Annotated in this window: 39 protein-coding genes; 32 read left to right on the top strand and 7 right to left on the bottom strand. The window is 33.7% G+C overall.

Annotated elements, in window-relative coordinates; genetic code table 11:
• Positions 1-59 precede the first annotated feature (59 nt).
• Both thrC and RYK07_RS04090 read right to left on the bottom strand, forming a co-directional pair.
• Positions 60-1,553, bottom strand: a complete 1,494-nt coding sequence (thrC, locus tag RYK07_RS04085) for a threonine synthase (protein WP_314852526.1) — start codon at positions 1,551-1,553, stop codon at positions 60-62.
• A 136-nt stretch (positions 1,554-1,689) separates the two neighbouring features.
• Positions 1,690-2,226, bottom strand: coding sequence for a biotin transporter BioY (locus tag RYK07_RS04090; RefSeq protein WP_314852527.1), 537 nt, complete (start codon positions 2,224-2,226; stop codon positions 1,690-1,692).
• Positions 2,227-2,389: 163 nt separating this feature from the next.
• On the opposite strand from RYK07_RS04090, the gene RYK07_RS04095 reads away from it, so the two are divergent.
• Together RYK07_RS04095 and RYK07_RS04100 are read left to right on the top strand one after the other, a co-directional pair.
• Entirely contained in the window at positions 2,390-4,129 is a 1,740-nt protein-coding gene (locus RYK07_RS04095; RefSeq protein ID WP_314852528.1) for an ABC transporter ATP-binding protein, read from the top strand.
• Entirely contained in the window at positions 4,119-5,927 is a 1,809-nt protein-coding gene (locus RYK07_RS04100; RefSeq protein ID WP_314852529.1) for an ABC transporter ATP-binding protein, read from the top strand. The genes RYK07_RS04095 and RYK07_RS04100 overlap by 11 nt, the downstream gene beginning before the upstream one ends.
• Positions 5,928-6,619: 692 nt before the next feature.
• Here the strand turns inward: RYK07_RS04100 and RYK07_RS04105 are convergent.
• Positions 6,620-7,579, bottom strand: a complete 960-nt coding sequence (locus RYK07_RS04105; RefSeq protein WP_314852530.1) for an Rpn family recombination-promoting nuclease/putative transposase — start codon at positions 7,577-7,579, stop codon at positions 6,620-6,622.
• Positions 7,580-7,764: 185 nt separating this feature from the next.
• Here RYK07_RS04105 and RYK07_RS04110 point away from each other — a divergent pair, with 185 nt between their 5' ends.
• From RYK07_RS04110 to holA, 11 genes are all read left to right on the top strand, one after another.
• Positions 7,765-9,960: a Tex family protein gene (locus tag RYK07_RS04110; RefSeq protein ID WP_314852531.1), complete on the top strand. Its 2,196-nt coding sequence runs from the start codon at positions 7,765-7,767 to the stop codon at positions 9,958-9,960.
• A gap of 150 nt (positions 9,961-10,110) precedes the next feature.
• Positions 10,111-10,392, top strand: coding sequence for a DUF1507 family protein (locus RYK07_RS04115; RefSeq protein ID WP_006703508.1), 282 nt, complete (start codon positions 10,111-10,113; stop codon positions 10,390-10,392).
• Positions 10,393-10,415: 23 nt separating this feature from the next.
• Positions 10,416-11,702 (top strand): FtsW/RodA/SpoVE family cell cycle protein, encoded by a 1,287-nt coding sequence (locus RYK07_RS04120; RefSeq protein ID WP_314852532.1) that lies wholly within the window; start codon positions 10,416-10,418, stop codon positions 11,700-11,702.
• Positions 11,680-15,108, top strand: coding sequence for a pyruvate carboxylase (locus RYK07_RS04125; RefSeq protein WP_314852533.1), 3,429 nt, complete (start codon positions 11,680-11,682; stop codon positions 15,106-15,108). Before RYK07_RS04120 ends, RYK07_RS04125 begins: the two co-directional genes overlap by 23 nt.
• 17 nt (positions 15,109-15,125) lie before the next feature.
• Positions 15,126-15,419, top strand: a complete 294-nt coding sequence (locus tag RYK07_RS04130; protein WP_314852534.1) for a YlbG family protein — start codon at positions 15,126-15,128, stop codon at positions 15,417-15,419.
• A gap of 168 nt (positions 15,420-15,587) precedes the next feature.
• Positions 15,588-16,163 (top strand): 16S rRNA (guanine(966)-N(2))-methyltransferase RsmD, encoded by a 576-nt coding sequence (gene rsmD / locus RYK07_RS04135; protein ID WP_314852560.1) that lies wholly within the window; start codon positions 15,588-15,590, stop codon positions 16,161-16,163.
• Positions 16,164-16,172: 9 nt separating this feature from the next.
• Positions 16,173-16,694 (top strand): pantetheine-phosphate adenylyltransferase, encoded by a 522-nt coding sequence (coaD, locus tag RYK07_RS04140; protein ID WP_314852535.1) that lies wholly within the window; start codon positions 16,173-16,175, stop codon positions 16,692-16,694.
• Between the two features lie 2 nt (positions 16,695-16,696).
• Positions 16,697-17,731, top strand: a complete 1,035-nt coding sequence (locus tag RYK07_RS04145; protein ID WP_314852536.1) for a SepM family pheromone-processing serine protease — start codon at positions 16,697-16,699, stop codon at positions 17,729-17,731.
• A gap of 47 nt (positions 17,732-17,778) precedes the next feature.
• Positions 17,779-18,441, top strand: a complete 663-nt coding sequence (locus RYK07_RS04150) for a ComEA family DNA-binding protein (protein ID WP_314852537.1) — start codon at positions 17,779-17,781, stop codon at positions 18,439-18,441.
• Positions 18,438-20,684 carry a ComEC/Rec2 family competence protein gene (locus RYK07_RS04155; RefSeq protein WP_314852538.1) on the top strand — a complete coding sequence of 749 codons (2,247 nt, stop codon included), beginning with the start codon at positions 18,438-18,440 and terminating at the stop codon, positions 20,682-20,684. Before RYK07_RS04150 ends, RYK07_RS04155 begins: the two co-directional genes overlap by 4 nt.
• Before the next feature lie 59 nt (positions 20,685-20,743).
• Positions 20,744-21,772: a DNA polymerase III subunit delta gene (holA, locus tag RYK07_RS04160; protein ID WP_314852539.1), complete on the top strand. Its 1,029-nt coding sequence runs from the start codon at positions 20,744-20,746 to the stop codon at positions 21,770-21,772.
• Positions 21,773-21,834: 62 nt separating this feature from the next.
• Here holA and rpsT read toward each other — a convergent pair whose 3' ends face one another.
• Positions 21,835-22,089 carry a 30S ribosomal protein S20 gene (rpsT, locus tag RYK07_RS04165; protein WP_006703518.1) on the bottom strand — a complete coding sequence of 85 codons (255 nt, stop codon included), beginning with the start codon at positions 22,087-22,089 and terminating at the stop codon, positions 21,835-21,837.
• A gap of 236 nt (positions 22,090-22,325) precedes the next feature.
• Between rpsT and uvrB the strand changes: the two genes are divergently transcribed.
• The 5 genes from uvrB to RYK07_RS04190 all read left to right on the top strand — a co-directional run bounded on the left by uvrB (position 22,326) and on the right by RYK07_RS04190 (position 29,598).
• Positions 22,326-24,302, top strand: a complete 1,977-nt coding sequence (gene uvrB / locus RYK07_RS04170) for an excinuclease ABC subunit UvrB (RefSeq protein ID WP_314852540.1) — start codon at positions 22,326-22,328, stop codon at positions 24,300-24,302.
• Between the two features lie 16 nt (positions 24,303-24,318).
• Complete coding sequence (locus RYK07_RS04175) at positions 24,319-24,924, top strand: MmcQ/YjbR family DNA-binding protein (RefSeq protein ID WP_314852541.1); 606 nt, start codon at positions 24,319-24,321, stop codon at positions 24,922-24,924.
• Positions 24,925-25,003: 79 nt separating this feature from the next.
• On the top strand, positions 25,004-25,996 hold the full coding sequence (locus tag RYK07_RS04180) for an aspartate-semialdehyde dehydrogenase (RefSeq protein WP_314680374.1): 993 nt from the start codon (positions 25,004-25,006) through the stop codon (positions 25,994-25,996).
• Positions 25,997-26,117: 121 nt separating this feature from the next.
• Positions 26,118-27,851, top strand: a complete 1,734-nt coding sequence (locus RYK07_RS04185; protein WP_314852542.1) for an ABC transporter ATP-binding protein — start codon at positions 26,118-26,120, stop codon at positions 27,849-27,851.
• A gap of 1 nt (position 27,852) precedes the next feature.
• Positions 27,853-29,598, top strand: a complete 1,746-nt coding sequence (locus RYK07_RS04190) for an ABC transporter ATP-binding protein (RefSeq protein ID WP_314852543.1) — start codon at positions 27,853-27,855, stop codon at positions 29,596-29,598.
• 83 nt (positions 29,599-29,681) lie between these two features.
• Here RYK07_RS04190 and RYK07_RS04195 read toward each other — a convergent pair whose 3' ends face one another.
• Positions 29,682-31,625: an ABC-F family ATP-binding cassette domain-containing protein gene (locus tag RYK07_RS04195; protein WP_314852545.1), complete on the bottom strand. Its 1,944-nt coding sequence runs from the start codon at positions 31,623-31,625 to the stop codon at positions 29,682-29,684.
• Positions 31,626-31,881: 256 nt separating this feature from the next.
• Here RYK07_RS04195 and RYK07_RS04200 point away from each other — a divergent pair, with 256 nt between their 5' ends.
• The 11 genes from RYK07_RS04200 to RYK07_RS04250 all read left to right on the top strand — a co-directional run bounded on the left by RYK07_RS04200 (position 31,882) and on the right by RYK07_RS04250 (position 45,185).
• Complete coding sequence (locus tag RYK07_RS04200; protein WP_314680368.1) at positions 31,882-32,517, top strand: redox-sensing transcriptional repressor Rex; 636 nt, start codon at positions 31,882-31,884, stop codon at positions 32,515-32,517.
• Between the two features lie 697 nt (positions 32,518-33,214).
• Complete coding sequence (locus RYK07_RS04205; RefSeq protein WP_314852546.1) at positions 33,215-34,834, top strand: ABC transporter ATP-binding protein; 1,620 nt, start codon at positions 33,215-33,217, stop codon at positions 34,832-34,834.
• Between the two features lie 167 nt (positions 34,835-35,001).
• Positions 35,002-36,603 (top strand): ABC transporter ATP-binding protein, encoded by a 1,602-nt coding sequence (locus RYK07_RS04210; protein WP_314852547.1) that lies wholly within the window; start codon positions 35,002-35,004, stop codon positions 36,601-36,603.
• Positions 36,604-36,792: 189 nt separating this feature from the next.
• On the top strand, positions 36,793-37,737 hold the full coding sequence (locus tag RYK07_RS04215) for an ABC transporter permease (protein ID WP_314852548.1): 945 nt from the start codon (positions 36,793-36,795) through the stop codon (positions 37,735-37,737).
• Positions 37,737-38,717 carry an ABC transporter permease gene (locus RYK07_RS04220; RefSeq protein WP_314852549.1) on the top strand — a complete coding sequence of 327 codons (981 nt, stop codon included), beginning with the start codon at positions 37,737-37,739 and terminating at the stop codon, positions 38,715-38,717. Before RYK07_RS04215 ends, RYK07_RS04220 begins: the two co-directional genes overlap by 1 nt.
• Positions 38,718-38,726: 9 nt before the next feature.
• The gene (locus RYK07_RS04225; RefSeq protein ID WP_314852550.1) at positions 38,727-39,770 is read left to right on the top strand and encodes an ABC transporter ATP-binding protein; all 1,044 of its coding nucleotides are present in this window, start codon (positions 38,727-38,729) and stop codon (positions 39,768-39,770) included.
• Complete coding sequence (locus RYK07_RS04230) at positions 39,763-40,680, top strand: ATP-binding cassette domain-containing protein (RefSeq protein ID WP_314852551.1); 918 nt, start codon at positions 39,763-39,765, stop codon at positions 40,678-40,680. Before RYK07_RS04225 ends, RYK07_RS04230 begins: the two co-directional genes overlap by 8 nt.
• 120 nt (positions 40,681-40,800) lie before the next feature.
• Entirely contained in the window at positions 40,801-41,043 is a 243-nt protein-coding gene (gene acpP, locus RYK07_RS04235; protein ID WP_006703534.1) for an acyl carrier protein, read from the top strand.
• Positions 41,044-41,248: 205 nt separating this feature from the next.
• Positions 41,249-43,036 (top strand): oligopeptide ABC transporter substrate-binding protein, encoded by a 1,788-nt coding sequence (locus RYK07_RS04240; protein WP_314852552.1) that lies wholly within the window; start codon positions 41,249-41,251, stop codon positions 43,034-43,036.
• Positions 43,037-43,168: 132 nt separating this feature from the next.
• Positions 43,169-44,509 carry a helicase-related protein gene (locus RYK07_RS04245; protein ID WP_314852553.1) on the top strand — a complete coding sequence of 447 codons (1,341 nt, stop codon included), beginning with the start codon at positions 43,169-43,171 and terminating at the stop codon, positions 44,507-44,509.
• A gap of 118 nt (positions 44,510-44,627) precedes the next feature.
• Complete coding sequence (locus tag RYK07_RS04250; RefSeq protein WP_314852554.1) at positions 44,628-45,185, top strand: ComF family protein; 558 nt, start codon at positions 44,628-44,630, stop codon at positions 45,183-45,185.
• A 73-nt stretch (positions 45,186-45,258) separates the two neighbouring features.
• On the opposite strand, the gene RYK07_RS04255 is transcribed toward RYK07_RS04250, so the two are convergent.
• Positions 45,259-45,639: a hypothetical protein gene (locus RYK07_RS04255; RefSeq protein ID WP_314852555.1), complete on the bottom strand. Its 381-nt coding sequence runs from the start codon at positions 45,637-45,639 to the stop codon at positions 45,259-45,261.
• A 191-nt stretch (positions 45,640-45,830) separates the two neighbouring features.
• The gene (locus RYK07_RS04260) at positions 45,831-46,925 is read right to left on the bottom strand and encodes a glycerol dehydrogenase (RefSeq protein ID WP_314852556.1); all 1,095 of its coding nucleotides are present in this window, start codon (positions 46,923-46,925) and stop codon (positions 45,831-45,833) included.
• Positions 46,926-47,255: 330 nt separating this feature from the next.
• Between RYK07_RS04260 and hpf the strand changes: the two genes are divergently transcribed.
• The 3 genes from hpf (at position 47,256) to prfB (ending at position 51,579) form a co-directional block, all read left to right on the top strand.
• The gene (gene hpf / locus RYK07_RS04265) at positions 47,256-47,804 is read left to right on the top strand and encodes a ribosome hibernation-promoting factor, HPF/YfiA family (RefSeq protein ID WP_314852557.1); all 549 of its coding nucleotides are present in this window, start codon (positions 47,256-47,258) and stop codon (positions 47,802-47,804) included.
• 160 nt (positions 47,805-47,964) lie between these two features.
• Positions 47,965-50,406 carry a preprotein translocase subunit SecA gene (gene secA, locus RYK07_RS04270; RefSeq protein ID WP_314852558.1) on the top strand — a complete coding sequence of 814 codons (2,442 nt, stop codon included), beginning with the start codon at positions 47,965-47,967 and terminating at the stop codon, positions 50,404-50,406.
• Between the two features lie 59 nt (positions 50,407-50,465).
• Positions 50,466-51,579, top strand: a protein-coding gene (prfB, locus tag RYK07_RS04275; RefSeq protein WP_314852559.1) for a peptide chain release factor 2 whose coding sequence is annotated in 2 segments (ribosomal slippage) — positions 50,466-50,522 and positions 50,524-51,579 — 1,113 coding nt in all. Because the reading frame shifts where the segments join, the coding sequence is not laid out codon by codon here.
• The last annotated feature ends 429 nt before the right edge of the window (positions 51,580-52,008 follow it).

The raw sequence follows: 52,008 nt of genomic DNA on the forward strand, positions 1-52,008 counted from the left end.
AAAATCGGGACGTGCTTTCTTCTATTTTTGAGACTTACTGCCCAGCCTCTTTTTTGACTTTAAATATTTAAACTGTCATAAACAGATTGTTTCATTTCTGAAATTTCAAGTACTCTTGTGTGTCGGATTTCTGCTTCTAATACACTTGTAACGGCTAGAGGAATTTCTACTCCGCTTAATTGACGTACTTCATCAATTAATTGTTGATCACTTAAAGCAGTAACATCTGAGTCTTTTACAGCTGATACAACACTTTGTGGGAATTTGTATGGACTTGCTGTTGAGACAATGACTGTAGGAGTGTTGTCTTTTGTTTCTTGTTGATATTTATCATAAGCACATTGAGCTACAGCTGTATGTGGATCTAATAAATAGTTTTCTTTTGATAAAACAGATTCAATCGTTTGTGCTGTTTCTTCTTGACTAGCACGAGCAGCATAAAACTCTTCATATGAGTTTAATACGTCTTTTTCGATATGATACTGACCATTATTCGTTAATGAATCCATTAATGCTTTTGTTTCTTCAGCATTGCTTCCAGTCATTTCAAAAATTAATCGTTCTAAGTTACTAGATACTAAAATATCCATACTTGGTGAACTTGTTACTTCGAATTTTCTTTGACGATTGTATGTCCCTGTATGGAAGAAGTCTACTAATACATCATTTTCATTTGAAGCGCAGACTAATGTTTGAATTGGAACACCTAATTGTTTTGCATAATATGCTGCTAAAATATTTCCGAAGTTTCCTGTTGGAACGACAACATTCATAGCTTCACCAATTTTAAGTACGCCTTGTTTTACTAATTGTGCATACGCATAAACATAATACACCACTTGAGGGCATAAACGACCAATATTGATTGAGTTAGCGGAAGAAAGTTGGAATCCTTTTTCTGCTAATGTTTGGTTTAAGTCGGCATCATTAAATAGTTTTTTCACCATTGTTTGAGCATCATCAAAGTTTCCTTTTACACCATAAACAAATGTATTTTCTCCAGCTTGAGTGACCATTTGACGTTCTTGAATCGTACTTACGCCACCTTTTGGATAAAAGACAATAATTTTTGTATGCGGTACATCTGCAAATCCTGCTAAGGCAGCTTTTCCTGTGTCTCCAGAAGTAGCTGTTAAAATGACGATATCTTTGTCTTGTTGATTTTTCTTAGCTGCAGTTGTTAATAAATACGGCAAGATTGATAAAGCCATATCTTTAAAGGCAATTGTACGTCCATGGAATAATTCCATAATGTAGGCATTACCAACTTTTTTAACAGGAGCAATAGCTGGATCGTCAAAAGTTGTGTCATATGCAGAGTGAATACAATGTTGTAATTCTTCATCGGAAAAATCAGTTAAAAATGCTTTTAAAATAGGGAATGCAATTTCTTGATAAGATTGGTGTTGTAATGTTTCCCAGTTCAATGATAATTGTGGCATTGTCGTTGGAACGTATAACCCTCCATCTTCAGCAATTCCTTTTAAAATTGCTTGAGAAGCTGTTACACGATTGTTTTTATCTCGAGTACTAATATAGTGTAATTCTGTCACAAGTTATCCTCCTTTTTCTCTTCTAATGCTTTGTATTTTACCATAAGTTTTTCCATGTGCCTACTAAGTTGAATAAAAGAGAATCTATAAAAAAAGAGGTTAGAATTTTAGATTCTAACCTCATAAAAAATTATGCTTACTGTCTAAAATAAGGTTTGTTTTTTAGACTCTTTAATAATAATAGTCCGAAGATTGTTGTGAAACTGATTTTAATCAAATCTGGCAAAATAAATGGAAGTACTACGAGATTGATAGCTTTTGAAAAATCAGCATGTGTAATCAGAATAAATCCAATCAATCCACCAATAAATAGGGCAACTTCTCCTAAAAGATTCGCTACAAATAGACGAACTGCATTTTGTTTTCTTTGTGCAATAATTGAAGTGACGAATGCACGAACTGGGAAGAACACTAAAAAACCAGCAGTTGGTCCAAAGAAAGCTTGAAATCCACCTTTTCCACCTGCAAAAACAGGAAGTCCAATAGCGCCTAATAATAAATAAAGTAAAATGGCAAATGTGGCTTCTTTTGGACGATAGACGGTTGCAACTAATCCAATGGCTAATGTTTGTAAAGTAATGGGAATAGGCCCTAAAGGGATTTGAAAGGGTGACAATGCTGCCACTAGCGCTGCTCCCAATGCGATTAATGTTAAAGAATATGTTTTGTTCATAATTGTTAACCTCCTAAACTTGAACATGGTAACAATATAAAAGAGTTTTGATATATTGTCAATCTTTTTTTACAAAATGTTTGATAGAATTGTTTGAAAAACACTCTAAGCCTTGATAGAATAGATACAATACTTTTTATGAAATAAGAAGAGGAGTGAAGAGATGTTAAAGAAAATAGTTCCCTATTTTTCAAAATATAAATATTTCCCATTTTTAGCATTTTTATCCATTTTAGTGGAAGTTGTCTGCGAAGTTGGGCAACCAATTATTATGTTAAAAATTATTGACGAAGGAATTCCAAATCGAGATACTTCGATGATTTTATGGTATGGAATTTTAATGATTATCGTTGCGATGATTTCCCTTGGGGCAGGGGTGTTAGGTGCAAAATTTGCATCCATTGCTGGAACAGGAGTAGCAAGTGAATTAAGAAGTGCGCAAATGAAGAAGATTCAAGAATTTTCATTTAAGAATTTAGACTTCTTCTCTAATGCATCCTTAATTACACGTATGACGAGTGATGTGACAAATGTTCAAAATACAGCGATTATGACGATGCGTATTTTAGCACGTGCACCAATGATGTTTTTATTTGCATTCTTCTTTGCAGTGTCATTGAATGCACAATTGTCATTAGTCTTTGTTGTGGCCGTTCCATTTTTAGTAGTGAGCTTGGCGCTTATTATTTCAACAGCATTTCCTCGTTTTAGATTATTACAACAGGCAACGGATGGGATTAACCGAATTCTTCAAGAAAACTTTATTGGAATTCGAGTGGTAAAATCTTTTGTTCGTGAACCTTTCGAACGTGTGAAGTTTGGTGTTGAAAATACAAACTTTAAAACACGTGCTTTACATGCAATGTATGTCATCGTTTGGAATAACCCTATCATGCAATTAACGGTTTACGCTTGTACAATTGCAGTTATGTGGTTTGGTGGAAAATTTGTAATGCATGGTGAAATGACAACTGGAGAATTGATTAGTTTCATTTCTTATATTACACAAATCCTAATGTCCTTAATGATGATTTCCTTTGTCTTTGTTATGTTAACAATGACAAAAGCTTCAATGGATCGTATTTTTGAAGTGATTGAAACAGAAGTAGATATTGTGGAACCAGAAAATGTTATTCCAACTGAAATTACTCGTGGCGATGTAGAGTTTGATCATGTTCATTTCTCATACGGAAAAGATCAACAAGAAGAAGTGTTAAATGATATTCATTTTTCAGTGAAAAGTGGACAAGTTCTTGGAATTATTGGGCCAACCGGTTCAGGTAAAACATCTCTTGTTCAATTAATTCCTCGATTGTATGATGCAACGGCAGGAAGTGTTCGAGTTGCAGGTAAAGATGTTCGAGACTATGCCTTTTCTGATTTAAGAAGTCAAGTAGCGATGGTTCTTCAAAAGAACACACTGTTTTCTGGAACGATTCGAGAAAACTTATTATGGGGAAATCCTCATGCAACCGAAGAAGAAATGATTCAAGTAGCAAAATACGCTCAGGCTCACAATTTTATCATGGAAATGCCAGATGGCTATGATACAAAAGTAGAACAAGGAGGAAGAAATTTCTCTGGGGGTCAAAAACAACGTTTATGTATTGCAAGAGCGATGTTAAGAAAACCAGCTGTATTAATTTTAGATGATTCAACTTCTGCGGTGGATACATCAACAGATTCATTAATTCGTGAAGCGTTCTTTAATCATTTACCAGATACAACCGTTATTATTATTGCACAAAGAATTTCTTCTATCCAAGGTGCTGATAAGATTGTTGTGTTAGAAGATGGAAAAATGAATGGAATTGGAACACACGAAACATTAATGGAAAATAACGAACTGTATCGTGAAATTTATGAAACTCAAATGGAAGGAGCGAAAGTAGATGAGCGCTAAAAAAATAGGACCAAAACGTCCTGAAAATTTAAAGCAAACATTAGCCGACTTATGGAGCTATTTATGGAAAAGTAAGTGGAGTCTTTTCGCTGTTCTTTTATTAGTCGTTTTAGGAAGTGCTGCAGGAATTGTAGGGACTTACTTTATTCGCCCTTTAATTAATGATTTTATTGCGACAAAAGATGTAGCTGGTCTAGCAAAAATGCTAGGAGTTATTGGCTTAATTTATATTGTCGGAGCAATTGCGAATTATTTCTCTGGGAAAATTATGATTACGATTGGCCAACAAACGATTGAAACAATGAGAAAAGATTTATTTGACCATATTCAAACATTGCCAATTCGTTTCTTTGATACAAATAAACATGGGGATTTAATGTCTCGCTTTACAAATGATTTCGAAAATATTCAACAAGCGTTTAATAATAGTATGTTGATGATTGTTAGCTCTTTATTACAATTGGTATTGACATTTGTGATGATGATTATTTTATCTCCGATTTTAACAGTAATGTTAATCATTATGGTCTTCATTATGTTTGCGATTGTAAGAGTTGTAGCTGGTCGTTCTGGTAAATTCTTCGCGGAACAACAAAAAGTTTTAGGGCAAGTGAATGGATTTGTCGAAGAACATATTGAAGGACAAAAAGTTGTGAAAGTATTTAACCATGAAAACTTAGTCTTAAAAGAATTTGAAACTTTAAATGCTCAATTAAGAGAAGCAGCAAACCAAGCGCAATTTAACTCGAATATTATGTTCCCTATTTTAGGAAATATTAGTTATATCAATTATGCATTGACAGCTTCAGTTGGTGGATATTTAGTTGTATTCCAAGGAATGGACGTTGGGGCATTAGCTTCATTTTTACAGTACTCAAGAACATTTGCTCAACCATTAGCACAAATGTCGCAACAAACAAATGTCTTATTAGCTGCAATGGCTGGGGCAGAACGAATTTTTGCGATATTAAAAGAAGAGTCTGAAGTAGATGAAGGAACTGTGACATTAGATCAAACAGATCCAAAACAATGGTATTGGGTAAAAGGGGAAGAAAGAATCCCTGTTGTTGGAAATATTCAATTGAATGAAGTGGATTTCAGTTATGTTCCAGATGTGCCAATTTTGAAGAAAATCAATGTTTGGGCTGAGCCTGGATTGAAAGTAGCTTTTGTTGGTGCTACAGGTGCTGGGAAAACTACGATTACGAATTTGATTAATCGTTTTTATGAAATTAATAATGGAGAAATTACGTTTGATACGATTCCTGTTACGGATATTAAGAAAGACGATTTACGTAAAACAATTTCGATTGTATTACAAGATACACATTTGTTTACGGGTTCGATTGCGGATAATATTCGTTATGGGAATTTAGATGCGACGGATGATGAAGTGGTAAAAGCTGCAAAATTAGCGAATGCACATGGATTTATTAAACGTTTGCCACATGGGTATCAAACGGAGATTACAGGTGATGGGGAAGGTCTTTCTCAAGGGCAAAGACAGTTACTTGCGATTGCTAGGGCTGCTGTGGCAAATCCGAAGGTGTTAATTTTGGATGAAGCGACTAGTTCGATTGATAGTCATACGGAAGCGTTGATTAGTAAAGGGATGGACCAATTGATGGAAGGTAGAACTTCATTTGTAATTGCCCATCGTTTATCAACGATTCGGAATGCAGATGTGATTATGGTAATGGATCATGGTGAGATTATTGAGCGTGGGAACCATGAAAGTTTAATGGAAAAACAAGATGTGTACTATCAATTGTATACAGGACAGCTTGATTTAGACTGATTTAGAAGAAATATGACTTTTCTGTTGTAGTAAGGGACCGCCAGTAGACAGCTGTTGCTGTTTCTTGGCTAAACTTCGAGCCTTGGTCTCGAAGTTCCCTGAGTAATGGTAGCCAGTTCGGCTACCATTACTTTTACTACAGCGAAAAGTCAATTTCTTTGGACGGATATTTATGAGAGTGCGTAAATGAATTAGACTTTGCTATATCGTAGCTGGGGACAGCAGCAGGCCTACGGTCTCATTGCTAAACTTCGAGCCTTAGGTTTCGAAGTTTCCCGTGATATAATCAGCGTTCGCTGATTATATCGCTAGAGCTACTATGCAAAGTCTTTTCTATTTGGACGGGTATTTATGAGAGGACGTTTGGAAGATAGAGTTTGATTTTAGTAGCTAGGAACGGGAGCAAATACCTTCGGTATTTCATGCCTAAAAATTGAGCCTAGGTCTCAATTTTTCCCGTGATATAATCAGCAGTCGCTGATTATATCGCTAGAGCTACTATGCAAAGTCTTTTCTATTGGACGGATATTTATGAGAGGGCGTTTTGAGAGTTAGATTTTGTTTTATAGTAATAAACGACGGCAGCAGGCCTTCGGTCTCATGCCTAAACTTATATCTTAGGATTTTGAAGTTTCCTGAATATTTTGTAACAAAAAAGACGACCAAAGTCGTCTTAAAATATTGTTATTCTACTATTCGTCAGTAGACAAATAGTCATCTAATTCAAATACGGAAATGCTTAATCGTTTTGCACCTTCTTCTTTAGAGAGAAGACCATCTTTAATCAAACTGATAATCATCATTTTCTTTCCGTGCTCGATACCGTGTGCTTTTCCTTCCTCTAATCCTTTCGCTATTCCTTTTTCTAATCCTTCTGTCATAGCTTGATTGATTGCATCTTTCTTGTCTTTTTCTATAGTCGCTAAAAAACTTGAATAGGCTTGGAGATATCTTGTTCTTTCGTCATACATTTTTTGTTCCTCCTTTGTCCAGTCTATTCGGCTCACAATTCGATCCGCTTGTTCCAAAATTTTCTCCGGACTTTGTGTATAGGGTTGGTTCCCAAAAAACTCAATCCATCTAACTTTTTTGTATTCTTGTATCTTATCTTTATTATACTTCTCTAATTCTAAAAATGCCATTAAGGCTAAGTCTTGTTCTTCTTCAAAGCCTTTAAAATAAACTTTCAATTCATCGTTTGTATTTTTTTCTTTGAAGCAGAATACATGAATCATTTCCTCGTCCTTAAAATATCTTTTTTGTGTGATGGCAATGGTGTACACAGGTAATAATTCTTCTGCGAGTTTATGTGTTTCCACTCCATCTTTTTTATGTTCATCTGCATTTTTAGTCACTTGGTTACATAGATATAACCATAAACGCTTAATAAAGTCAAATTGATAGGCTACTTGGATTTCGATAATGACCTGTGTACCATCGTTTAATGCTGCTAATACATCGATACTGGTGACATAAGTCTTTATATCTTCGAATTGATGATTGTGTATTTGTGTTCCATCGAGTATTTTCACATGGTGCACAGGTAAGTCTAGGATATCTCGAATAAATTGTGCTGTTATTTCAGTATTACTGAACACTTTCTTTGCCATTAAATCCATCATGGGTCTTGCATCTTTTATCCGTTCTTTCATTGTTAACACTCCTTCATTTTATTTTGAAGTGGAATAGTGGTGAGCATTCTGTCTTTATCTTCTATATACGAAAAAATTCTCGGAAAATATTTTTTTATTAAGAGAAATCTACCTTTCCAGTGAAAATGTAACTTCTTTCAATCAAACTAAATTTATGTTAGGATAAAAAAGATTAGGAGGTTTTTATGACAGAGACAGAATTAACTATTGAACAACGTGCCTTGGATATTGTAAAGCAAGAACTAAATCAATATTCACCAAAGCAAATTGATACAGTATTAGCTTTGTTAGAAGATGGCAATACAGTTCCTTTTATTGCACGTTATCGTAAAGATCAAACAGGGAGTTTGGATGAAGTTCAAATTCGTGAAATTGAAGAAAGACATCGTTATTTAGTAAATTTTGAGAAAAGAAAAGACGAAGTCATTCGATTAATTGATGAACAAGAAAAATTAACAGATGAAATCTTAAATGATTTAATGAAAGCAAAAACTTTAACCGCTTTAGAAGATATTTATCGTCCATTTAAACAAAAGAAACGTACAAAAGCGACGATTGCCAAAGAAGCAGGATTAGAGCCGCTAGCTGAATTTTTATTAGCATGTACAGCAGATGATGTTGAAGCAAAAGCTGCAACATTCGTTAACGAAGAAAAAGAAATTCTGACAGTAGAAGATGCGTTAAATGGAGCGTTAGAAATTATTGCTGAAAAAGTCTCCGATAATGCTCATTACAGAAAATTATTACGTGAATACACAGTTCAAAAAGCAATGCTTGTGACAAGTTTAAAAGATGAAGAAAAAGATGAAAAACACGTATACGAAATGTATTATGATTATCAAGAATTGGTAAAAACAATTGTGCCACATCGTATTTTAGCAGTGAATCGTGCTGAAAAAGAAGGCGTGGTTAAAGTTAGCTTGGAAGTTGATACAACGATTCCATTAGAAAAAATTATGAAGAAAGAAATTTCAAATACAGCTTCTCCATCTGCGACTTATATAAAAGCCGCAATTGAGGATAGTGTTAAACGTTTCATTGCACCAGCTATTGAGCGTGAAATTCGTTCTGAATTAACAGAGAAGGCTCAAACTCAAGCAATTGAGATTTTTGGAGAAAATTTACAAAATCTGTTATTACAAGCACCGATGAAAGGACATGTGATCCTAGGATTAGACCCAGCGTATCGAACAGGGTGTAAGTTAGCCATTATAGATGAAACCGGGAAAGTATTGGATAAAGCAGTCATTTACCCTCACCAAGGAGCAAGTGACTTTAAGCGTGCTCAAGCAGGAACAACATTCAAGAAATTATTGGAAGATTATCAGGTCACTTTAGTCGCTATTGGAAATGGTACTGCAAGCCGAGAATCAGAAGCTTTCGTGAGTGAACAGATTAAAGGGATAAATCGTAAAATTTATTACACAATTGTTAGTGAAGCAGGAGCATCTGTTTATTCTGCTAGTGAGATTGCACGAAAAGAATTCCCGGATTATCAAGTAGAAGAACGTTCAGCGGTAAGTATTGCTCGTCGATTGCAAGATCCATTAGCAGAATTAGTGAAAATTGATCCAAAAGCAGTAGGAGTAGGACAATATCAACATGATGTGAGTCAAAAACAATTAGATGCCAAATTAGACATTGTGGTTGAAACTGCCGTGAATAAAGTTGGTGTCAATGTCAATACAGCAAGTGCTGCTCTATTAGAACATATTGCAGGACTAACTAAAACGACTGCTGCAAATGTGGTTGCTTACCGTGATGAAAATGGAAAATTCACCAATCGTTCACAATTGAAAAAAGTTCCTCGCTTAGGACCAAAAGCTTTTGAACAAGCAGTAGGATTTTTAAGAATTGTAGATGGTAAAAACCCACTGGATGGAACAGATATCCACCCAGAGTCTTATGAATTTGCAGAAAAGATTTTAGAAAAAATTCAAGCAACAAAAGTAGAGATTGGCACAGAAAAAGTAGAACAAGCACTGTCTGTTTTAGATAAAAAGGCATTATCTACTGAACTAGGAATTGGATTTGAAACGTTAGAATTAATTTTTGCCGGATTAACCAAACCGGGAAGAGATCCTCGTGAAGAAGTTGATCCTCCAATTTTAAGAAGTGATGTATTATCTATGGAAGATATTCAAGTCGGAATGGAATTACAAGGAACGATTCGTAATGTAGTCGATTTTGGAGCATTCGTGGATATCGGTGTGAAACAAGATGGCTTAGTTCATATCTCAAGAATGAAACAAGGATTCGTGAAGCATCCTAGTGATGTCGTTGCAGTGGGTGATATTGTAACAGTATGGGTTACTGAAATTGATATGAAAAAAGGCAGAGTAGGCTTATCTATGCTTCCGCCAAAAGAAAATAAAAAATAATTTTTAAACTCCATTTAAGGTTTGATGCCTCAGATGGAGTTTTTTGTGATTCTGTATTTAAATTTGAATTAATTTCTCATCATTCTTTAGAAAAATTGATGCTTTATGGTATAATTATTTTGAGTTATTTTATTCAAAAGGAGAAAGAAAATGTCAGAGATTAATCAAAATCATGCTCTTGAGCAATTAAAAGAAAATGCTAATAAAATTTACCAATTAATTAATCAACAAAAGAATCATTTATGTATTGCTAAATGCCCAGCTTTTGAAGAAGTAGTGGATACTCAATTGTTTGGATTATCAAAACAAGTAGAATTTGCTGTAGCGATTGGTGTTGTAGAAGCGAATGAAGGACATCAATTAATGGCTGATTTGGAATATGCATTAAATGAAGTATATAGCGATGTATATGAGAAAAACTGGCAATCTTAAGGAAAGTTAGAGGAATTATTGTTTTGAAAGTACAAGATAAAATAAAAAATCTCTTCCAAGTAGATAAAATCATTTTAGTTATTTTTATTTTATTATCTGCATTTGGTCTTGTAATGATTTATAGTGCAAGTAGTTATTTTTCATTAACATCTGTAGGTAATTCTGAATATTTTTTAATTCGCCAATTTGCTTTTGTTGTGGCAGGAATTGCTATAGCTATTGGAATTGCAAATAATGGAAAAAAATTCTTTTTTAATGAACGAATATTACAGATAGTATATGTAATATTAATTTTATTACTCTTATTCGTTTTCACTCAATCAGGAATTAAGGGTGCTAAAAGTTGGATTAATTTACGAATTTTTAATTTACAACCTTCTGAATTTGCTAAAGTTATTTTAATATGGGCAAGTGCTTTTTATTATCATAAATTTAAAGATAATCGTGATTGGAAACAATTATATATGTATCCAATGGGGATGTTGTTATTAGTAAGTATATTAGTTTTAATGCAACCAGATTTTGGAACAGTAATGATTACAGTCTTGATGATGTGGTTATTAGCATTAACAACAGGATATTCTAAAAAAGCGATTAAATATTCTGGAGTAGCTTTTGTCATTGGTTATTTGTTTACCTATTTACCGATTTCTATTATTCAGCACTTACCGTTTAAGGCTTATCAAGTTGGCCGATTTCTTTCATTCCATAACCCATGGGATGATACGAGCGGAGTAGGTTATCAATCGATTCAAGGATTCTTAGCTTTGGCTAGGGGTGGATTAACAGGTACTGGTTTATCTAGCTCTATCCAAAAAACAGGATTTTTACCAGAAGCTCATACAGACTTTATTTTAGCGATTGTTGGAGAAGAACTAGGATTCATTGTTGTGTGGCTTGTATTAGTCGTTCTATTCTTCTTAATTATATATATTTTTTGGAAGGCTCAATTTTGTCGATCATTATTTTCTCGATACTTATGTCTAGGCGTTGGAATATTTCTATTAGTACAAAGTGGAGTGAATATTGGAGCGTTACTTGGGTTAGCGCCAATTACTGGGGTTCCACTACCATTTTTAAGTTATGGTGGTTCAAGTTTTATTGTTTCGAGTATTGCGATAGGAATGGTACTTTTTGCATTAAAATATGACAAGGAATACCAAGAAGATATAATGAATAAAATCAGAATGAATGAATTTGAACTTGTGGAAGATGAAAATAATGAAGGTTCTCAAGAAGAAACATTTCAAGAAAATAAAGAATTGATTGATGAAAAGGAGGATGAGCATGAAGAAATTACTGGTGGCTAATCGTGGAGAAATTGCGATTCGTGTATTTCGTGCCGCTTCGGAATTAGGGATTGAAACGGTTGGTATTTTTGCCAAGGAAGATGATCATTCATTGCACCGTTTCAAAGCGGATGAAGCCTATTTAGTTGGAGAAGGTAAGAAGCCAACAGAAGCTTACTTAGATATGGATGATATTATTCGTATTGCGAAACAATCAGGGGCAGATGCTGTTCATCCTGGTTATGGTTTTTTATCTGAAAATATTGATTTCGCTAGAAAATGTCAAGAAGCAGGACTAACCTTTGTTGGGCCTCATTTAGAACATTTAGATATTTTAGGAGATAAATTAAAAGCAAAAACTGCTGCGCATAAAGCTGGTTTACAATCGATTCCTGGGACAGAAGGGACAGTGTCTTCTGTTCAAGAAATTTATGATTTTGGAGAACAATTTGGTTATCCGATTATGATTAAAGCTGCACTTGGTGGCGGCGGTCGTGGGATGCGTGTTGTTTATCGTAAGGAAGATGTTCAAGATAGTTATGACCGTGCCGTTGGAGAAGCGATTAAAGCTTTTGGTGCTGGAGAGTGTTATGTAGAAAAATATATTGAAAATCCACAACATATAGAAGTACAAATTCTAGGGGATGAGCATGGAAATGTTGTTCATTTATTTGAACGTGATTGCTCTGTTCAAAGACGTCATCAAAAAGTGATTGAAGTTGCGCCATGTATTTCACTTTCAGAAGAGATGCGCTCCAAAATTTGTAATGCTGCCGCTAGCTTTATGAAAGAAATTGGTTATGTCAATGCAGGGACAGTTGAGTTTTTATTAGATGGAAATCAATTTTACTTTATTGAAGTGAATCCAAGAATCCAAGTAGAGCATACCATTACAGAATTGATTACAGGAATTGATATTGTTCAAGCACAATTAAAAATTGCGCAAGGAATGGATTTGCATCAAGAAATTGGTATACCTACACAAGAAAACTTAACATTTAGTGGAGCTGCAATTCAATGTCGTATTACTACTGAAAATCCTGAAAATAACTTCTTGCCAGATACTGGTAAAATTAATACGTATCGTTCACCAGGTGGATTGGGTATTCGTTTAGATGCGGGAAATGCCTTCCAAGGAAATGTGGTTACGCCATATTTTGACTCGCTATTAGTAAAAGTTTGTACGTATGGGCGTGATTTTTCTCAAGCAGTTACAACAATGCAACGTGCGTTAAAAGAGTTTAGAATTCGTGGAGTGAAGACGAATATTCCATTTTTAAAAAATGTGATTCATCATGATGATTTCTTAACAGGGACAGCTAAAACAACGTTTATTGATACAACACCTGAATTATTTAAGTTTCCAAAGGAAAGTAATCGTGGAAATAAAATTTTAAAATATATTTCTGAAATTACGGTAAATGGGTATCCAGGAATCCCACAAGAAACAAAGGCATTTGAGAGACCAACTTATATCGAAACATTGAAGCCTGTTTCAAAACCAGAAATAACTGCTAAGCAGTTGCTAGATGAAAAAGGTGCGGATACAGTTTCTAAATGGGTATTAGAACAAGAAAAAGTTCTTTTAACGGATACAAGTTTTAGAGATGCGCATCAAAGTTTGATGGCTACAAGAATGCGTTCGATTGATTTAATTCAAGCAGCGCAACAATATGAAGCTGCAGTACCTCAGTTATTTTCAGCAGAGGTTTGGGGTGGGGCAACTTTTGATACAGCATATCGTTTCTTAACAGAAAATCCTTGGAATCGATTAGAAAAAATTCGTAAAGCAATGCCAAATACCCTATTACAAATGTTATTGCGTGGTTCTAACGCAGTAGGCTATTCGAATTATCCAGATGCGATTATTCGTACGTTTATTTTAGAAGCAGCTACAGCAGGTATTGATGTGTTCAGAATTTTTGATAGCTTAAACTGGTTACCTCAAATGGAAGTGAGTATTCAAGCCGTTCGTGAAGCAGGGAAAATTGCAGAAGCGACAATGTGTTATACAGGTGATGTATTAAATCCAATACAAACAAAATATACATTAGAATATTATAAACAGTTTGCAAAAGATTTAGAAAAAGCGGGTGCGCATATGATTGCCATTAAAGATATGGCAGGATTATTAAAACCTCAAGCAGCTAAACAATTGATTACAACTTTAAAAGAATCAGTGGATATTCCAATTCATTTACACACTCATGATACAAGTGGAAATGGTATTTTAACATTGGCAACAGCAATTGATGCTGGAGTGGATGTAGTCGATGTAGCCTTCAGTGCATTAGCAGGTGGAACTTCTAACCCAAGTATGGAAACTCTATATCACGGATTAGAGGGTACGACTCGTCAACCTGAATTAGAGATGGAAAATGTAACAACATTAAACCGTTATTGGGGAACAATCCGCAAATCTTATCATGCATTTGATCAAGTACAAGTTTCTCCAAGTCCTGAAGTTTACTATCATGAAATGCCAGGTGGACAATATACGAATTTATACCAACAAGCTAAATCAGTTGGTTTAGGAGAACGTTTTGAAGAAGTGAAAGATATGTATCACCGTGTGAACCAATTATTCGGAGATATTATTAAAGTAACTCCTTCTTCTAAAGTAGTTGGAGATATGGCGTTATTCTGTATTCAAAATGAACTCAATGAAGAAAATATTTATGAAAAAGGATTAACACTATCCTTCCCAGAGTCTGTGATTCAATTCTTTAGAGGTGATTTAGGGCAACCAGTTGGAGGCTTTAATGAAAAACTTCAAAAAGTTGTATTAAAAGAGATTGAGCCAATTACGGTTCGCCCAGGATTATTAGCTCCTGAAGTAGATTTTGAAGAAGTTCGTAAAGAATTAGAAGATTTACTAGGGCATAAACCAAAAGACCAACAAGTACTAAGTTATCTCATGTATCCAAAAGTGTATAAGGAATACCAAGAGAGAAAAGAATTATATGGGGACTTAAGTAAATTAGATACGCAGACATTCTTCTATGGAATGCGTATGGGTGAGACGATTCAAATGGAATATGCTCCAGGTAAAGTCTTCATGATTACATTAGTTCAAATTGGGGAACCAGACCAAGATGGAAATCGTATTATGTTCTATCGATTCAATGGACAAAGTCGAGAAATTGTTGTGCATGATGCAAGTGCGACAATGACCACTGTTAAACGTCAAAAAGCAGATGCGAATGACTTTGGACAAATTGGGGCAACAATGCCAGGTAGTGTCCTAAAAGTATTTGTTACAAAAGGTGAAGCTGTTCGTAAAGGACAAGTGCTACTTGTAACAGAAGCAATGAAGATGGAAACAACGATTCAAGCACCATTTGATGGCGTTGTTGAAACGATTGCTGTTAAAGAACAAGATATGATTGATGTTAGTGATTTACTATTAACAATCCGTAAAAAATAATAAAGAGAGGAGTAAACATGGAACAAGTAGAAAGAAGAGCGATTATTGTATGGCTCTATACATTAAAACCGATTAAACAATTAAAACGTTTCGGCAATATTCATTATATTTCTAAACGTTTAAAATATATTTACTTGTATGTTAATGAAGATGAAGTGGAAAGTGTGATGGATAAAGTTAGCAAATTTCACTTTGTTCGAAAAGTTGAAGTCTCTCCTCGCCATGAAGTTCGAATGGATTTTACACAAATCTTACCAGAATTGCGTGAGGAAATTGAAAAAGAAAAACAAGCATTAGCTACAGAAGCGTAATGTTTATGTGTAAAAAAGTCATGACTATCCGTTAGACAGATGGTCATGACTTTTTTTAGAAGATTAAACCTATCGAATTCGAGAGGTTTAAATGATTAATTGTGAGATTTCTTCTACTTCTTGTGAGTTGTTATTCTTTTTTTGAGCGTATATAATAAAGAGAATCATATTAAAGGAGGAACACAGATGAGAATTATTTCTGGCGAATTTGGTGGAAGACATCTTCGTGCTGTTCCAGGAAAGAACACAAGACCTACAACTGATAAAATTAAAGAATCCTTATTTAATATTTTAGGAGGATATTTTGATGGCGGTGTGATGTTGGATATGTATGCAGGCAGTGGAGGAGTAGCGATTGAAGCTGTTTCTAGAGGAATGGACCATGCCTTCTTATTTGAAAATAATCGACAAGCGATTCAAACGATTGAACAAAATATCGAAATTACAAAAAGTCCGGATCAATTTACATTACTAAAACAAAATGTGAAGCATGGATTGAAAACATTAGCGACAAGAGAAGACTTTGAACCTGTTTCTTTAGTCTTTATGGATCCACCGTATCGACTGCAAGAAATAATCAATGATATTGAACAATTGGAAAAGCTATCATTAGTAGCAGAAGATGCTGTAGTTGTTGCTGAAGTAGATAAAGCAGTTCAATTACCAGAAAAAATTGGACGATTTACTCAATGGAAACGAGTAGAGTATGGAATTACAGCATTAGTTTTCTTTGAATTTGAATAGGAGATTTATATGGTAAAAGCAATTTATGCAGGAAGTTTTGATCCCATTACAAAGGGTCATCTTCATTTAATTCAACGTGCGACAGTATTATTTGATGAAGTGATTGTGTTAATCTCTCATAATCATCAAAAGCAGTATGCTTTAACAAAAGAAGAGAGAGTTCAAACGGTTCAGGAAGCTGTATCAAACTGGAAAAATGTTCGAGTTGTTGTACAGGACGGTGGTTTAACGGTCGAAGCTGCAAAACAATTAGGGGCAACCGTTCTGTTAAGAGGCGTTCGCAATAGTCAAGATTTAGAATTAGAAAAGACATTAGCATATCATAATCATCGATTAGATGAAAAGATTGAAACTGTCCTACTTATGAGTGAACCAGCCTATGAATATGTCAGTTCAACAATGGTGAAAGAATTAGCTAAATTTGGTGGAGAATTTGATTCTTTAGTTCCAGAGTCTGTAGCAAAGATTTTGAAAAAAATTTATGCGGGACAAGAGTTTCAACAAATGAAGCTTCAAGAAAGAAGTGAGTAAGAATGAAGAAAATTTCTTTTCGAACGATTGTGATTGCGCTTGTTAGTGTATTAGTTTTAGGAATCCTTGCATTTTATCCTTTACCTTATGTGATAGAAATGCCAGGGAGTGCTGAAAAAGTAGAGGATTTTATAACCATTGAAGGAGTTAATGAGAAGAAGGAAGGCTCGTTTCGAGTAATGACGGTATTTTCACAACAAGCAACTCCTTTATTAGCCCTTCAATCATTGCTTCCTCATGTTGAGATGATTCCAAAAGAAAAAGTGTATGGAACAACTCCTAGTAAGGAATACAATAAAATTCAGGAATATTATATGCAACAGGCTAGAAATGCTGCCGTTTCAGTAGCATATAAGGCAGCCGGTAAATCTGTTGAAGAAGAATTTTTAGGTGTATACGTTATGACAGTTGTCCCTGAATCTGATTTTAAAGAGAAAATACAAGTGGGAGATATTGTGACAAAAGTGGATGGGGAATCATTTTCATCTGCACAAGAAATGATTCAAGCGATTAGTTCTAAAAAAATTGGTGATCAGGTTACGATTGAAATTAATCGTAATCAAGAGACTATTGAAAAAACTGGAGTTCTAGTAGAAAATCCTGATACAGGAAAACCAATGTTAGGCATTCAATTAGTGACCCATTCGAAATTGCATGAATCACCTAAAGTCGATTTTGATCCACATGGGGTTAGTGGGCCATCAGCTGGTTTGATGTTTACATTAGAAATTTATAATCAGTTAACGGATAATAATTTAAAACAAGGTAGAATCGTTGCTGGTACTGGGACGATGAATGAAAAAGGAGAAGTTGGACGAATCGGTGGAGTAGACAAGAAATTAGTGGCAGCTGTTCGAGCAGGAGCAACTATTTTCCTAGCACCTGATGATGAAATTACGGATGAAATGAGAGAAAAAAATCCCAATATTTTATCCAATTATGAAGAAGCTAAATTAACCGCTGAGAAGATAAAATCCAATATTCAAGTGTATCCAGTAAAAAAATTTGAAGATGCAGTAAAAATTTTAGAAAAATAAAATATAAAACGTCATTTTTTTCGTATCTATAGTTAGAGGAGGGAAAAATGATGTTTTATTTTTTTATGCAAGTAAGGCGTTTATTGATGGAATATAAAAAAGTTCTGTCAATTATTGGAGGTGTATTAGCAGTTATCGTTATAATCCTTGTAGGAAGAGGAATGGTGGCTTCACCACCAAAAGAAAAAGTGATGGTAACAAATGCGGTCAATACAACAAGAGTGGAAGAAACAACGGTGATGATGCCTCAAAATTGTTATGTGGATGTTAAAGGAGCAGTTCTAAGGCCGGGAGTGTATGAGTTTTCTTGTGAGAGTCGCATTCAAGAAGTGATTAAAAAAGCAGGAGGGTTTACTGAAGAAGCAGATGAAACAAAAATTAATTTAGCACAAAAAATTACCGATCAAATGCAAATTATCGTGCCTAATGTACATTCTAAACAAGAAAGTGGCGTGACAGAAGAAAATTCTGGAAAAGGAAGTTCAACAAATACAAGTGTGTCTAATTCAAAACAAGGAACAATCAATATTAATACGGCAACTTTAGAAGAATTACAAACGATAAAAGGAATTGGAAAGAAAAAAGCAGAAGCCATTTTACAATATCGAAAAGAACATGGAGCCTTTCGTACAAAAGAAGACTTATTACAAGTGAAGGGAATTGGAAAGAAAGCTTTAGAAGTGATTGAAAGCCAAGTGATTTTCCAATGAAAAGGTGGATTTGGGTAACGGTCTTAGAAATCATATTGGGAAGTTTAATTCTTTTTGAGTCTTCATTTCTTTTAAAAGGAATTTATGTTTTGATAGGAATATGGACGTTTGTTCTTCATTTTCGAAGTAAAGAACAACTATTCTGGGTGTTTATGATACTTATCTTTGTAGGATTACGATCTTATCAAGTTTATCATCCTACAGTTGTCCCAGAAGGGGAGTTAGTTGGAATCATAAGATTGAACCGAGATGATTTGAAAATTAATGGAGACTTTGTAACGGGAATTGCTGAACTAGAGCTACCTTCTTCTAAGCATAAAGTATTATTTCAATATAAAATGCATTCTGAAAAAGAGAGAGCTTTATTTGAAGAAGAGGAGGCGAATCTTACTTTATCCGTTATTGGAAAGAGTAAGCCTGTAAATGAACCTAAAAATAGAGGGGATTTTAATGCACCCAGTTATTATCGAAGTATTGGAATTCTTCGTATGTTTGAAGTGAAAGGTTTTAAACGACTGGTAAATAAACCTTCATGGATGTCGTTGTTTCAAAATTTGCGTAGAATATTTTATTTAAAAATTAATAAACAGCCAGAAAGTTTCGTTCGAACTTATGCTTTATTATTACTGTTCGGTAAAACGAAGGATGCGGATGCAACGGTGATTCAGCATTATAAGAGACTGGGGATTATGCATGTTTTAGCCATTTCAGGACTTCATATTACACTGTTTATTCATATGCTTGAAAAAGTATTATGGAAATGGAAAATCACTCGAGAAACAAGTGTTGCTGTTATCATCATTGGCTTAGTGATTTATGGATACTTCATTCATTGGAATATTAGTGGCACACGAGCTATTTTGATGTATGTTTTAGCACAAAGCTCTAAAAAGTTTCATTGGAAACTGTCAACATCGGATTGTTTGGGGATTTTGTTCTTGCTGTCACTGTTTTATCGAACGAGTATCATCGAAAATGTAGCATTTCAACTGAGTTATGGATTAACGGCTATTTTATTATTGACGAGTTATTTTGCTGAACATAATCTTCAAGGGAAATCGAAGAAGATGATTTGGATTGCTTTTTTGACGCCTATCATAGCTTTGCCGTTAATTTGTCACTATTTTTTTACGTGGAATCTGTTAAGTGTATTATTAGCTAGTTTAGTAGTGTTGTTGTTTGAAAGTATTCTTATTCCAGGAATTTTGCTTTATGCTTTAGCAGTCGTAATAGAGTGGGTGTGGATTTCTAACGGCATAGTTTTCTTTTTAGATGCGTTATTAAATGGATTGAATCATATTTTTACTTTTTGTGAGCAATTTTTGTTTTTACGATTTACATTTGGAACATGGTCAACAATAACTTGGATATTGTATTGGCTTGCTCTTTATGGAGCGCTTGTTTGTTATGAAAAATCTTGGTTTCGTCCTTATTCGAGTGTTTTGTCTGCAATAGGTTCTTGTCTTATTGCTCTCAGCATTCCTTATCATCTGCATGAGCAAATCATCTTTTTAAGTACGGGGTCGCAAGTTTCGGTATTGTATATTCCAAAAGGATTTAATCATGCTACTTTAATAGTGAGGGGAGGAAATTCATTCATGGATTCGAAGGGGAATACCATTCGTAAGCAATCTTTTTCTAAAATTGTTACGAATAATGTTTTAGTCGAAGGAATTTCTCAGTTGGATTCCATTGTGTTAACGAATGCAAGTGTGGAAGATAGTGAGGAGTTAAAAGAGTTGATACAAGATTTTTCAGTAGGTGAGGTCGTTATTTCTAAAAATCCTTCTGAAAAAAGAGAGTTGGGAGAATGGAACGTTACGACACAGTTTCATGAAGTAGGAAAAAAACAATTAAATTCTGGCGTACAATGGGAGTTGATTCCAGCAAATGGGGGTAAGAAAGAAGCTCAAAATTCCATTTTTACATTAGATGAAAAACGAATTTTGATAGTAGATGAGAAGCTGAATTATCTACCTCATAAAGCTGATATTGTCATAGCTAGTAAGAAAAATGCAGAGGTAATTGAAAAACTGAATGGATTTAAACAAATGCAAACGAAAAGTTTAATTTTAGAAAAAGGAAGAGGGACTGTAAAATCGCATATTAGTTCACGCTTATTAGATCAGCTAGAACAACAAATACCTCATATATGGATTTCAGAAGAAGATGGAGCAGTTCATATGATGCAAGAAAAGGAACTACAAAAATACCACACAATAAAAAGCCATAAAGATGAGTGAAAGCATGGACAAAAAGAACACTTCACGATACACTAGACTAAGAGAAAGGGGAGTCATGAATGGAATTTCAAAAGAAAATAGAAGAAATTAAATCCGGGAAATTGTCGCCTATTTATATTGTGAAAGGAAAAGAAGACTATTTACAAAACTGGGCAAGACAAGTATTTTTAGAATCTGTAGTGGCTCCTGAAGACCAAGAATTAAATGTTGCTCGATTTAATATGGAAGAAACAGCTGTTCAAACAGCCATTGAAGATGCAGAATCTGTTCCATTTTTTGGAGATAGACGCTTAGTCATGATTGATAAACCGTATTTTTTAACAGGAGAAAAAGAAAAAGCAAAAATTGATCATCAACTTGAAAGACTACAGTTTTATTTAGAAAATCCATTAGATTCTTCTGTTGTTGTATTTTTTGCACCTTATGAAAAATTAGATGCTCGTAAAAAAATCGTGAAGCAATTAAAAAAAGTTGCAGTCTTATTAGATGCTTCTTCATTAGAAGAAAAAGATGTAAGAGCGATGGTTCAACATAAAGTACAAGAACAGGGCATTTCGATGGAAACTTCAGTTCTACAGTTATTTTTAGAAAAATTACACTATTCTCTAACCGATGCGATGAGAGAAATTGATAAGTTAATTTTATCTGCTATGGATACGAAAGTGATTGATAGTGACTTAGTGGCAACATTAGTTCCAAAAAGTTTAGAACAAAATATTTTTGAACTAGGAGAGGCTGTTCTTCGAAAAGATAGTAAAGTGGCAATTGAAATTTATCGAGATTTACTATTACAAAAAGAAGACCCGATTAAAATGAATGCCATTTTATTAGGGCAATTTCGCTTATTATTGCAAGTAAGCTACTTACAAAAAGAAGGCTATCACGAACCTGAAATGCAAAAGGTATTAGGGATTCATCCATACCGTGTAAAACTCGCTTTAGGACAATCTAGAAAATTTTCGATTGCTTTATTAGAAGCAGCGTATCGATTATTAGTTGAAACAGAGTATGCATTGAAAACAGGACTTGGAATGAAAGAATTGCAATTAGAAACATTTATTTTGAAGTTTTGTCAAAAGAGTGCATAAGTAGGTTGAAATGAAAATAAAAAGTACAAAAAAGGCCCGAGAATGATTTCTCAGGCTTTTTATTATTTGCTTAATTTTGAAGCAAGACGTGATTTATCACGAGAAGCTTTGTTTTTGTGGATTAATCCTTTAGAAGCAGCTCCGTCGATTGCTTTGTGAGCAGCACGTAATAATTCTTCAGCATTTTCAGCACCTTCAGCTACTGCAGCTTCAAATTTTTTGATAGCAGTACGCATAGCAGAAGTTTGTGAGTTGTTTGCTAGTGTTGACTTTTTGTTTGTACGAACACGTTTGATTTGTGATGCGATATTTGGCAATGGGTTCACCCCTCTTTCTTACATTTATATAATCACTGATCAGTTGTCTCCAACAGGAATTATTATACAAAAGTCCTTATAAAAATGCAAGTCTTGCGATGAAATAGTATATAAAACAAGTGGATTTGGGGGACTTTTCTATCAATGAAGAATCGATATTTTGATAATTCGCTCTGGTTTGTTTTCCACTTCGAGCATGCTATACTAATTAGGAATATAGAAAAAGGAGTGGAAGAATGGATCATTTTGAATTACATTCTCCCTATCAACCGCAGGGAGATCAACCACAAGCGATTAAAGAATTAGTCTCTGGAATTTTAGAAGGAAAACATGAACAAACCTTATTAGGAGCAACAGGAACGGGTAAAACTTTTACGATTGCTAATGTGATTAAAGAAGTGAATAAGCCTACTTTAGTATTAGCGCACAACAAAACATTAGCAGGGCAGTTGTATGGAGAATTAAAAGAATTCTTCCCGAATAATGCCGTAGAATATTTTGTATCTTATTATGATTATTACCAACCTGAAGCCTATGTTCCTTCTAGTGATACTTATATTGAAAAAGAATCTAGTGTCAATGATGAAATTGATAAATTACGCCATTCTGCTACAAGCGCTTTGCTTGAAAGAAGAGATGTTATTGTAGTGGCCTCTGTTTCATGTATTTATGGATTAGTAAATCCTGAAAATTATAGAGAGCACGTTCTATCTTTACGAGAAGGAATGGAAGTTGAACGTAATCAGTTGCTTACTCGATTAGTAGAAATGCAATTTGAGAGAAATGATATTGATTTTCGAAGAGGTAGTTTTCGAGTAAGAGGAGATATTGTAGATATTTTTCCTCCTGGTCATGATTCTTCTGCTATTCGTGTAGAATTTTTTGGCGATGAAATTGAAGCGTTAAAAGAAATAGATGTTTTAACAGGAGAAGTGAAAGCTACTGTAGAACATGTACCTATTTTCCCAGCAGCCCACTTTGTATCGAATGAAGATGAAATTAGTCGAGCAGTTGCTACGATCAAAGCAGAATTGAAAGAACGTTTAGAAGAATTAAGAGAAAATAACCAATTATTAGAAGCACAACGCTTAGAACAACGAACGAACTATGATATTGAGATGTTATTAGAAATGGGTTATTGTAATGGAATTGAAAATTACTCAAGACATATGGACGGAAGAAAACCAGGTGAAGCACCGTATACTTTATTAGACTTCTTCCCTAAAGATGCATTATATGTTGTGGATGAGTCGCATATTACCATGTCACAAATTAGAGCAATGTTTAATGGAGACCGAGCTCGTAAAGAACAATTAATTCAATATGGATTCCGATTACCGAGCGCTTTGGATAATCGACCATTGCGATTTGAAGAATTTGAAGAAAGAATTCCACAAATGATTTATGTTTCTGCAACTCCAGGGCCTTATGAAATGGCTCATACTCCAACTGTTACAGAACAAATTATTCGACCAACAGGTTTATTAGATCCATTAATTGAAGTTCGACCAATTAATGGACAAATTGATGACTTAATTCGTGAAATTCATGACCGAATTGAAAAGAATGAACGTGTATTTATTACAACGTTAACGAAGAAAATGTCAGAAGATTTAACGGATTACTTAAAAGAAGTCGGTATTCGTGTAAAATATCTTCATAGTGATATTAAAACATTAGAAAGAACAGAAATTATTCGAAATTTACGTTTAGGTGAATTTGATGTATTAGTTGGTATTAACTTATTAAGAGAAGGGTTAGATGTACCAGAAGTTTCCCTAGTTGCGATTTTAGATGCGGATAAGGAAGGATTTTTAAGAAGTGAACGTTCCTTAGTTCAAACAATTGGACGTGCCGCAAGAAATGCGAATGGACGAGTGATTATGTACGCCGATAAGATTACAGATTCTATGAAATATGCAATTGACGAAACGAATCGTCGTAGAACTATTCAAGAAGCTTATAATAAAGAACATGGAATCACACCAAAAACGATTCATAAAAATATTCGTGATTTAATTGCGATTACTCATGCAGTTGAAAAAGAAGAAACAACTCAGACTGATTTCAAACAAATGACTGTTCAACAAAGAAGAGAAGCTATTGAAGTGATGGAATTAGAAATGCGTGCTGCAGCTAAAGACTTGAACTTTGAAAAAGCGGCACAACTTCGAGATATGATTTTAGAACTTCGAGCGCAATATAAATTATAGGAATAAGGATAAAGAAATGAAATGGACATTAACTTCAGATTTAAAAGAATATGAAGGAAAAACAATTCCTAGCAAAATAGACGGATTTTATTTTTATATTGTGAGTGCTTCGATGGAAAAAGGCTTAGAAATGATTGTAAAGGATGAATCTCATGAACGCTATTCTTTATTTGATGTGACAACTACAAATAGTAAAATTGCACAGCAATTAAGGCAAGAAGCAGAAGAGATGGTATTTCAATGGTGTTATTCAATAGATACATCTTTAGTTGCGTTAAAAGAAAAATGGAATTGTTGGATATTGGAACATATAACGCCTTTTTCAGCAATGCCCTTTAAAAAATCAGAAGCTACCGTATACAATGTGAAAGAAAACGGAAAATGGTATGCGTTAATGAATGAAATACCATTTAGTAAATTAGGAATTACAAGTGATGAAACAGCACTAATTTTAAATGTGAAGATTTCTCCAGAAGAAAAGGAAATTCTCCTTCAAAAAGAGGGAGTGTTCGAAGCATATCACATGAACAAAAAGCATTGGATTTCTATTGCGCTGAATGTTTGTAAGGATGAAGCATTCATTCAGAAGTGTATCGAAAACAGTTACAAATGTGTTCGTTAGAAGGACAATTTCTTTACATTTTTAGAAACATTCGATATAATTTTCATCACATAGACTTATAGTAAAGAGGAGAATCATTATGGTAAATATTGCAATTGTAGGTGCAACAGGTGTTGTAGGTACAAAAATGATTGAAAGATTAGCAGAAAGTAACCTTCCAGTGGAAAATTTATACTTATTAGCTTCTGCTCGTTCAGCAGGAAAAGTATTACAATTTAGAGGAAAAGATTATGTTGTCGAAGAATTAACAGAAAATTCTTTTAAACGTGAGATTGATTATGCGATTTTTTCAGCTGGTGGAGGTACTTCATTAAAATTTGCTCCAATCGCAGAAAAAGATGGCGTGATTGTTATTGATAATTCAAGTGCATGGAGAATGGATCCTGAGATTGACTTAGTAGTTCCAGAATGTAATGCACCAACATTAGAAAGAAAAATTATTGCAAACCCAAACTGTTCTACAATTCAATCAGTAGTGCCATTAAAACCACTACATGAAGCGTTCGGGTTAAAGAGAGTGGCTTACACAACTTATCAAGCAGTATCAGGTTCAGGGCAAGCAGGAATTAATGATTTAGTAAATGGAGAAAAAGGATTAGCACCAACAAATTATCCTCATCCAATTTATAATAATGTATTACCACATATTGATGTTTTCTTAGAAAATGGATATACAAAAGAAGAAATGAAAATGATTCAAGAAACTCGTAAAATTTTAGGGTTAGATGAATCAGTGGCAATTACTGCAACTTGTGTGCGTGTGCCTGTGATGAATTCACATTCAGTAGAAATTAATGTCACTTTTGAAAAAGATACTACTCCAGAAGAAATTCGTGAAATTTTATCAAAAGCTCCTGGTGTTGTAGTAGTGGATAATCCTGCTAATAATGAATATCCAACACCTTTAATGGCAACTGGTCATGATGAAGTGTTTGTTGGAAGAATTCGTCGTGATATTTCTCAACCGAATAGTTTCCATATTTGGTGTGTGGGAGATAATATTCGTAAAGGTGCAGCAAGTAATGCAGTACAAATTGCGGAGTTAATTGAAGAAAAAGAATTGCGTAGATAATAACTTTTCGGGAAATAGCAAATGATGCTATTTCCTGAAAAGTTTTTTTGTGTCCTCATTTGCATTTTTTATAGACTTTGTTACAATTTAATTATTAAATTTTTGGATAAGGAGTAAGTTTTTGAAGACGTTATGGAAATATGTTCGTTATTATAAAAAAGAAAGTTTTCTAGCACCTCTATTTAAATTGTTAGAAGCTAGTTTTGAATTGTTTGTGCCATTAGTGATGGCCCAATTAATGGATATTGGAATTGCTCAAAATCGTCCGTCTTATATTGTAACGATGTGCGGTTTGTTAATTCTTCTTGCGGTGATTGGTTTAGTAGTTTCGATTACTGCGCAGTATTTTGCCGCTAAATCAGCGACTGGCTTTGCTAAGAAATTACGCTATGCTTTATTAGAAAAAATCACCGAAATGAATTTTTCAACGATTGATCAACTAGGAACGGATTCACTCATTACAAAAATGACAAGTGATATTCAACAAGTTCAAACAGGTTGGAATTTATTTTTACGACTATTACTTCGTTCACCTTTTGTAGTTTTCGGGGCAATGCTGATGGCATTTATTGTAAATGTACAAGCTGCTTGGATATTTGTTGTGACGATTCCAGTTTTAGCGATGATTATTTATGCCATTTTATTAAAAACAATTCCTTTATTTACAAAAGTACAAGAAGGAATGGATCGTATCACTCAAAAAACAATGGAGAATTTAACAGGAGTGAGAGTTCTTCGTGCGTTCAATAGAGTAGAAATCGAACAACATACGTTTCAAACTGAGACAGATGCATTAGCGAAACAACAAAAATTCGTGAGTCATCTATCGAGTTTAACCAATCCGATTACAATGATTATCATTAATATTGCGATTATTGTGTTATTACAATTAGGAGCGGTACAAATTGATACAGGAATCTTAACAAAGGGACAAGTGATTGCCTTAGTAAATTATATGTCGCAAATTTTATTAGAGCTTATTAAATTAGCGAATCTAACCATTCAAGTGACACGTTCCATTGCAAGTGCTAAGCGAATTGAAGCAATATTGACGATTGAACAACCTGATGAATATGCAGAAGTGATGGGTAGTTTATCTTCAGAAGAAGAGACAGATATTTTACTTTCATTTGAAAATGTTTCGCTTAAATATGAAGGAGATAGTCATGAAGTGTTAGAAAACTTAACGTTCTCTCTAAAAAAAGGCGAAACTTTAGGCATTATTGGTGGAACAGGAAGTGGGAAAACTTCACTAATTTCACTGATTCCAAAATTTTATCTTCCAACAAGTGGAACGATTCGTATAAATGGTCAACCCATAGAAATGATTCCAACAGAAGAATTAAGACAGAAGATAGGGATTGTTCCTCAAAAGGCAGCTTTATTTAGAGGAACGATTGCTGAAAATTTAAGATGGGGTAAATCAGATGCTACAACTCAAGAGTTATATGAAGCATTAGAAATTGCCCAAGCAAAAGAAATGGTTGAGCAAAAAACAAATCAATTAGAGTATGTATTGGAACAAGAAGGAAGAAATCTATCGGGTGGACAAAAACAACGCTTGACGATTGCTCGAGCAATGGTTAGAAAACCAGAAATTTTGATATTAGATGATAGTTTTTCTGCTTTAGATTATGCAACAGATGCAGCATTAAGAAAAGCCATTTCAAAAGCTCCGTTTAAACCAACAACCATTATTGTCTCTCAAAGGGCGGCTTCAGTAATGCAAGCTCATCAAATTATTGTGATGGAAAAAGGAAAAATCGTAGGAATTGGAACTCATGAAGAGTTACTAGAAACAAATGCGATTTATCAAGAAATAACTGCCTCACAATTTCAAAAGGAGGAACAGTAGTATGAAGTATGAAAAAATGGAAGTGTATAAAAAATTATTTCCTTATTTAAAACCATATGGTTTTCTCTTACTATTTTCTCTATTTTTAGCAATGGTGAGTGTGTTATCTAGTGTATGGATTCCAAAAGTAATCGGTCAAACTATTGATGCGATGATAGGAGTGGGAGAGGTACAATTTTCGATTGTCACAAATGGCTTATTATGGATTTTAGTGCTAGCATTAATCAGTATGGTGAGTCAATATGTGATGAGTTTATGTCATAATCATATTGCTTATGGCATGGTGAAGTCATTGAGGGATGATGTCTTTATTCATTTATCTAAAATGCCCTTAAGTTACTTAGATTTAAAAGCACATGGCTCACTTCAAAGCATTGTTATTTCGGATACAGAACAAATGGCAGATGGATTGTTATTAGGATTTTCTCAATTATTTACAGGAATCTTAACGATTATAAGTACATTATTTTGGATGTTTAGTATTCAATTGACAATGACAGTAGTCGTTCTTCTTTTAACGCCTATTTCATTTGTCGTTGCATCCTTTATTGCTAAAAAAACATACGATTTATTTCATGATCAATCAACATTAAGAGCGGAACAAACAGCCTTTACTCATGAAACGATTACTGGAATAAAAGTAGTTCAAGCGTATAGTCAAGAAAAAAATGTGTTAGAAACTTTTGATGAAATGAATGAAAATTTAGCAGAACGTTCCTTAAAGGCTATTTTCTATTCTTCGATTACGAATCCAGCAACTCGCTTTGTAAACAGCTTAGTGTATACAGTAGTAGGATTAGTGGGAGCATTTTTTGTATTGAAAGCTCAATTAAGTATTGGACAATTGGCAGCATTTTTAACGTATGCGAATCAGTATACAAAACCTTTTAATGAAATTTCAGGTGTGATGACTGAGTTTCAAAATTCAATTGCATGTGCAAGTCGTGTGTTTGAATTGATGGAAGAACCTATGGAATCTGAAGAAGAAACAGAAATTCAATTGCCAGAAATGATTAAAGGGGAAGTACTCTTTGAAAATGTGTCATTTTCTTATCAAAAAGACCAATCACTAATCGAGAATTTTTCTTTAGAAGTAAATTCTGGAGAAAAAATTGCGATTGTAGGGCCAACTGGAAGTGGTAAGAGTACACTCATTAATTTATTAATGCGATTTTATGAAGTTGACAAAGGGAATATTACTATTGATGGTATTTCAATAAAAGATATGAGTAGACAGCAACTGAGACAATTATTTGGAATGGTATTACAAGAAACATGGTTGCAATCGGGGACTATCCGAGAGAATTTACTATTAGGAAACCCGAATGCAACAGATGAAGAAATTCAACAAGTATTAATTCAATGCCAATTAGATAAAATGATTGGAAAGCTACCTCAAGGATTAGAAACACCTCTTCATCGACAAGGAGAAGACTTCTCACAAGGGCAACGACAACTCTTATCTATTGCTCGAGTAATGTTAAGCAAGCCATCGATGCTCATTCTTGATGAAGCGACGTCTTCCATTGATACAAGAACAGAGTTGAAAATTCAACAAGCTTTTCAGACATTAATGGAAGGGAAAACAAGTTTTATTGTAGCTCACAGACTTTCAACGATTCAAAATGCAGATAAAATATTAGTGTTGAAAGATGGGCAAGTCATTGAACAAGGAACACATGAAGAACTGATTGCTCAGCAAGGGTTCTACAAACATCTGTATCAAAGCCAATGGATGAGTGAGTAAGAGTAAAAAAGACTTTTCTTCAGTAGCAGAACATGTCGTAAGCTACGAGGAAAAGTCTTTTGATTTTTATTTGAGAGAAGTCATTAAGCTTGGAATTCTTCTAAAGCTAAGCTTGCTTCTTCCCATTCCATCATTACTTCTTCTAATGATTCATTTAATGTTTGTAAAGTTTGTTGAAGTTCTGCTGAACGAGTAGGGTTCGTATAAACTTCTTCTAATGTTAATTCTTCGTGAACGGAAGAAATTTCTTGTTCGATTTGATGAAGTTTTTCTTCTAGTTGTTCTACTTGTCTTGTCAGAGTACGAAGTTGTTTTTGTTCTTCTTTTGAGCTTAAGTAATTTTTCTTTGTATCGGTTAAAGCGACTTCTGCTTGAACGACAGGAGTGGCTTCTTCTTGTTTTAAAGCTTCAAGCTCTTGTTTCTTTTCAATATAGTAATCATAATCGCCTAAATATAAGGTACTACCTTCAGGAGTGATTTCTAAAATAGAAGTTGCGACTTGATTAATGAAATAACGGTCGTGTGAAACAAAACAAATCGTACCATCATATTCAATAAGAGCTTGTTCAAGAACTTCCTTACTATCGATATCTAAGTGGTTGGTAGGTTCGTCGAGTAATAAGAAATTATCATGTTCTAATGAAAGTTTTGCTAAAGCAAGCCTTGCCTTTTCGCCCCCACTTAATTGGGCAGTTGATTTTTCTACATCTTTTCCTGAAAATAGGAAGCTTCCTAAAATCGTACGAATGTCTTTTTCAGGCATCGTTGTATGTCGGCTCCAAAGCTCTTCTAAAACAGTTGTTTTAGAGTTTAATCCACTTAAATTTTGATCATAGTAACCGACTTGAACATTAGCCCCTAATGAACTTTCTCCAGAAATCCATGGAATTTCTTGTATTAGAGATTTTAAAAATGTTGATTTACCAATTCCATTTGGACCAACAATCGCAATTGCTTCTTGTTTGCGGATGTTTAAATTAATTGGACCAGCTAGCGTTTGTCCGTCATAGCCAATATAAGCATCTTGCACATTTAACACTTGATTTCCAGATTCTTTTTGAACAGAAAATGAAAAACGAGCGAATCTTGAATCTGATTGTGGTTTTTCAATTCGTTCCATTTTTTCTAATTGTTTTCTACGTGACTGTGCTCGTTTCGTAGTAGAGGCACGAACAATATTTTTCGCAACAAATTCTTCTAATTTTTGAATTTTCTCTTGTTGTTTTTCATATGCTTTTTGTTGTAGTAAGAAGCGATTTTCACGTTCCGTAACATAGTATGAATAATTGCCCTTATAATATTCGCAAGTGTGATGATGAATTTCATACACTTCTTGACAAACTTTATCTAAAAAGTATTGGTCATGGCTGACAATTAGAAGGGATATGGGTGAAGATTTTAAGTAATCTTCTAACCATGTTAATGTTTCAATATCTAAGTGGTTCGTAGGTTCGTCTAAAATTAAGACATCATGTTTTTCTAATAAAATTTTAGCTAACGCTAAACGAGTTCTTTGTCCACCGGATAATTGTTGAATCGGTTTATCATAATCTTCAGGATAAAATTGGAATCCATGTAAGACAGAGCGGATTTCTCCTTCATATCCATAGGCATTCATTTTATTTAATTGTTCTTGTAAATCATCATATCGAGCTAATGTTTGTTGATAGAGTGATTCATTGGCTAATACGTCTGGATTTCCTAATTTATCAGCCATTAAAAGTGCTTCTTTTTTTAGAGCTTCGACTCCTTTAAATAATTCAATCATTTCTTCCCAAATGGTATTTTCAGAATCGACTGAAGCATATTGATCTAAGTAACCGATGGAAAGGTCTTTTTTCTTACTGACCATCCCTAAACTAGGTTCTTCGATTCCGGCTAAAATTTTTAATAATGTTGATTTTCCTGTTCCGTTTCTTCCTACTAATGCAATACGAGAACGTTCTTGAACTTCAAGGGAAATATTTTCAAATAGTACATCTGGGCCAAAATGTCTAGCTAGCCCTTGACCTTGTAATAAAATCATGTCATAATCCTCTTTCTATGCAGTTTCAATTTTATTCTATCATACATATGATGAGGACAAAAGTTTTTAATGTTCTTAATATAGATGTAAGATTGAGAAAAAATCACAATGTTCTTGAGAAATGTACATTATAAGGAATATGTAGAATAAAATGTACAAATACAATATTTTTATCTAAAAACAAGCATATCGCTTGTGAAATTTATGAAACTTATGCTAGAATATTTATGAAATTTGATATAAAGGAGATTGAAAAATGAAAAAAGTTGAAATTCCAAAAGCTACCGCAAAGCGCTTGGCAATTTATCATCGTTATTTAAGATTTTTACATGATGCAGGAAAACGTCGTATTTCATCAACAGAATTAAGTGATGCAGTTAAAGTAGATAGTGCAACAATTCGTCGTGATTTCTCATATTTTGGAGCGTTAGGAAAACGTGGATATGGTTATGATGTGGAGTATTTATTAGACTTCTTCAGTCAACAATTAAATCATGATCGTTTAACAAATGTTGCTTTAGTAGGAGTAGGAAATTTAGGGCAAGCTTTATTAAACTATAATTTCCACCAAAGTAATCATGTAAGAATTAGTGCAGCGTTTGAAGTAGACGAAAATATGGTAGGAAAAATTGTGAGCGGAGTTCCGGTTTATTCTATGAACGATTTAGTAGAACAACTTCGTGTGCAACAAATTCAAGTGGCGATTTTAACAGTTCCTCAAGAAGTTGCTCAAGAAACTGCTAATTTATTAGTGGAAGCAAATGTACGTGGAATTTTAAACTTCACGCCGCTTCGTCTAACTGCACCAGAACATATTCGTGTTCAAAACGTTGACTTAACAAATGAATTACAAACTTTGATTTATTTCTTAGATAACAACAATAATAATTAATTTCAAAAAAAACATCTTGTAAATGTAGAGAGCATTTATGAGATGTTTTTTTGTCGTAAATGACTTTATCTATAGTAGCAAAGGACGGCAGCAAACCTTTGGTTTCATGCCTAAACTTTGAGCCTAGGGTCTCAAAGTTTCCTGTATTAGAAGTCGGACCGACTTCTAATACTAGTGCTACTATGAAAAGTCATTACTTGTTTGTTCAAGGGGATAACGGATTGATGTGGAGTACGTAAAGCGTAAATGACTTTGTCTGATAGTAGCAGTATGAACGGCAGCAAACCTTCGGTTTCATGCCTAAACTTTGAGCCTAAGGTCTCAAAGTTTCCTGTAATAGAAGTCGGAGCGACTTCTATTACTACTGCTACTATGAAAAGTCATTACTTGTTTTATGTAAGGGAATAATGGTTTGATGTAGATTGAGTAAAGTGTAAATGACTTTGTCTATAGTAGCAGAGAGGACGCAAGTAGCCTCGTAAGGAGAGTCTCATTGTTACTATGATAAGTCATTGTTCATTGTCAAAATGTGTTTCTTGTAGAAAAAATTCTAATTGTATTGTTTTTTTTTTTTTTTAATTGAACTATAATCTGAATTGGAAGGAGTTTATTCTTCTAATAACTAATGTGAAGGAGGTAACATCATGTTTTTTAATAAAGTATTGTATGTATTTTAGATTTTTATGGAGGAATTTTAATGTATCGTTATATTCGTAAAAGTATGAAACCATTTATTGCCTTTTCTTTTGTTAGCATGCTTGGGGCAGTATCGGTTGTTTTTATGGCTTATATTATTAATTTATTAGTAGAAACTATCACTGAAGGGAAATTTGAAAATTTTGTCTGGATTGCCGTCTTATCATTTGTTTATGTATTAATTGATTCATATTTAGATTATGCAGTAGACGTTGTAAATGAAAGACTTACGCAAGAATTGATGTATCATATTCGAGAAGATTTAGTTGAATCAATAGAAAGTCAATCGATTGTGAAATTTGAACAATTAGGTAGAGATTACTACTTAAATATGTACACAAAAGATTTAGAAACTATTGAAAATGATTATATTAAAGAATTGTTAAGTATGTACAATGATGTATGGGTATTTATTTTAGGATTTGTATCTGCTATAGTCATTAGTCCTTTATTTGCTATTTTAATGATTGGATTAAGTTCGTTACCATTTGCGTTGCCATATTTTTCAAGAAAAATTTTAGGAAATGCAAAATTAAATTTATCTCAAACAAATGAAAAGTATTTATCGTTATTAACAGAAATACTCGATTCTTTTACAACTTTAAAAGTATATGATGTTTTTCCGTTATTTAATAAACGTTTAAGAAGTAAAAGTCGTGAGTTAGTAGAAGCAAAGGTTTTTGTCACTCATACGAATAAATTTGTTTATGCTATTTCCTATGGATTAAGAATGTTTGTAAATGTATTTTCTTGGGTATTAGGAGGATATTTTGTATTAAATCATTCGGTTACTTTAGCAGTATTCTTTACAATTAAACAATTAACACAATATGTAGCATATCCGATTCAAGGATTTGGGGCGAGTTATACGGAAGTAGTCGCTGCTAAAAGTGTGAAAGATAAAGTGTTTGAAATTATTGATCAAAGAAAAATTGAAGTCGTAAAAGAAGAATCTAATATTCAAAAAATTATTTTTGAAGATTTTTCGGTAAATTTTGATGAAAAACTAATATTTCAACAGTTGAATCTTCAATTAGAAAAAGGGAAGAAGTATCTTTTAATCGGTGAAAGTGGTAGTGGAAAATCAACATTTTTAAAATCGCTCATTGGTTCAATCCCTGTTGATAATCAGTCATTGAAATTTCAATTAGAAAATGGGAAATTGTTGGATAGTTCTGAATTAGAAAAAATTTCTCATCAAATTTCTTATATTGGTCAAGAAACTTCACTCTTTCAATTATCATTAAAAGAGAATATAAGTTTGCAAAATTCAATTACTGATTCTCAGTTTCAAGTGTTATGTAAGCAAGTTGGATTAGAAAAATGGATTAATCAGTCAACGGAGTTTGATAATATTCTTTCAACTGCATCAGGTGGTGAAAAGAGAAGAATTGATTTGGCGAGATTATTATTCTTTGATAGAGAGATTTTATTATTTGATGAACCAACTGCTGGTTTGGATGCTCAGAATCGCTTGAAAGTAGAAGAAGTAGTGAGTCATTTAGAAAATAAATTAATTGTTTACAGTACACACCAATATGATGAAGAATTTATGCAACAATTTGATTATTGCTTAGAAATTAAAGATGGAAACATTGTGATGAGAGAGATAAAAGCGTAAATACTTTGTCTATAGTTGCAGTAAGGACGTCAGCAGTAATGGAAGTCGAAGTGACTTCTATTACTGCTTTTTCTATGAAAAGTCATTACTTTTTAGAAAACTATTTACTAAAACTTTACTTTGGGATATAGTGAACAATAATACTGAAAAAAAGGGAGAAATCAAATATGCTGAGCTTACTAAAATTATTCCAATCGATTCCAAAGAGAATTCTTTTACTCATTGTTATTGGAATGAGTATTACGGCATTGGATGGGATTGTAATTCCGTATTTTATTTCCAATTTAATTGAAGTGGGGACTTCTAAAAATGTTTTGGATTTAATTCTTATTTCGATTGTTGGGATATTAGGGTATGGTTTTGTTCGTTTTGGAGTGTTTATTTGGGATGAATTTCAACAACGACTATTAAAATTATTATCGATTCAAACGAAGGAAAAACTGATTACGAATTATTATGAAGGGGACTTCGAACAAAGTGAAGTAGAGTCCATTCTACTAACGGAGTGGAATGTGATTCAACAACAAGGAATTGTTTCGTTTATTAGTTTTGTATATTGTCTGACTTTTTCGTTTGTTACTTTTATTTATATCACTATTTTAGATTTGAAAATGACGATTATTTTCTTAGCTTTTGCGATTTTACCTTTGTTAATTCCGCATTTGTTTACGAAGAAAATTAAAGTGAAGGCGCAAGAGTGGTCGCAGAATAATCAACAATATATTGCACGACAACATGAGTTCATTGATTATAAGCGTGTGATTAAAAATTTTCGAGTAGAATCGATTGCCATTTCGAATTTAGGTAGTAAAATTCGTGCTACTGAAGAAGATTATTATCAGATGAACCATTTGCGTTTTCTTTCAAAAATATTAGCAAATTTAGTATCTGGAATAAGTTCTTTTCTTCCGTTGGCAATTGGTGTTTATTTTTCTATTCAGGGCGATTTGAAATTATCCGTTGTCATGGCAATTTATTTGGCAAGCGATCGTATTATTAGTCCATTATTAAATGCGATGGATTTTTATCAAAAAATGAATACAACAATTCCAATGGTTCAACGAATGAACAAATATTTGGAATTTGAACCGATGAAGGAAGAAGAAGTACTTGTCACAGATGTTTTTCCGATTCAATTAACGAATATTCATTTAAAAGTAAAAGAACATACGATTTTGAATGAGTTACACTTTATGATGAATAAAGGCGACCGAATTTTATTGATGGGGTCTTCAGGAAGTGGAAAAACAACTTTATTAGATTGTATTTATGGAGATATCCATCCACAAGTTGGGAAAATAAGATTTGCAGGAGTCGAAGTATCCGAAACGAATAATACGTTTCAAAAAGTTAAGATTGGTTATTTTATGCAAGAGACTAATATTTTCATGAATTCATTAGCGTTTAACCTAACACTTGGTGAAGAGTATTCTGAAGAACAAATGAAAAATGTTTTAAATGAAGTTCATTTGTCTTATTTACTAGAACGATATGATTTAATGGATGAAACGGTAAATTTAGTTGACAATTTATCAGGGGGAGAAAAAGCTCGATTATGCTTAGCACGATTACTACTTCGTTCTTATGAAATGTTATTAATCGATGAATTTTCTTCTGCAGTGGATGAAGAAACAACCACTTTTATTCGAGACTTATTAAAAGAAAGACAAATGAGTTTCATAGAAATATCTCATCGTATGCCAAAGCATCCAGAGGACTATCATAAAATTTATGTATTGGAAGATGGGAAGTTAAGAGTAACAGAATAAAAAATAAATGGAATGAAAGCTTATTTCTTCCATAATCATTAAAAAGGACACTTAGGTGTCTTTTTTTGTTCATTACACTACATTTTCAAAAATTTTCAAACAAAATAATTGAATTATAAAAGCTAAAAATAGTATGATAGTTAAAACATTCTTTATTAAAAAGTGAAGAGTATTTTCAGGAGGACGTACATGAATCAATATACGAAATATATTTTAAAACGGATTTTCTACATGATTATTACATTGTTTTTAATTGCGACAATCACGTTTTTCTTAATGAAATTATTACCGGGTTCGCCTTATGCGAATGAAGAGAATTTAACAGATGCTCAATTACAAATTATGAATGCAAAATATGGCTTGGATAAACCTGTTTGGATGCAATATTTCATTTATCTAGGTGGTTTAGTCCGTTTAGATTTGGGAATGTCATTCCAATATAATTCAACGGTTTTAAATTTATTATCTAGTCGTGTAGGCCCATCGTTTCAAATTGGGCTACAAGCATTGATTTTCGGTATGGGAATGGGAACCTTGCTTGGATTAGTGGCAGCGATGAAACAAAATACAATTGTAGATACTGGGGCAACTTTCTTTGCGATTATTGGACGTTCAGTTCCAAGTTTCGTATTTGCGGTTATTTTACAATTAGTGTTCGGCGTTATTTTCCCGATTTTACCAATTGCATTATGGAATCAAGGATTTATTTCTTCGATTTTACCAACTTTAGCATTATCGATTTCTCCAGTAGCAGATTCTGCTCGTTTTATTCGTACGGAAATGGTCGAAGTGTTACAGTCTGATTATATGGAATTAGCACGTGCCAAAGGATTGAGCCGTATGGAAGTAGTCATGAAACATGGTGTGCGTAATGCATTAATTCCTTTAGTGACAATTGCAGGTCCAATGTTAGTAGGTTTAATGACAGGTTCAATGGTAATTGAAAATATTTTTGCCATTCCTGGTATTGGGGAGCAATTTGTGAAATCCATTTTAACAAATGATTATCCAACGATTATGGGTGTGACGATGATGTATTCATTTTTACTAGTTGTAACCATTTTAATTGTTGATTTACTATATGGATTCATTGATCCTAGAATTCGTTTAACACAAGGAGGAGAAGCTTCATAATGACAGAAAAAGTAGAATTCAAACGTGTGGCATCATCTTTTGAACAAGTGGAAAACATTTCACTTCCTCCTCAAAGTTTTTTACAAGATGCATGGAGACGATTGAAAAAAAATAAGGGAGCTGTTGTATCGTTAGGAATTGTAGTTCTCTTTATCATTCTTGCTTTATTAGCTCCTTTTATTAGTCCGCATGATCCATTGGAACAAAATGTTCAATTTGCGAATTTACCAGCTAAAATTCCTGGTATTTTTAAAGGGATGAGAGCAGGAGTAGATGCATATGCTCAAGCAGGAGTTCCTGAAGGGACTTATTACTATTTAGGAACAGATGGTTTAGGAAGAGATTTATTATCTCGAATTTTATATGGAACAAGATTATCATTATTAATTGCCTTTGCTGCAGCAATGTTTGATTTAACAGTAGGGGTATTATATGGCTTGATTTCTGGTTGGTTTGGTGGTCGTGTAGACACAGTGATGCAACGTATTTTAGAAATTATGACAGCTATTCCAAACTTAGTTATCTTAGTGTTAATGTTGTTATTTTTACAACCAGGTGTCGGTACAATTATTTTAGCCATTGGGGTTACAAGTTGGTTAACAATGGCCCGTGTTGTTCGTGCGCAAACATTAAAATTAAAAAATTTAGAATATGTCCTAGCGTCTAAATCATTAGGACAAAGTTTTTGGAAAATTGCATTGAAACACCTATTACCAAATATTGCTGGAATTATTATTATTCAAACGATGTTTTCCATTCCTTCTGCAATTTTCTTTGAAGCATTTTTAAGTTTCTTAGGAATTGGGGTTCCAGTACCAAATGCTTCATTAGGTTCGCTCATAAATGATGGGTATAAAACATTTAGATTTTTACCACACTTAATGTGGTTCCCGGCAATTGTATTATGTATTTTAATGATTAGTTTTAATTTATTAGCAGATGGATTAAGAGATGCCTTTGATCCAAAAATGAAAGAATAGGAGAAATGTATGAGTGAAACAATTTTAAGTGTAAAAAATTTACAAGTATCCTTTCAAACATTTGATGGAAAAGTTCAAGCGGTTCGAGGGATAGATTTTGACTTGAAAAAAGGAGAAACTTTAGCGATTGTTGGTGAGTCTGGTTCAGGTAAATCTGTTACGACTAGATCCATTATGCAATTATTATCTGCCAATGCTTTAGTTGAAAATGGAGAAATTATTTTCGAACAAGAAAATATTTTAGAAAAATCAGAAACTGAAATGCAACAAATTCGTGGGAAGAAAATTGCGATGATTTTCCAAGATCCAATGACGTCATTAGACCCAACGATGAAAGTTGGTATGCAAGTGGCGGAATCAATGATCAAGCATTTAAAATTATCGAAAAAAGAAGCCTTGCAACAAGCCGTTCAATTATTAGAACAAGTCGGAATTCCAAATGCGGAAACAAGAGTGAATGATTATCCGCATCAATTTTCTGGTGGACAAAGACAAAGAATTGTTATTGCGATTGCATTAGCTTGTAATCCAGATATTTTAATTGCGGACGAACCAACGACTGCATTGGATGTAACGATTCAAGCACAAATTTTAGAATTATTAAAAGAAATTCAACAAAAAAACGGCACTTCTATTATTTTTATTACGCATGATTTAGGTGTTGTAGCTAATGTTGCAGATAGAGTGGCTGTAATGTATGCTGGGAAGATTGTAGAATATGGACTAGTCGATGAAATTTTTTACAATCCAAGACATCCATATACATGGGGATTATTATGCTCAATGCCTTCTTTAGAAGAGGAAGGGGCATTATATACGATTCCTGGAACACCACCAGATTTATTAAATCCTCCAGTAGGAGATGCATTTGCTCTAAGAAGCGATTATGCATTAGATATTGATTTTGAAGAAATGCCACCAATGTTTGCTGTATCGAATACACATGCTGCAGCAACATGGTTATTAGATGAACGTGCTCCAAAAGTAGAGCCGCCGGAAGAAATTCAAAAACGCTGGGCACAATTTGAAAGTAGGAGAGTGACAAATGAGTAAATGTAAATTAGTCGAAGTTAAAGGCTTAAAGTGTTACTTTGGTTCTTCTTCGAAACAAGTTGTAAAAGCAGTCGATGATATTAGTTTTGAAATTTTTGAAGGTGAGACTTTCGGTCTTGTTGGAGAATCCGGTTCAGGAAAGTCTACAACAGGTCGTTCGATTTTGCGATTGAATGATGCAACAGACGGACAAATTTTATTTGATGGAAAAGAAATTCCAACAAAAACAAAAGACTTGAAAGATTTTAGAAAACAGGCACAAATGATTTTCCAAGATCCGTATGCTTCTTTAAATGGAAGAATGAAAGTTAGAGATATTATTGCTGAAGGAATGGATATCCATGGTATCGTTAAAACTCGTGCAGAAAGAGATGCAAAAGTAAACGAATTGTTGAAAATGGTAGGATTGAATCCAGAACATGCGAATCGTTATCCGCATGAATTTTCTGGCGGACAACGTCAAAGAATCGGGATTGCAAGAGCTCTAGCAGTAAATCCACGCTTTATCGTTTGTGATGAGCCAATTTCAGCACTAGATGTATCGATTCAAGCTCAAATCGTGAATTTACTAAAAAAATTACAAAAAGAGCAACAATTAACGTATTTATTTATTGCGCATGATTTATCAATGGTTAAATATATTAGTGACCGAATTGCAGTAATGTATCAAGGGAAAATCGTTGAGTTAGGAACTGCTGATGCTGTTTATCATCAACCATTCCATCCGTATACGAAGAGTCTATTATCAGCAATTCCTTTACCAGATCCTCAGTATGAAAGAAATCGTAAAAGAGTGATTTATCAACCAACTGTTCAAAATGAACCAGAAGAAATGTTTGAAATTACTCCAGGACATTTTGTACTAACTACGAAAGAGCAAGCTGAAATTTGGAAAAATAGTTTATCATAGTACTATATAAAATAAAGTGCTTTCAAAAGAAATGATAGACAATAATGATAAATTTGAGTAAAATAGAGGTACACTGATTAGGAGTGTAGGGAGAAATCGCTTAGACAAGGAGGACTACAAATGTCAGAGCAAGAAGTATTAGACAAGGTAATTCAATTAATTTCGGAACGTTTTAGTGTCGATGTATTAAAAATTACAAAAGATACAACATTCCAAGAAGACTTAGGTGCTGATTCATTAGATGTTGTTGAATTAGTCATGGAATTAGAAGATGCATTCGGAATTCAGATTTCTGATGAAGATGCGGAACAAATTGTTACAATTGGAGATGCTGTGAACTATATTGTTAGTCAACAAGCATAAGAAAAAAACGAGCCTAAGCTCGTTTTTTTTTGGTTTATAAAAATTGATTATAACTATAAAAGGTTATAATTATAACATATAGATATGGAAAATTCATTAAAAATAGATGAAAAAAACATTAAAAAACGAAAAAAATGTTGAAATGCATCATAAACGGTGTTAGTATCGAAACATTCATTAGTTTTTTTAACTTAGGAGGGATAATATGAATAACAAGAAATTATATACAGGATTTCTTAGCGTTACTGCTGCATTAGCATTAGCGGCATGTGGTAACAAACAACAATCTTCTTCATCATTACAAGCACCTGTTGAAGATGGATTTAAAACAGAAGTGGTAAACGAAGGTACGCCAATTAGTGGTGGGACACTAAATATGGCACAAGTATCTAACTCACCATTCAAAGGCTTGTTCAACCCAATTCTATTCTTAGATTCTGGGGATGGTTCAGTAGTCAACATGGCTTTCTCAAACTTATTTGACTATGATGCAAACCAAAAAATTGATAACAGCAAAGGGATGGCTGATTACAAGTTAGATGTTGAAAACAAAACATTTACAATTCACTTGAAAAAAGGCGATTATAAATGGTCAGACGGAGAACCTTTAACAATTGATGACTATATCTTCACATATGAAGCAATTAGTCGTCCAGACTATGAAGGTGTTCGTTTCTCTGAAGATATTTTAAATGTTGAAGGGGTACAAGAATTCCATGAAGGAAAAGCATCATCAATTTCTGGTTTAGAAAAAATTGATGATCAAACTGTTAAACTTCACTTAAAAGAAGTTTATCCAGCATTAGAGTTTGGTGGAGAAGCTATCAATACTTTAATGATTCCAAAACATATTTATAAAGATATGACTTATCAAGAAATGATTACTTCAGATTACTCTCGTACAAAAGTAGTTGGTAGCGGACCATTCGTTATCAAAAACATCGTACCTGGTGAATCTGTAAGCTTCGAGAAAAACCCTTATTACTATAAAGGTCAACCAAAAATTGACGTGAAATTAGATGTTGTAAGTAGTGAACAAATCGTTTCAGAATTAAAAGCAGGTCACTATGACTATGTAAGTGGTATGCCTTCTGATCAATATGAAACATTTAAAGATTTAGATAACATTTCATTATTAGGATTAATGACTAACTCAATCAGCTATACTGGTTTCAATGTTGGACATTGGGATGCAGCTAAAGGTGAACACGTTGTAGATCCTTCTAAGAAAATGAATGATGTTGCTTTACGTAAAGCAATCGGTTATGCAATCGATAATGATACAGTTGGTAAAGATACTTACCACGGTTTATCAGTTCGTGCAAATACATTATTATCTCCATTCTTCAAAGATTTATATGTAGGTAAAGATGTTGTTCCTGGATTTGAATACAATCCTGAAAAAGCTAAAGAAATCTTAAAAGATGCTGGTTATAAAGACGTTGATGGCGATGGCTATGTAGAAGATAAAGAAGGTAAACCATTAACAATCACATTATTAGCAGCTAAAGGTAGTGAAACTGCTGAAGCAGTATTACAACAATATATCGCTTGGTGGAAAGAAGTTGGATTAAATGTACAATTATTAACTGGTCGTACATTAGACTTCCAAACTTATGCTGAAAAATTACAAAAATATGCTGATGACTTCGATATGTGGACAGGTGGATTTACAATTGGTTATAACCCATCTCCAGATGGATTATATGGACCTAAAGCTGCGTTCAACTTTGGTCACTTTGTAGAACCTAAACATACAGCATTATTAGAACGTATTTCTTCTAATGAAACATTCGACGAAAAAGTTAAAAAACAATTATTCTTAGAATGGCAACAATACGTTCAAGAAAACCCATTTGCAATTCCTCGTTTCAATACATTTGAATTAACAGCCGTTAATAAACGTGTTAAGAAAATTAATATCACTCCAGATAAAGGAACTGGATGGGAAGAAGTTGAGTTAGTAGCTGATAAAGGTGTAGCTGCTAAATAATCTTCATCTTGAATGAATTTAATCGTATGTAAAGCAAACATCCCGAAAGGGATGTTTGTTTTTTTATACATTTTTATTGTAGCAGCGAATTTTTTCGCTGTTTTTTTCGTATATAAAGATTGGAGGTGGGTTATGGAAAATCAAGGGAGAATTCAAGTAAGATTTCAGTCAAAAAGAGATTCAGAATTAGAAGGGACGAGTGAGGTGTTGCCTGGCTTTCATAAAGAAAAAGGAAAATTTACTTGCAATCGTTGTGGGAATCAAAATAGAGAAGATTTTGCAGTAGGCCCTTGTATTATATGCAATAAAAAGTGTCATTATTGTTTAAAATGCTTGAATATGGGGAAAGTTAAAGAATGTTGTGTACTAGTTGCTATTGAGGAGAAAACTCCGGCATTTTCACCACATTCTGTTCAGTTATATTATAAACATACGATGTCTAAAGAACAGGAAAAACTTTCGCAAGAATTAGTAAAAGTAACGGATAAGGAGCATTTAGTATGGGCTGTAACTGGAGCAGGGAAAACGGAGATGATTTTTGAATTAATACGAACTGTATTAGAAAAGGGAGGAAGAGTTGGATTAGCAGCTCCAAGAATTGATGTGTGTAACGAATTAGCTCCCAGAATTAAAGAAGCCTTTCCTTTAGAAGAAGTAATTGTTTTACATGGATTAACAGATGTCGCGTATAAAAGAACACCAATTACCATTGCAACGACTCATCAAATGCTACGATTTTATCATGCATTTGATGTACTTATTGTAGATGAAGTGGATGCTTTTCCTTATTCCAATAGTGAGATGTTACAATTTGCCGTTCATCGTGCGGTTAAACCAACGGGAAGATTAGTCTTTATGACAGCAACACCTTCTAAGTTAGAATTGTACAACATTCAACATCAGCAATTATCTTATTCTTTATTACCGGCAAGATTTCATAAGCATCCCCTTGTTGTTCCTCTATTTAAGGAATTAAGAAATTGGGATAGAGCTTTAGAAAAGAAAAAAATTCCGCAAGAGTTGTTTCTCTGGATGAAGAAGCGACTCGATAAAAAAATTCCGTTTTTAGTATTTATATCAACGATTAGGCAAATCCCAGTAGTGGAAGAGATGATGAGTCGAGCTTTTCCAATTGCAAGTTTCTCCAGTGTTTCCTCTCAAGAGGAACAGCGACAAGAAAGAATACAATTAATGAGAGAAGGAAAGTTAGAGTTTTTAATTACAACAACAATTCTTGAAAGAGGCGTTACTTTTTATGGCATTGATGTAGCGGTAATAGAAGCTCATGAGGAGATTTTTACAAGGGAAGTATTAGTACAAATTGCAGGAAGAGTAGGTAGAAGTGTGGATCATCCAGGGGGAGAAGTCGTCTATTTTTATGAAGGAATAAGTCGAGCAATGAAACAAGCGAAAAAAGAAATTGAATCATTAAATGAAGAAGCTAGAAAAAGAGGATTAATAGAAGGTGACTAAAATGCGTTGTGTATGGTGTAGAAATGATGTAACAGCAGATTCAGGAATTAGTTCTTTATTCCTATGGAATTCAAGACCGATTTGTCGTCAGTGTCAAAATTTATTCCACTCATTAGAAATGGAACCAATTTGTACGGGATGTGGGCGTTTAATGGAGGAAGAGACACTTTGTTATGACTGTATTCGCTGGAAAGAGATGGATTCTTATTTTCCTATGAATCAAGCATTATATGTTTATGATGAGCAGGCAAAAGAATTTATGGAACGATATAAATTTATAGGCGATTGTGCTGTAGCATTTTTAATAAAAGAAGATTTGAAAAGGGTATTGAAGAAATATTTAAAGCAAGGGTATTCGGTTTGTCCACTGCCAACTTCTAAACAGAGTTTAGAAAAAAGAGAATTTGAATCGGTTGAATATCTTTTAGAACTCTCAAAAATTCCATATCAGCAACTCTTTCAACATATTGGAAAAGGAAAAAAACAATCTGAAAAGACAAGGGAAGAGAGGATGAAACTCCAACAACCTTTTGTGTTGAAAGAAAAAGTAAAGTTACCAGTTAAAATTTTATTGTTTGATGATATTTATACAACAGGAAAAACAATTCGACTAGCTGCTAAGTTATTACAGGATAAAGGGGTAGAGGATATTAAGTTGTTTACGGTGTTTAGATAAAAGGATGAAATAAAAAAGGAATTAAGTCATTTAAAGTTACTTAATTCCTTTTAAATTTTAATATAGATATTGTTTAAAATTTTGATAAAACAGTTAAAGAAATAACTACTCCAAAAACAAAAGCAAATGAAAAAAGGGATGTAATCAATTGGGTAAAAATATAGGTTTGTATAACTTTTGGAATTCCAATAATCAAAACAAGAAGGAGTAATCCCATAAAAAGATAGATTCCAACTGTTATCATACGAGATTTCAGTAGGTTTGTTTTGATTGATAGAGTAATGACTAAAATTGTTAATACAATATTTAAGATAAACAAAATGGTTATTCCGAAAAGAGCAGTATGATTTGCTCTTAAAAAATTAGGATAAAATATGTTCATTATTTGAATGTTGAAAAAAGGTAATAATAGATATAATAATAAACTAGCAGAAGCAATGATTCTTTTTAACATAATAACCCTCCGTTCAATTTTAGTCATTACGATATAGTCTGATGAAATTTTCACCTATATTATACTATGTTTGATGAAGATTTATATAGGTGACTATGAATTATTTAGGAAATAAACAAAAAAATCAGCAGAAGCAGATATCTGCTTGAGCTGATTGGGTGTGATTTTGAATAGAATGTATTCCTCACAAATTAAAATCGAGTTGTCACGTACTGATCAAGAGCAATTAGAGCATTGGCTACATCTTCAGCAGTGTATTGAACGACCATTTGGTGGATTGTTTCACCATCTTGTGTAGCTAAACGACCGATTTTTAGTAAATCTTCATATGGTACAGTATCTAATTTTACTTCTTTTAATGTCGTTGGTAAGCCCAATTCTTTATAGAATGTAATATATTTATCTAATTCTTCTTTAGGACGATTTTCTAATAAAAGCTGTGTTAATGTACCATAAGCTACTTTTTCACCGTGAGTAAGAGTGTGAATATCGCCATGTAAAGCTGTAAATCCATTATGGATGGCGTGAGCAGCTGCTAAACCAGCAGATTCAAATCCAATACCACTTAATAATGTGTTTGCTTCAACAACTTTTTCTAATGCAGGAGTGACTACTTTTGCATTTGCTGCAGCTAATGCTTGAAGTCCGTTTTCAAATAAAGTAGCTTCGCAAGCACGAGCAATAGCTTCTGAAGCGATAGTTGGAGTATCTCCTACCATTGTTTTTCCTTGAGCTTCGATTACTGCACGAGCTTCAACCCAAGTTGCTAGAGCATCTGCAATTCCTGAAACAAGTAGACGAACAGGAGAGTGAGCGATAACATTTGTATCAATTAAAACTAATTCTGGATTTTTTGTATAGAAACGATAGCGTTCAAATACTCCTTCTGGAGAATAAATAACGGATAAAGCAGAAGTTGGTGCATCTGTCGAAGCAACTGTTGGTAAAATAGCTACAGGACATTGACAGTCATCTGCGATTGCTTTAGCAGTGTCGATTGTTTTACCACCACCTAAACCAACAATGACTGTTAATTCATGTTCTTTAGCGATTTCAGCAACACGACTAACTTCTTTGTTCGAAGCTTCACCATTGAAACTTTCATGGTAAACAGTTGCTCCGGAAGTAACTAAATATTCTTCTAATTCTTTTCCGACTAAATCATAAACGATTGGGTCACATAGAAGAAGTAGTCGATTCCCTAATGCTAAAACATGTGAAAGCCCTGTTTTAAAAACATCTTTTCCTTGAACATAACGAGATGGACTTGCAAAAACTTTTTCCATAAAACAACACTCCTTTGTGTTATAAGATATCTTAACTGTACTACTGTAAACGGTTTCTGTCAATGGAATAGAGGGTGTTTTTAGTTGTTTAAATCGGAAAAATAATGAACATTGAGAAAAAGTTAACAAATATAATTAGATTAAATTCAACTTATTAAAAAGTTTTCATAAAATGTTTAGGAATTCCTAAAGTTTATTGTAAACGGTTGTAAAAAATAAGAAAAAGGTTTATAATTTAAGCATAGAAAGAAATCAAAAGAAGGGATTCTTAAGAGTGGTCCTTAAGAGATTTCTTCAGTCTGGCAAAGCCAGATGAAAGGGGAGATTATTATGTTCAAATATAATATTCGCGGAGAAAACATTGAAGTTACAGAAGCAATTCGTAATTATGCTGAAAAGAAACTTTCAAAATTAGAAAAATACTTCGGTGATGTTGCTAATGCTACTGTTCATGTAAATTTAAAAGTATATTCTGAAAAAACAGCAAAAGTTGAAGTAACAATTCCTCTTCCTTACTTAGTCTTACGTGCAGAAGAAACTTCTGGAGACCTATATGGTAGTATTGACTTGGTGATTGATAAACTAGAAAGACAAGTTCGTAAATACAAAACAAAAATTAATCGCAAATCTCGTGAAAAAGGATTCGATATTCCTGTTGCACCAGTTGTGCCAGAACCAGTTGAAGAAGATGAATCAGTATTAGAGATTGTACGTACAAAACGTGTTGATTTAAAACCAATGGATAGTGAAGAAGCAGTTTTACAAATGAATATGTTAGGTCATAACTTCTTTATTTATCAAGATGCAGAAACAAATGAAACACATATTGTTTATCGCCGTAAAGATGGAAAATATGGCTTAATTGAAACAAATGCATAAAAAAGTACCTTCTTTTTAGGGTAGAGTTGGAAAAAATTTTCCAACTCTGCCTTTTTTTCTTTTCTATTTTGAATAATGATGGTAAAATGAATAAGATGCAATTGGTATACTCATTTGCAAGATAGATGATTAGGAAAGAATAAAATAAAGGAGTCATAGAATGGCAAATTTTTTAAAGCAATTAGTTGAAAATAACAAACGCGAAGTTCGTAAACTTGAAAAATTAGCGGATAAAGTAATTAGTTTGGAAAGTAAAATGGAAGCATTAAGCGATGCAGACTTTCCAGTGAAAACAGAAGAATTTAAAGCAAGATATGCTTCAGGAGAATCATTAGATAAATTATTACCAGAAGCGTTCGCTTTAGTACGTGAAGGTGCTAAACGTGTACTAGGTTTATTCCCTTATAAAGTTCAAATTATGGGAGGAATTACTCTACATAATGGGAATATTGCGGAGATGCGTACAGGGGAAGGTAAAACTTTAACAGCGACAATGCCTGTATATTTAAATGCACTTTCAGGTGATGGTGTACACGTAGTAACGGTTAATGAATACTTATCTACACGTGATGCGAAAGAAATGGGAGAATTATACAACTTCTTAGGCTTAAGTGTAGGGGTAAACTTAACAGGACAATCTCCAGAAGAAAAACGTGCAGCTTATTACGCAGATATCACTTATAGTACAAACAGTGAGTTAGGATTTGACTATTTACGTGATAACATGGTGGTTTATAAATCACAAATGGTACAACGTCCATTAAACTATGCGGTAGTTGACGAAACTGACTCAATTTTAATTGACGAAGCTCGTACACCATTGATTATTTCAGGACAAGCTGAAAAATCTACAGTTTTATACCAACGTGCAGATTTCTTCGTTAAAGCATTAAAAGAAGATGAAGATTATACGATTGATTTAACTTCTAAATCTATTTCATTAACAGACGAAGGGATTAATAAAGCAGAACAAACTTTCCGTTTACCAAACTTATATGATGTGGACAATTCAGCATTAGTTCACCATATTGATCAAGCATTACGTGCAAACTACATTATGATCCGAGATATCGATTATGTAGTAGATGAAGGACAAGTAAAAATCGTAGATGGATTTACAGGTCGTATAATGGAAGGACGTCGTTATTCAGATGGTTTACACCAAGCAATTGAAGCAAAAGAAGGTGTAGAAGTTGAAAATGAATCTAAAACAATGGCGACAATTACTTACCAAAACTTCTTCCGTATGTATCGTAAATTGTCAGGGATGACAGGGACAGCTAAAACAGAAGAAGAAGAATTCCGTGAAATTTATAATATGAACGTTATTACGATTCCAACAAACCGTCCAGTTCAACGTATTGATAATCACGATGTGATTTATCCATCATTGAAGAGTAAATTCAAAGCGGTAGTACGTGATATTAAAGAACGTCATGCAAAAGGACAACCAATTCTTGTCGGTACAGTAGCCGTTGAAACAAGTGAATTATTATCACAAATGCTTCATCAAGAAGGAATTCCTCATGAAGTGTTAAACGCTAAAAACCACTTTAAAGAAGCAGAAATCGTTATGATGGCTGGACAACGTGGTGCCGTTACAATTGCGACAAACATGGCAGGACGTGGAACAGACATTAAGTTAGGTAAAGGCGTTAAAGAATTAGGTGGATTATGCGTTATCGGAACAGAACGTCATGAAAGCCGTCGTATCGATAATCAGTTACGTGGACGTTCTGGACGTCAAGGGGACCCAGGTGAGACTCAATTCTACCTATCATTAGAAGATGACTTAATGAAACGTTTCGGTGGAGAAAGAATGCAAGCAATCTGGGAAAGATTAAATATTGACGAAAATGGAGATGACAACTTCATCCAAAGTAAAATGTTATCTCGTCAAGTAGAATCTTCTCAAAAACGTGTAGAAGGAAATAACTATGATACACGTAAAAACGTATTACAATATGACGAAGTCATGCGTGAGCAACGTGAAATCATTTATTCACAAAGATTACAAATTATTAATGAAGAAAATTCATTAGAAAAAGTAACAAAAGCAATGATTCGTAGAACAATTCACCGTATGGTAGAAAATCACACATTAGGTGAAAAGAAAACTTGGGATTTAGAAAGCTTAGTAGATTTTGCAGCAAATGCGATTTGTCATCCAGAAGACATTTCATTATCAGACTTAAAAGGTAAAACTCCTTCTGAAATCGAAGGTCTATTGAATGAAAAAGCAATGGAAATTTACAAAGAAAAACAAGAGCAATTAAATGGGGATTCTCAAATGCTTGAGTTTGAAAAAGTTGTTATTTTACGAGTAGTTGACCGTAAATGGACGGATCATATCGATGATATGGATCAATTACGTGAGGGTGTAGGTTTACGTGGATATGCACAAATCGACCCATTAACAGAATATCAAACAGAAGGTTTCAATCGTTTCCAACAAATGATTGCAGCTATTGATTATGATGTAACACGTATTTTGATGAAATCTCAAATTCGTCAAAACTTACAACGTGAACAAGTGCAAGGTGCTAGAAGTGTGATTGCTCAAGGGCATGATCGTCCAACTGAAGAACCAGAACAAGCATAATAAGAAGTAGGCTGGGCAAAAGTCCAGCCTACCTTTTTACAATTAGATAGGAGAATGGTATGGAAATTAGTGAAATCAGAAATGCGTTAGAAAAAATGACTACTCAGATGATAAGTTATAGGGGGTCTCTTTGACTTAGATCATTTAGAAGAAGATATCGCTTCATATGAACAACAAATGTCTGAACCTGGATTTTGGGATGATAATGAAAAAGCACAGTCTGTTATTCAAAAAAGTAATGAGTTAAAAGCTGTGTATGATACATTTCATCAATTAGAACTGCAAGTAGAAGAAGTAGAACTTTTATTTGAAATGTATAAGGAAGATCCGGAAGAAGAAATTCATGAGGAATTAGTGGAACATGTTCAAAGTGTTGAAAAAGCACTAGAAAAATATGAATTAAGTATGTTACTAAGTGGGCCTCATGATAAATGTAGTGCGATTTTAGAAATTCATCCAGGTGCTGGTGGAACAGAATCACAAGACTGGGGAAGTATGTTGTTAAGAATGTATACAAGATGGGCTGAACAACATGGATACCGTATCGAAACAGTCGATTATCAAGATGGAGAAGAAGCTGGAATTAAGTCTGTGACTTTATCTATTGAAGGATTAAATGCTTATGGTTATTTAAAGAGCGAAAAAGGAGTGCATCGTTTAGTGAGAATTTCACCATTTGATGCTGCTGGAAAACGCCATACATCATTTTGTTCCATTGATATTATGCCTCAATTAGAAGGGGATATTGATATTGAAATTAATCCGGATGATTTAAAAATTGATGTGTATCGTGCGAGTGGTGCTGGTGGGCAACATATTAATAAAACTTCATCAGCTGTTCGTATTACACATATTCCGACTGGGATTGTAACTCAAAGTCAGGCTCAGCGTTCGCAATTTAAAAATAAAGATCAAGCGATGGCGATGTTAAAAACGAAATTATATCAATTAGAAGAAGAAAAGAAGGCAGCTGAATTAGCGGAAATTCGTGGGGAGCAAAAAGAGATTGCTTGGGGTTCTCAAATTCGAAATTATGTGTTCCATCCGTATTCATTAGTGAAAGATTTGCGTTCGGGTCATGAAACAGGGAATATTGGTGCTGTCATGGATGGAGATTTAGATTCATTTATGGATGCGTACTTAAAATGGACACTATCCGGCGAGACGGAATAAAAATTGACTTTTTGGATATAGTAGTAAAAAGGACGCCAGCAGCTTCGCTTTGTGAATCTCATGGCTAAACTTTGAGCCTTGGGTCTCAAAGTTTCCTGTGAAAGAAACCACATTTCGTGGTTTCTATCACTCATACTACTATAAAAAGTCATTTTTATTTAAACGGAAATCGAATGAGAGTACGTATAAAATAGTGACTTTTTGAAATAGTAGCAGGAGGACGCCAGCAGCTTCGCTTTGCGAATCTCATGGCTAATGCTATATAAAAATAAAAGAATAATGATTAAATTAAAGTTGTTTGGATACCATATCTAAATGACTTTATTTTTTTCGGAAAAAAACAAAGAATAATAGAAAAATAATTTGTTTTATAAGGATGAAAGCGGTAAAATAGAGTTAGAAAATAAAAGGGGGTTTTGAGAATGCAAT

It is taken from the genome of uncultured Granulicatella sp. (assembly GCF_963528315.1).
Lineage (GTDB): Bacteria > Bacillota > Bacilli > Lactobacillales > Aerococcaceae > Granulicatella.

Excerpts from the sequence above, each read along its gene's own strand:
- RYK07_RS04200 (WP_314680368.1), top strand. The coding sequence starts at position 31,882 with ATGAAAAAAGTTGAAATTCCAAAAGCTACCGCAAAGCGCTTGGCAATT.
- acpP (WP_006703534.1), top strand. The coding sequence starts at position 40,801 with ATGTCAGAGCAAGAAGTATTAGACAAGGTAATTCAATTAATTTCGGAA.
- RYK07_RS04220 (WP_314852549.1), top strand. The coding sequence starts at position 37,737 with ATGACAGAAAAAGTAGAATTCAAACGTGTGGCATCATCTTTTGAACAA.
- RYK07_RS04175 (WP_314852541.1), top strand. The coding sequence starts at position 24,319 with ATGAAATGGACATTAACTTCAGATTTAAAAGAATATGAAGGAAAAACA.
- RYK07_RS04260 (WP_314852556.1), bottom strand. The coding sequence starts at position 46,925 with ATGGAAAAAGTTTTTGCAAGTCCATCTCGTTATGTTCAAGGAAAAGAT.
- RYK07_RS04150 (WP_314852537.1), top strand. The coding sequence starts at position 17,779 with ATGATGTTTTATTTTTTTATGCAAGTAAGGCGTTTATTGATGGAATAT.
- RYK07_RS04240 (WP_314852552.1), top strand. The coding sequence starts at position 41,249 with ATGAATAACAAGAAATTATATACAGGATTTCTTAGCGTTACTGCTGCA.
- RYK07_RS04095 (WP_314852528.1), top strand. The coding sequence starts at position 2,390 with ATGTTAAAGAAAATAGTTCCCTATTTTTCAAAATATAAATATTTCCCA.
- RYK07_RS04190 (WP_314852543.1), top strand. The coding sequence starts at position 27,853 with ATGAAGTATGAAAAAATGGAAGTGTATAAAAAATTATTTCCTTATTTA.
- RYK07_RS04255 (WP_314852555.1), bottom strand. The coding sequence starts at position 45,639 with ATGTTAAAAAGAATCATTGCTTCTGCTAGTTTATTATTATATCTATTA.
- RYK07_RS04145 (WP_314852536.1), top strand. The coding sequence starts at position 16,697 with ATGAAGAAAATTTCTTTTCGAACGATTGTGATTGCGCTTGTTAGTGTA.
- secA (WP_314852558.1), top strand. The coding sequence starts at position 47,965 with ATGGCAAATTTTTTAAAGCAATTAGTTGAAAATAACAAACGCGAAGTT.
- RYK07_RS04250 (WP_314852554.1), top strand. The coding sequence starts at position 44,628 with ATGGAACCAATTTGTACGGGATGTGGGCGTTTAATGGAGGAAGAGACA.
- uvrB (WP_314852540.1), top strand. The coding sequence starts at position 22,326 with ATGGATCATTTTGAATTACATTCTCCCTATCAACCGCAGGGAGATCAA.
- RYK07_RS04130 (WP_314852534.1), top strand. The coding sequence starts at position 15,126 with ATGGAACAAGTAGAAAGAAGAGCGATTATTGTATGGCTCTATACATTA.
- RYK07_RS04110 (WP_314852531.1), top strand. The coding sequence starts at position 7,765 with ATGACAGAGACAGAATTAACTATTGAACAACGTGCCTTGGATATTGTA.
- RYK07_RS04125 (WP_314852533.1), top strand. The coding sequence starts at position 11,680 with ATGAAGAAATTACTGGTGGCTAATCGTGGAGAAATTGCGATTCGTGTA.
- RYK07_RS04230 (WP_314852551.1), top strand. The coding sequence starts at position 39,763 with ATGAGTAAATGTAAATTAGTCGAAGTTAAAGGCTTAAAGTGTTACTTT.
- hpf (WP_314852557.1), top strand. The coding sequence starts at position 47,256 with ATGTTCAAATATAATATTCGCGGAGAAAACATTGAAGTTACAGAAGCA.
- RYK07_RS04210 (WP_314852547.1), top strand. The coding sequence starts at position 35,002 with ATGCTGAGCTTACTAAAATTATTCCAATCGATTCCAAAGAGAATTCTT.
- RYK07_RS04215 (WP_314852548.1), top strand. The coding sequence starts at position 36,793 with ATGAATCAATATACGAAATATATTTTAAAACGGATTTTCTACATGATT.
- RYK07_RS04105 (WP_314852530.1), bottom strand. The coding sequence starts at position 7,579 with ATGAAAGAACGGATAAAAGATGCAAGACCCATGATGGATTTAATGGCA.
- RYK07_RS04225 (WP_314852550.1), top strand. The coding sequence starts at position 38,727 with ATGAGTGAAACAATTTTAAGTGTAAAAAATTTACAAGTATCCTTTCAA.
- RYK07_RS04180 (WP_314680374.1), top strand. The coding sequence starts at position 25,004 with ATGGTAAATATTGCAATTGTAGGTGCAACAGGTGTTGTAGGTACAAAA.
- RYK07_RS04195 (WP_314852545.1), bottom strand. The coding sequence starts at position 31,625 with ATGATTTTATTACAAGGTCAAGGGCTAGCTAGACATTTTGGCCCAGAT.
- RYK07_RS04090 (WP_314852527.1), bottom strand. The coding sequence starts at position 2,226 with ATGAACAAAACATATTCTTTAACATTAATCGCATTGGGAGCAGCGCTA.
- holA (WP_314852539.1), top strand. The coding sequence starts at position 20,744 with ATGGAATTTCAAAAGAAAATAGAAGAAATTAAATCCGGGAAATTGTCG.
- RYK07_RS04115 (WP_006703508.1), top strand. The coding sequence starts at position 10,111 with ATGTCAGAGATTAATCAAAATCATGCTCTTGAGCAATTAAAAGAAAAT.
- RYK07_RS04155 (WP_314852538.1), top strand. The coding sequence starts at position 18,438 with ATGAAAAGGTGGATTTGGGTAACGGTCTTAGAAATCATATTGGGAAGT.
- RYK07_RS04100 (WP_314852529.1), top strand. The coding sequence starts at position 4,119 with ATGAGCGCTAAAAAAATAGGACCAAAACGTCCTGAAAATTTAAAGCAA.
- RYK07_RS04245 (WP_314852553.1), top strand. The coding sequence starts at position 43,169 with ATGGAAAATCAAGGGAGAATTCAAGTAAGATTTCAGTCAAAAAGAGAT.
- coaD (WP_314852535.1), top strand. The coding sequence starts at position 16,173 with ATGGTAAAAGCAATTTATGCAGGAAGTTTTGATCCCATTACAAAGGGT.
- RYK07_RS04205 (WP_314852546.1), top strand. The coding sequence starts at position 33,215 with ATGTATCGTTATATTCGTAAAAGTATGAAACCATTTATTGCCTTTTCT.